Here is a 57,671-nt window from a genome sequence, read left to right on the forward strand (position 1 = left end):
GCTGCCCGCTGCAGTGCAGCTACTGCTCCAACCCGCTCGACTTCGCCGCCTACCGCGACGAGCTCAGCACCGCCGAGTGGGTCGACACCCTGCGCCAGGCCCGCGCCCTGGGCGCGGTGCAGCTCGGCTTCTCCGGCGGCGAGCCGCTGGTGCGCCGCGACCTCGAGGAGCTGGTCGCCGAGGCGCGGCGGCTGGGCTTCTACACCAACCTGATCACCTCGGCCATCGGCCTCGACGCGGCGCGGATCCAGGCGCTGCGCGACGCCGGCCTCGACCATATCCAGATCAGCCTGCAGGCCGGCGACGCCGAGCTCGCCGCGGCGGTGGCCGGCTCGCCCAAGGCGCATGCCAAGAAACTCGCCATGGCCCGCGCGGTCAAGGCCGCCGGTTACCCGATGGTGCTCAACGTGGTGCTGCACCGCCACAACATCGACGATCTCGACGCCATTATCGCGCTGTGTGACGACTTGGGCGCCGACGCGGTGGAACTGGCCAACTGCCAGCTCTACGGCTGGGCGCACCTCAACCGCGCCGGGCTGCTGCCGAGCCGCGCCCAGCTCGACACCGCCGAGGCCACCACCGCGCGCTGGCGCGAGCGACTCGCCACCAAGGGCCGCAACATGCGCCTGCTGTTCGTGGTGCCCGACTACTACGCCGAGCGGCCCAAGGCGTGCATGGGCGGCTGGGGCGCGCTGTTCATGACCGTGGCCCCCGATGGCGCGGTGCTGCCGTGCCACAGCGCGCGCATGCTGCCGATGCGCTTTCCCAACGTGCGCGAGCAACCGCTCGAGGCGATCTGGTACGCCAGCGATGCCTTCAACCGCTTCCGTGGCGAGGCGTGGATGCCGTTACCGTGCCGCGACTGCGACGAGCGCCACCGCGATTTCGGTGGCTGCCGCTGTCAGGCCTACCTGCTGACCGGCGATCCCGCCGCCACCGACCCGGTGTGCGCGCTGTCGCCCGATCACCACCTGATCGAGGCCGCACGCGAAGAGGCCATGGACGAAACAGCCGGTATGGGTGAACTAGTGCCTCGTAACCACAAGCAATCGCAGGTGTTCTGCCGAGGCTGAGACGATGGATGTCAGCTAGTCGGCTACTACTTTCGTATCGGTTTATGGCCTTGAGAATGGGACCCAAAGTGGCATATCCGCGCGGTGCAGCGCTTCCTAGACTGCTACATAGACCCTCCGCGAGAGAAAACCTCATGGATATCGATCTTCCCCAACCACTTGCGGATACCTCCGCTCGCCAGGATACCGTGCAGATCGCCCATTCGCGCTCTCGCGATCCCGACATGGCGGCTCAGGACCTCGCGCGTTGTCTCCTGCATCCATGGCTTGGGGGCGTGCTGTTCTTCTGTTCGGCGGAATATGACCTCGAGGCACTGGGCCAGGCATTGGAGCAGCATTTTGGGGGCGTGAGACTGTGCGGCTGCACGACAGCCGGCGAGATTACCGATGAAGGGTATGGGCGTGGCGGCATCACCGCTATCGGGTTCGATCATCGCGACTTCGCACTCGACTATGCGGTGATCGACGATCTCGACGATTTTCCGTTGCTGGCCGCACAACAGTTGACCGATCGCCTGATCGACCAGTGCCGACAAGTGGGGATTGCACCAATCAAGGGACATACCTTTGCCTTGACCCTGCTCGATGGCTTGTCGGCCAGCGAGGAGCGAGTACTGGCAACGCTCAGTGCCGCGTTGGGCAGCATTCCGCACTTCGGCGGCAGCGCCGGTGACGACAATCAGTTGGCCGGGACTCATGTCTACGGCAACGGACGTTTTCGCGCCGGGGCCGCGGTGGTAGTAATGATCAACACCGTTCTCGATTTCGAGGTCTTCACCACCCACCATCTGCGACCGCTCGACGACAAGCTGGTGGTCACCGCCGCCGACCGTGAGCGCCGTCGGGTCATCGAGCTCAATGCCGAACCCGCCGCCGAGGAGTACGCACGGCTGGTGGGCTGCCGGGTCGACGAACTCGACGACGAGACCTTCGCCCGCCATCCATTGGCGGTGCGCCTGCACGACCATGCCTATGTACGCTCGATCCAGCGCGTCAACGAGGATCTCAGCTTGAGTTTCTTCTGTGCGGTGGAGAACGGCATCGTGCTTACCGCCATGCGCGCCGCGCCGATTCTCGACGACCTGCGTGATGCAATCGACGATATCGTCACCCGGTTGGGACCGCCGCGGGTGGTGATCGGCTGCGACTGTTTCCTGCGCCGCCTGGAGGTCGAGGCGGATGGCCTGAGTGCCGAAGCTTCGCAACTACTGCGCGACTATCGCGTGGTGGGCTTCAACACCTATGGAGAGCAGTGTAATGGCTTGCACCTCAACCAGACCTTCGCCGGGGTCGTCATCGGCCAGTCACGACGCGATGGCTGATGGTAGTGAGCGCGAGCGTCTGCTCGAGCGCGAGATCGCCAAGCTCAAGCGCATCAATGCCGCCTTGATCGAGCGGGTCGAGGCCAGCAACTTGCCGCGCAGCGCCCCCTACGCGGCCTTCGAGCATGCCGTGCTGCTCGCCGAGCAGGTGCGCGAGCGCACCCAGGCTCTCAACCAGACCACGCACGAGCTGCGTGCCAGCAACCGGCTGCTGGCCGAAGCCCGTGAGCGAGCGGAAACCGCCGGCCAGCATCTGGTCGATGCCATCGAGAGCATCACCGATGCCTTCGTGCTGTTCGACGCCGACCAGCGCATCCTGCGCTTCAACAGCCGCTTCGCCGAGTTTTGGCGCCCGGCGGGGATTCGCATTCGCCAGGGCATGCGTCTGGAAGACTTGCGTCGTTTGGCGTTGAGCACGGGGCTGGTGATCAGCGAGCAACTAGGGCGCCATGACCGACGTACCATCTATCGGCTGCACGACGACCGCTGGGTACAGGTGCACCAACGCCCCACCCGTGGCGGCGGACGGGTGATCCTGTATGTCGATATCACCGAGTTGAAGCGCCACGAACATGCTCGGCGCGAACATGCCTTGGCCCAGAAGACGCAGTTGTTGCAGACCACCGTGGATAGCCTGTCACAGGGAGTGGCGGTGGTCACCGCCAGCGGCATGCTGGAGATGTGCAACCAGCGTTTCCGTGACCTCACCGGACTCGAGACGCTCAACATGCCACATGATCTGGCGTCGCTGTGTCATCACAGTGAGTTGATCGCCGCCGAGGATGCCCAGGGCGTGACGGCCGCCTGCGAGCGACATCTCGCCGATGGCCGGGTGGTGGAAGTCCGCGGGCATGCCATGCCCGGTGGTGGCCAGGTGCTGACCTTCACCGATGTCACCGAGCGCATTCGTCATGCCGAAACCCTGCGCGAACGCGAGCACTGGATTCGTACCATCACCGATGAACTGCCGGCGATGATCGCGTACCTGGATCGCGATCTGCGTTACGTGTTCACCAACCGTGTCTACGAAGAGTGGTACGGCTGGCCGCGTGACCTGCTGTTGGGCGGCGAGCTGGAAGTCCTGCATAGTGCCGAGCATTGCGCCCGGCTGCGTCCTTACCTGACTCGGGCGCTGGCCGGGGAGAGCGTGTCCTTTGAGTTCCCGGAATGCAGCGCCAGTGGTGAGCAGCGCGTATTGCTGCGTGCTTACGTTCCCCACTTCGATGGCGACGGCGAGGTGATCGGCCTGTTCGTGCTGATTCGCGATATTACCGAGCGGCGGCGTACCGCCGAGGCATTGCACCAGGCCTATCAGAACCTGGAGCAGCGGGTGCGCGAGCGTACCGCCGAGCTGACCCACGTCAATCGCCAGTTACGCGAGGAAATCGCCGAACGCGCCGCCGTCGAGCAGCGATTGCGCGAGGCCAAGGCCGAAGCCGAGGCGGCCAACCTGTCGAAGACCAAGTTCCTGGCTGCGGTCAGCCACGATCTGTTGCAGCCACTCAACGCCGCCCGCTTGTTCACCGGTGCCCTCAGCGAACAGGATGTGGCTCCCGGCAGTCATGAGCTGATCGATCAGATCGGCCGGTCGCTCAAGGACGTCGAGACCCTGCTCGGCACCCTGGTGGATATCTCCAAGCTCGATGCCGGAGTGGTGACGCCAGACGTCGGTGCCTTTCCAGTAGCCGCACTGCTCGATGGCCTGGCCCGCGAGTATCGCCAGGTGGCGGCTAGCGAGGGGTTGGAATTCCACTACGTGCCGAGCAGCGCCGTGGTGCGCAGCGATATCCAACTGCTGACTCGAGTGGTACGCAACTTCCTGACCAATGCGATTCGCTACACCGGTGAGGGACGCATTCTGCTCGGTTGCCGGCGTCGTCATGACGGTCTGGAGATCGTGGTCGGCGATACCGGCATGGGGATCGAGGCCGAGGAGCTGGGGGTAATCTTCCAGGAGTTCCGTCGTTCGCATGCCGCCGGCAGGCGTCAGGATCGCGGTCTGGGATTGGGACTGGCGATCGCCGACAAGATTTCTCGAATACTCGATCACCCTCTCGGGGTGGCCTCGGTGGCCGGACGTGGCTCACTGTTCAGCGTGCGCCTGCCCTACGGTGAACTGATATCTCGCGGCCAGCTCCCAGCCACGCCGGCAGTAGCGGTCGGCGAGGCGGTCCTGGAAGGCAAGCGCATCTGGGTGGTCGACAACGATGCCGACATCTGCGAAGCGATGCGCATGTTGCTGACACGCTGGGGATGCGAGGTGCATGTGGCCGACAGCGAAGCGTCTCTGGCGGCCCAAGTGGCGCTGGCCTCGGATCCGGTCGATGTGCTGATCGTCGATTACCACCTCGACCGAGGGGATACCGGACTGGCGCTCGCCGAGCGTGTCAACGCCCAGCGCCAGGTACCGCTACCGGTAATGGCGATCACCGCCAATCACAGTGTCGAGCTCAAGCAGCGTATGCGCGAACGGGGGTATCTGCTGCTGCACAAGCCGGTCAAACCACTCAAGTTGAGGATGGCGTTGTCACGGCTGGTCAGTGGCTAGGCATTCAGTTCAGTGGACAGGCCATTCAGTGCTTGCGGAGGTAGGCATTGAAGTCAATATCGCTGGCCGACAGGATCGCTTGTACCCGGTTGTGCACGCCCAGTTTGCGCAGGATCGCCGAAACGTGCGCCTTGACGGTGGTTTCGGCGATATCGAGGTGATATGCGATCATCTTGTTGGATTCACCGCGGGTCATGTGTTCGAGCACCTGGAGCTGCTTGCGGGTCAGCGTCTCGAGCTGCTGCGCCGTGATGGTGTGCTCGTCGCGTGAGGTGGCGCGCGTGGAACTGCTGCTGCCAGCACGAATGATGTCCGACGGCAGGTAGATATTACCTTCGAGGATCTGGGCGATGGCCTTGGTCATCTGCTCGCGGGGCGACGACTTGGTGATGAAGCCCACCGCCCCATAGGTCACCGCCTGCAGGATCACCTGCTTCTCTTCCTCGGCGGAGATGATCACCACCGGAATGGTTGGTGCCTCGTTACGGAGCTGGATCAATCCCGCCAGACCATTCATTCCCGGCATGTTGAGATCCAGCAGGATCAGGTCGAGATCGTCGTGCTGTTGGGTCAGAGCCAGCGTCGAGTCGAGATCCTGGGTTTCGAAGAGCACGGTATCCTCGAAACCGTCACGAATCACGCGACCGATGGCCTCGCGAAAGAGGGGGTGGTCGTCGGCGATCAGCAGTTTGTACATGGCAGTGCCCTGATGGTTATCGCGCTCGGCGGTCGGAGTCGTCATTGTCATTGTGGTGCCTCCTCCTTCTCGGCGCTCCTCTTTATCATCGCGCCAATCGATGCAAGGTTAACTGCGACTTAGGTAGTGTTTCGATGAACCATCACACGGTGTGGACGGGAGCGGGCGATCTCGCCCCCGCGCCACGTTGCAAATCGAAGGTCAATACGGCGATCAGACCGAACAGTGCGGTCAGCCCCAGGCACCAGAGCAAGGGGGGGATCGCCAGGCGTTCGTAGAGCGCGAAGCGCACCAGCTCCACGCCGTGGGTAAAGGGGTTGTAGGAGCACAGCCAGTACAGCCACGGTCCGGCTTCCTGCATCTTCCACAGTGGGTAGAGCGCCGAGGAGAGGAAGAACAGCGGAAAGATCACGAAGTTCATCACACCGGCGAAGTTCTCCAACTGACGAATGGCATTGGCCAGCACCAGCCCCAGGGTGCTGAGCATCACCGCTACCAGCAGCAATGCCGGCAGTGCGGTGACCAGGCCGAAGAGCGGTGGCCGAATGCCATACCACCAGGCGATGGCGAGAAAGGCGTAGACCTGCACCAGCGACACCAGCGAGATTGCCAGCACCTTGCTCATCAGCAGGAAGGGGCGTGACAGCGGGCTCATCAGCAGCACCTTCATGCTGCCCATCTCACGGTCGTAGACCATCGACAGCGAGCCTTGCATGCCGTTGAACAGCAGGATCATGCAGCACAGCCCGGGGGTGATGTAGACCTCGTAGACGATATAGGTGCCGTAGGGCGCCATGATCGAGATGCCCAGCACGGCACGAAAACCGGCGGCGAAGACCACCAGCCATAGCAGGGGGCGTACCAGGGCGCTGAAGAAGCGCGTACGCTGCTGGACGAAGCGTCGCCATTCACGGCCGCTGACACCCAGGAAACAATGCAGGTAGGCACTAGCGCTCATGACTGACCCTCCGTAACGGTGTCGCTAGGCTTGGTGGTAAGAAGACCGAAGGCCTCATGCAGCGTATGGGTACCGGTGTGAGTGCACAGGGCCTGTGCCTGGCTGTCGGCAATCACCCGCCCGGCACACAGCACCACCACGGGATCCTGGGGCTCGATCTCGTCGAGCAGATGGGTCGTCCACAGCACCGACATGCCACGTTCCCGGCACAGGGTACGGACATGCTCGTTGAGCGCCTGACGACTGGCGGTATCCAGCCCCACGCTAGCTTCGTCGAGGATCAGCAACTCGGGTTCGTGGAGCAGCGCACGAGCGATCTCCAGTCGACGCCGGTGACCGCCATTGAGCTGACGCACCTTGTCGTTGGCACGGGGCTCGAGGTGTTGACGGGCCAGCTCGCGCTCGCAGCACTCGCGGGCCTGACGTCGACCCAACCCGTGTAGCGAGGCATGGTAGAGCAGGTTCTGGCGCACGCTGAGGTCCAGATCCAGAGTCGGCTGCTGGAAGACCACACCCAGATGTCGCCGCACATCGCGTGGTCGACGCGACAACGAATGACCGGCGACACGTATCTCGCCGTTCTGGCTGCGCAGCAGGCCGGTGATCAGTGCTATCAGGGTACTCTTGCCGGCGCCGTTGGGGCCGAGCAGGGCATGAAAGCCACCGCGCGCCAAGCGCAAGCTAACCCGCTCGAGCGCTTTGTTGGCCCCATAACGATGGCTGACATTCTCGATCTCGAGCATGGGACCGATATCGCCTTTGACCAGGATATTCATGGCGTCACGACCACACCCCAGGGGTAGCGGCCGACCTCGATGGACTTGGTGACTTTCAGGCTCTCGACGTCGATCACTGACACGTCCCCACTGACCCCATTGGTCGTCAGCAGCATGCTCTCATCCTCGTTCAGGGCCAATTGCCACACCCGCCGGCCAACCAGCAGGTAGTCGAGAACCTCATGGGTCTGGGCATCGACGACCGCGACATGGTTGGCGGGGCCAAGCGCGACGAAGGCGTAGCGGCCATCGGACGTCAGCGCGATTCCCACCGGCTGTATCTTGTCCTGGTTGACGCCACGGATCTTGAAGTCCAGCGTCTTGATCTCTTCCAGTGCGTCCACGTCGATGATGTGGACCGTGCCGCCGATTTCCGCGGAGGCCCAGGCTACCTTGCCATCCCTGCTGAACTCGACATGCCGAGGGCGTTGGCCGACCACCATGTTTTTCTTGATTTCGAAGCTGTCGGTATCGATCCAGTGCAGCATGCTGGAGGTTTCACTGGTGTTGACCGCCCATCTGCCATCGGGGCTGACGGCCATGCCTTCCGGTTCGACGCCAACATCGATCTGGGCCAGTACGTCCTTGGTTTGAACGTCCACCACAGTCACGATGGCATCGTCTTCATTGGCGATGAATAGCCAACGATCGTTGGGATGCAGCGCGAATTGTTCAGGATCCTCTCCCGAAGGCAGGCTGCCGATGATCCTTTGGGTCGCCAGGTCCATTATCTGGACAGTGTCATCGTCGCTGGCACAGATATAGAGTTTGGTATGGTCCTTGGAAAGCAGGATGCCCCTTGGGCGTTGACCTACCGGAATCGTCTCGATCACCTCCAGGGACTCGGTATCGATCACGGAAATACTGTTGTCTTTTTCGTTGGATACATAGGCCAGGCTAGCCATGGACTGGGTCGAGATACCAACCAGGATAGCCAGCAAGGAAGTACAGATAAGATTCTTCATGACAGTATTCCTTCGGTGTTCTTATGATGTGGTGGCGAGTCGCTGACTATCTATGGATTGATTCGACAGTCACTTTCCGCTTCATCGAAACCAAGGGAGTCGAGATCGGTAACCGGATGCAAAAAACCTTCTACCGGTGCCGTGAAAGTGAGCCCTCGGGGATGCACCAACGGAATTGGCTGGCGAAGTTGACCACTCCATGGGCGATAGCTGAGTTTGCGGCCCTTGAAAGCGGCCAGTTGAAAGTCGTCGGAGAACAGAAAGTCGCGAATTCTCTCGATATCCGCGTCATTGATCTGGGTTACGGCGGTACCCACGGAGCGAATGCCGGCCCAGGCGGCATAGTCTTCTCCATTCATGTCGCGACCGGCCAGTTCGCGAAAGCGGTTTTGGAGCTGGACCGCTCCCCAGCTTTCCACGACGCGATGCCAGGCTACCGGCGACATGCCTTGTGTACCCACCACCGGCCGGGGCAGCCAGGTGTTGAAGGGTACGTACTCACCGAAATCGCCCCGCACATCGGCTACTACCACGGCATCATAGTCCTTTGCCTGGGTGAAAAGAGGCAGTTCCCGTGATGCCGTGCGCCGCAAGTCCGAGTCGAAGGTCCAGGGCTTTTCGACAACGATATTTACCCCGAAGCGTGTAGCCGAACGGCGGAAGGCCTTTGCCCAGGCCCGATCACTATCGGTGGGACCGGTAATCATGAAAACGTTCTTCCAGCGTCGCAGATTGAGCCATTGGGCGAGACCATCCGTCAGCATGGCGTAGCTGGGCTGTGTATGCATGACATGGGGCCGGCACTCTCTCAAGCGAAGCTCATCTTCCTTAGCGCCAGCGTTGAAGATCAGCGCCTTTCCCTCTGTTTCATCCGCCATGGCGTTCAGTGTGGATGCGGGAACCCTGAGCACGAATAGGGAGATATTCTCATCGAGCATTCGTTCCAAGGCTTCCTGCGCCTGGGATTCCGATTGTGCCATCTGAGTTTCCAGGATGTAGTGATGATCCAGGAAGCTTCCGGTGGTGTTGTTATCCTCGATCGCAAGCTCGGCTCCGCGTAGACCGGCATCTTCCGGTTCGGGGATGACGTTCGATAGGACGGGGCCCTGATCCGGGACCCACTGGATGTAGCCGATGCGGATATCCATCCCCATGGCGGTAAGTGGAGCCGACAGCCACCACGCGAATAACGTAGCCATAAGGGATTTGGATTCGATGCGCATGGGAGCCCCTCTATTTGTCGTTATGTCCACGAGCTTAGAGAAGGCGGAAAGACACTGAAATATTCTGAAAGTCGCAATACGCCTGTACGAAAGGAGTATTTCCTACGTCTCAAATCCGGTAAGTGGGGATAAACGCTTCCCTAAAGGTGCCGAGGATAATTGATCCCCTGCTTTGGCGTCTCTTCCTCAAGGCTACTACCAAGGGACTGTATCGAGGGCTCGAAAGTGGCATTCCGGGGAAAGTGGGTGATTCCTAGACTTGGGTCAGATCGTTGACCTTCCCGACGACAGTGGTAGGCAGACCCACCAGTATTCAACAGAGGTAATCGGTATGACTGTTCCATCTCCACTCAAAACATGTGTTGCCGCCGGTCTGTTTGGGTGGGCGGCACTGGTCATGGGCCATGGTGACGTGACGCCTCAGGAAGTCGATACCAGCAATCTCCCCGAGCTGGGCTCCGAACCATTAGCGGAGAATCCGTTCCGGGCCGGTAACGAGCACGGTGACTACAACGAGGAGGCGATAAAGGTCGGCGAAAGCGGCTATGCCGGAAACTGTGCGGTATGTCATGGCATTCAGGCGATGTCGGGTGGTTTGACGCCGGATTTGCGTGAACTCGAAGAGTGGGATGACGAGTACTTCATTGGCCGTGTGCGCAATGGAACCGACCGGGGAATGCCTTCCTTCAAGGATAACCTGGACCAGAACGCCATGTGGGCGATCAAGACTTATATCGAGTCTGTCAAGGAGTGACATCATAGATCAAAGATAACGGGGGAAGTATCATGTTGCTGATCCGATGCTTCACCGCTCTTCTATTGGTAATGAGCACATTCGCGAATGCAAACGAGTTGGTTCTCGAGCGTGCTCCTGAGCGGACTTATGACATCGTCATCGAGTCGGGTTACCTGAACGTTGGCGTCTATCGTGATTTTCCTCCTTATTCCTATGAAAAGGATGGCAAGCCAGTTGGAGTCGACATCGATATCGGCAAGAGAATCGCGGAAGGTCTGGGAGTTGAATTCCGGATTCACTGGATCATCCCTGACGAAACACTTGAGGATGATCTGCGTAATAACGTCTGGAAAGGGCATTACCTGGCCAAGCGCCGTATTGCCGATGTCATGATGCGGGTCCCGTATGACAAGCAGTACGCCTATATGCGGGACTCCACCGGTGAAGTGATCAATGATCAGGTAGTGATGTTCGGCCCCTATCATCAGGAACAGTGGCAGATAGCCTATGACCCGAACGACATCGATTCGGTGGGGACGATGGCGGTATTCCAATACCATCCCATAGGCGTGGAGATCGACACCTTGCCAGAAACCTACCTGACGTCCGCCTTCGGTGGCCGGTTACGCGACAAGACTCATCATTTTGCCAATATTGGTCAGGCTTTTCAGGCAATGGAAGCGGGTGAGGTGAGTGCCGTCATGGGCATGCGTGCCGAGATAGATCACGAACTTGGTATCCATTCCGAGCATGGCTTCGTAGCGGCGAGCAATGGCTTTCCAGGAATGGGAAAGCAGGTCTGGGACGTTGGCATGGCGGTCAAGCATACGCATCGACAGTTGGGATATGCGATCGAGGAGATCGTGGATCGCATGGTTCGCGAAGGCGAGATGGCCGAAATCTTCGAGCGTCATGGATTGCGTTACAGCATGCCGGGATTCTATGAGGAGATCCTCAATGATGTCGATGAAGACTCGTGAAGAAAGGCGTCGCTATTTCCTCTGATCTTTGTTGAACATGACCTTTATTTCATGCAAAACCCGTGGGCTATCTCCACGGGTTTCTTGTTTGTGAAAGGTCTTACTACCAAGTGAGGAGGGAAGTTGGTCGGGGGTTGAATGGTTGCCTGGTACGTTGCCGTCAAGAATCAACATGGAGGCGGGAAACGTTCCCGGTTCGCTGCGGAAACTTGAAAACAAGAGTGGGAGCGAGCAACCATGAGATTGAAGCCAATCGGCAGACAGTTTGCCGTCAGTGCCATTGCACTGGCCGTTTCCTTCGGTGCCCATGCGGTCACCGATGAGGATATCATGAACGATCACAATACCGTCGCTGACGTGGTCAGCCATGGTATGGGCTTGCAGGGCCAGCGTTACAGTTCTCTTGATATCCTGAACACGGACAATGTTGAATCCCTTCAGCCGGTATGGGCTTTTTCCTTCGGTAGCGAGAAAATGCGCGGCCAGGAGTCCCAACCCTTGATCAAGGATGGCGTGATGTACATCACGGCATCCTACTCGCGCGCTTACGCGATCGATGCCCGAACCGGCGAGGAGATCTGGCAGTATGAGGCTCGCCTGCCGGACGGCATCATGCCGTGTTGCGATGTGATCAATCGCGGAGGGGCGTTATATGATGACCTGTTCATATTCGCTACCCTCGATGCCAAGCTGGTTGCCTTGAACAAGGACACCGGCAAGGTGGTGTGGATCAAGCAGGTGGCGGACTATCGGGAAGGATATTCCATTACGGCGGCACCGATCATCGTCAAGGGCAAGCTGATTACCGGCGTTTCCGGTGGCGAGTTCGGTATCGTAGGCAAGGTCGAGGCGTACGATCCGAATACCGGGGATAAGCTCTGGACTCGCCCAACCGTCGAAGGTCATATGGGGTATGTCTACCAGGATGGCGAAGCCATCGAGTACGGTATTTCCGGTGGCGAAGCCGGTAAGACCTGGCCGGGCGATATGTGGAAGACCGGCGGCGCCGCGACCTGGCTGGGTGGCACCTATGATCCGGAGACCGACTCACTGTTCTTCGGTACGGGGAACCCGGCGCCTTGGAACTCTCACCTGCGGCCGGGGGATAATCTGTTCTCTTCGTCACGTCTGGCGATCGATCCCGATGATGGCAGCATCAAGTGGCACTTCCAGACCACGCCCAACGATGGCTGGGACTACGATGGCGTCAACGAACTGATCTCCTTCGAATATGAAGAGAATGGCGAGGTTATCAAGGCTGCCGCCACCGCTGACCGTAATGGCTTCTTCTATGTGCTCGATCGTACCGATGGCAGCTTCATTCGCGGTTTCCCTTTCGTCGACGAGATCACCTGGGCCGAAGGACTCGACGACAACGGTCGCCCGATCTTCTCTGACGGTGGCCGCCCGGGCAACCCGGTCGATGCTCAAGGTGAAAAAGGCGAACCCGTACTGGCCCAGCCGGCATTCCTGGGGGGCAAGAACTGGATGCCCATGGCTTACAACCAGGAAACGGGCTTGTTCTATGTTCCCTCCAACGAATGGGCCATGGATATCTGGAACGAGCCGGTTTCCTACAAGAAAGGAGCGGCCTATCTCGGGGCCGGTTTCACCATCAAACCGGCCAACGAGGAGTATATCGGTGTGCTCAGGGCCATCGATCCGAAAACCGGCGAGGAAGTCTGGCGCCATGAAAACCGCGCTCCCCTGTGGGGCGGTGTCATGACCACGGCGGGCAATCTGGTATTCACCGGTACCCCTGAGGGCTATTTGAAGGCGTTCGATGCACGAACCGGCGAGGAATTGTATCGCTTCAACACCGGCTCCGGGGTCGTCGGCACTCCCATTACCTGGACCATGGACGGGGAGCAGTACGTTTCCGTCGCCTCGGGCTGGGGTGGCGCGGTGCCGCTATGGGGTGGCGAGGTTGCAAGGGTCGTCAAGGACTTCAACCAGGGCGGCATGCTGTGGACCTTCAAGCTGCCAAGGGATGTCGCCGACCGCGATGTGGCGAGTCGCTGAAAAAGCATGGCCCGGGGGCCCGGGCCATGTCACCGGCACTTGAGTGTAAAAGGCCGAACGGAATCATTGTCGTTGGAGACCCTCACGGATGACCTTATCCGTTCCGGATGGCGTCATCAGCGCTGCCAAAAGTTCGCCGATGTCGTTGCAGATCCAGCGTGATTCCACACATTCGTCGATATGCCGTTCGGCGAAACGCAGGAAGCCCTGTGCGGCATTTGGTAGGCGGCGGTCGCGTCGGACGATGAATTGCCAGTGGCTGACGATCGGCAGTCCCTCAACCGGCAGCGTGACGATGCCAGGATGCCCTGGTGGCACGACGTGTTCGGATAGCACCGCCAGCCCCATGCCGGCCGCCACCCCCACGCGAATGGCTTCGTTGCTGGCCATCTGCAGGGTGGGGCCGAGCGTCAATCCCTGCTCTTGTAGCCAACGGTCGAGCATCATGCGTGTCGCCGAGCCTTGCTCTCGCAGCAGGAAGCGCTCTTCGAGCAATTCGCCCATGGCGACCCGTTCGCGAGAGGCGAGAGGATGGTCGTGCGGTGCGATCAGTACCAGGGGATTACGCATGAAGCGTGCTGCCAGGGCATGCTCCAATGACGGCGGGTGACTGAATACGTAAAGGTCATCTTCGCGGTGTTCGAAGCGCGTCAGGACTTGCTGGCGATTGCCGATGTTCACAGTGACATCGACTTGCGGAAAATGGCGGCTGAAGGGCCCCAGTAGCCGGGGAAGAACGTACTGTGCGGTATTGACCAGTGCGATGCTGAATCTCCCGCGTTGGCCGCCGCGCAGTGTCGCGAGGTAATCCTCGAAGTCATCGAAACTCCCCAGTACCTCTTGGCAGACCCGGTAGAGCTCGACTCCGGCCTCTGTCGGTATGACGCGTCCGTGGCGATGTTCCAGCAGGCGTTCTCCAATAGTCTCCTGGAGGCGCTTGAGTTGCTGCGACACCGTCGGCTGGGTGAGATGCAGTTGGCGGGCGGCCCCGCTGATCGAGGCACTTTTTATCACCGCTACATAGACCTGCAGCAATCGGAACGTGAGATGGCGGATATTCATGGCGGCTTTTCGCATAGAGAGATACCTATAGAATACTGCCATCTTTTTTATTGGCATCAATAGCTGACCTTCTTCACAATCCGCCGCGTCGCTCTTTCCCTTCCGTGTCTCGAGAGTCGCTGGATGCCCGATATCATCGTAATGTTCTTTCTTCTGGGTCTGGTCGCGGGCCTGGTGAAGTCCAATCTGACCATTCCCCATGCCGCCTACGACACCTTGAGTCTGTTGCTGATGCTGACTATCGGCCTCAAGGGCGGCATGGCCATGTATGGCAACCTGAGTTGGGGGTTGATCCCTGAGATGGTGGGAGTGGCGGCCCTGGGAGGGGTAATCCCGCTGATCCTGGCACCGTTGCTGCGCCGGGTGGTGCGCTTGTCAGCGGCCGATAGTGCCAGCCTGGCCGCGCACTACGGCTCGGTCAGCGCGGGTACCTTTGCCGTGGCCTTGGCCTATGTGGAAAGCCGTGGCTTGGCAGCGGGAGCCGAAACGACCTTGTACCTGGTGATGATGGAACTGCCGGCGATCATGGTTGGCATCGCCCTTTATCGGCGCTTCCAGGGTAACGGCGGCAAGTCGGCTGTGATGGAAGGCTTATGGCACGAGACGCTGACCAATCGCGGTGTGATCCTGCTCGCCGGGGGAGTAATGATCGGTGCGCTCTACGGTCCCTTGCAGGGAGCCACGGTCACGGATCTGTACACTGGTGCTTTCCATGGCGTTCTCGCACTGTTCCTGCTGGAAATGGGCCTTACCGCCGCCGAGACCCTGCGTCCGCTGCCAGTACGACACTGGCGGCTGCTGGCCTTTGCCTTGGCGGCTCCGCTGGTGCTGGCTCTGGCGGGTATCGCCATGGGTGTGCTGCTCGGCCTACCCGAAGGTTCGGTGCTGATCCTCGCAGCGCTCACCGCCAGCGCGTCCTATATCGCTGCCCCGGCCGCGATGCGCACTGCCATCCCGGAGGCCAACATCGGCCTGGCGATGCTCGCTTCGCTGGGCGTCACTTTCCCGTTCAACGTGCTGGTGGGGATACCTCTCTATCACCAATTGACGCAGTGGTTCTAAACAAATAACCGCAGTGTCAGGCGTTATGTGCTATGCATTACATATGGAAACATTCATCGCGTCCTTTGCCGATCGTCAATCCATATGCCCATGAGGAGGGAGTATCGAGGCAGCGGAAGTTGGCGCGTATCTTGCAAGTATGTATATGCCATCTCATTGGAGTTTGATGGCTAGTGGCTTGTCCAAAGGGAAGGAGAGGTACGTTATGGCCAAGATCATTCGATTCCCGGTCGAGCGCATTCGTCGCAATGCCTTCAGGGAGCGCCAACTGGTTCCCATGCCGCTTGGGTTGTGGCCGTTTGCAGTCGGCACCCACCTTTGGCTCCTGTGGACCGAAGCTTGGCTGGGTTGCATGGGTTCCGCAGCGAGAGCCCCTGGCCGCAAGAGTGTATCGGCCATGCATGGCATCTCACGCAAGCGCAGGACCTGAAAAGGCAGGTGGACGTTCGATGGCTCCAGGAAGCCAGAGGACGGGGCTGCGGTTCGGTGTTACGACTCCACATGACTCATGTGTCATTTCGGAACATGTTCCATGTTCTGGAGACAAACGATGAATGCTGTCGCTTTTTCGCGACGCCGAACCAGCAAAAGATACACCCATGTCCCGAGCTTAGGGCTCAGGTAGTGGAGCAGGCGTCCCCGATATCATCCATTCCCGCATGATCCACCGCATCGGTGACGACAGATGCGCGATATCGTCACCGAGCACAGCCACCATGACGAAATGAATCACGTCAGTCGCTTCCTTTCCCTGCGGTAACCGTCGCCGAGTGATTACTGGTTGCGAGGGCTCCATCGTTGCAGAACATGCACAGCGCCAGCATCGAGGCTTGGGCGGCAGTGCGGGTAAGGGGGAAGCGAGACATGACGAGGTACTCCTGTTCGGTGGTGGCTATCGCTGATGGCCACTCACGAGATCTGACGGGCCCAAGGCATGGCGGATAATGGCGGATCGGCATCGTGGCTCTCCCTCAGGCAACGAACCCAGTGTGGCGGGCCCGTGTGCCTGATGAATCGTTCAAGCACATGGATTCATGGGACAGCTTATGCGGGTAGGGGAAGACACCGACATATGTCGATGGTCGTGAATGGATAGTACTTAGGTCCCATGACGACGGTGGTATGTCTCACGATGCAGGGGGCTGCCCTACGCCAAGAATGAACGTAGCGCGCCAGCATCATTCGTCGCGTGACCGGGGGCTTACGACCAAAGGCCCCTATCGTTACCCCCATGGCAGCATGGGCTGACAGTCAGATTTCACTACTCTCTAAGGCAGGTCCGGCAATGACGATGGAGAACCGCCAGCAACCGGACTCCCAAGAGATCTCCATACAGGCAGGAGTGCATGTCATGATCTACGCCAATCCCGCTAGTCCAGGATCGGTCGTTTCCTTCGACACTCGCTACGGTAATTACATCGGTGGTGAGTTCGTCGCCCCGGTCAAGGGCCAGTATTTCGACAACGTCAGCCCCGTCAACGGCGAAGCGTTCTGCGAGATTCCGCGCTCCACGGCGGAAGACATCGAGCTGGCGCTGGACGCTGCCCACAAGGCTGCTCCCGCCTGGGGCAAGACCTCGGCGACCGAGCGCAGCAACATCCTGCTCAAGATCGCCGACCGTCTCGAACAGAACCTGGAAATGCTTGCCGTGGCCGAGACCTGGGACAACGGCAAGGCGGTGCGCGAGACGCTCAATGCCGACATCCCGCTAGCCGTCGATCACTTCCGCTATTTTGCCGGCTGCATTCGCGCTCAAGAAGGCACGGTGGCGGATATCGACGCCAATACCGTCTCCTACCACTTCCATGAGCCACTGGGCGTGGTGGGGCAGATCATTCCCTGGAACTTCCCGATCCTGATGGCGGCATGGAAACTTGCTCCAGCACTGGCCGCCGGCAATTGCGTGGTTCTGAAACCCGCCGAGCAGACCCCGGTATCGATCCTCAAGGTGATGGAGCTGATCGGCGACCTGCTGCCGCCGGGCGTGGTCAATGTCGTCAATGGCTACGGTGCCGAGGCTGGCCAGGCGCTGGCCACCAGCAAGCGCATCGCCAAGATCGCCTTCACTGGCTCGACGCCGGTGGGCTCGCACATCCTCAAGTGCGCCGCCGAGAACATCATCCCCTCGACCGTGGAACTGGGCGGCAAGTCGCCGAACATCTACTTTGCCGACATCATGAACGCCGAGCCGGAGTTCATCGACAAGGCCGCCGAGGGGCTGGTACTGGCGTTCTTCAACCAGGGCGAGGTGTGTACCTGTCCGTCGCGGGCGCTGATCCAGGAGAGTATCTACGAGCCGTTCATGGCGCGCGTCATGGAGCGGGTCAAGACCATCAAGCGCGGCAACCCGCTGGATACCGACGTCCAGGTAGGTGCCCAGGCCTCTCAGGAGCAGTTCGACAAGATCATGTCCTACATGGACATCGCCCGTGATGAGGGAGCGGAGTTCCTCACCGGTGGCGGCAAGGAAACCCTCGATCCGGAACTCGCGCGCGGCTTCTACATCCAGCCGACGCTGGTCAAGGGCCACAACAAGATGCGCGTATTCCAGGAAGAAATCTTCGGCCCGGTGGTGGCGGTGACCACCTTCAAGGACGAAGCGGAAGCGCTGGCGATCGCCAACGACACCGAGTTCGGGCTCGGGGCCGGGGTGTGGAGCCGAGACATCAACGTGGCCTTCCGCATGGGCCGCGGTATCCAGGCCGGCCGCGTGTGGACCAACTGCTACCACCAGTACCCGGCGCACGCCGCCTTCGGTGGTTACAAGAAGTCCGGCGTGGGTCGTGAAACCCACAAAGTGGCGTTGGAACACTACCAGCAGACCAAGAATCTCTTGGTGAGTCACGATACCAACCCCCTCGGCTTTTTCTAAGGCATGGCAGTGTCTCTCTCGCGAAGGTAAGTCGTAGTGGTGTAAGCAGTGAGAGTTTGGGGTGCGACCGGTTCGCACCCCCTTTTTTGCGATGTGTTCAGGGATGGCTAGCCAGCCACCTCAATGCCAGTCGCTTGGCGTGTCCGGCCTCGCGTACCCAGGCCAGCCTGCCTGCCACGCGCTTTATGCCATCTCGTTTGAGCTTCATCAGCAAGCGTGCCGGCAGGCCAACCATGATCAGCCCGACTTCCTGCGCATGGAGTTCGTCGACCAGGGTATGCAAGGCGACAATGGCCGTGGCATCGAGGCTGGGGACATCGCGCATGTCTAGCATTACCACGCGTACCTCGGGATCGACAGTGCGTAGAGAGGCCACGGCTTTCTCGGCGGCACCGAAGAACAGCGGGCCGTTGACATCGTAGACTGCTACCTGATGGGGCAGGTCGCGTGCCAGGTCATGCTCGTCGGCGGTCAGCCGGCGGGTATGAGTGAGCTTGGCCATACGGCGGATGAATAGAGCTGCCGCCAGTCCCACGCCAACCGCCACTGCCAGCACCATGTCGAATATCACCGTGAGCCCGAAGCAGATGACCAGAATGGCCACGTCGCTGCCGGGGGCGCTCTTCAAGGTATGCACGAAATGGCGCGCTTCGCTCATGTTCCAGGCGATGATGAACAGCAGTGCGGCAAGCGCCGCCATGGGCACCAGACCCAGAACGCCTGCCAGCGCCACTACTGCCAGCAGTACCACCAACGAATGCACCACCGCGGCGATTGGCGAGCGGGCGCCGCTACGGATATTGGTAGCGGTGCGTGCCAGGGCGGCGGTGGCGGTGATACCGCCGAAGAAGGGAACCACCATGTTGCCGATGCCCTGGCCGATCAATTCGGCATTGGGATCGTGGCGGGTACGGGTAAGGCCGTCGGCGACCACAGCGCACAGCAGCGATTCGATGGCCGCCAGCATGGCGATGGCGAAGGCCGGCCCCAACAGCTCACGGATCAGCGCGAAATCGACCGTAAGCGGGGCACCGTCAACACCCGGCAATTGCCAGGGCCAGGCCAGCGAGGGAGGGAAGGGCGGAATGCCGCTGCCCGATTGTCCCTCGTATTCCCAATGAAAGCGTGAGGCGATGGTGTCGATCTCGAGCCCGAACTGGGACGCGGCGAGTGCCACCAACGTGCCTATGGCCAGGCCCACCAACGGTGCGGGGATCGGCAGCTTGAACTGAGGCCACAGGATCAGGGTTGCCAGTGTCACCAGGCCGATGCCCAACTCGGCCGGGGCCAGGCTGGGCAGGGCACGAACGATGGCCGCGAGGTTGTCCAGGGTACTCTCGCCGAGGGCGACGTTCGCCAGGCCGAGGAAGTCGGGAAGTTGCAGCAGGGCAATGACCACGCCGATCCCGGCGGTGAACCCCAGCACCACCGGATAGGGGATGAACTGGATCAGGTTGCCCAGACGTGAGAGTCCCAGTGCTATCAGGATCATGCCCGCCATCAGGGTGGCGATCAGTAGTCCACCGAGCCCGTGGCTGGCGACGATGGGGAACAGGATGACCACGAAAGCCGCGGTGGGGCCGGAAATGTTGAAGCGCGAGCCGCCGGTCAGGGCGATAATCGCCCCGGCGACGATGGCGGTATAGAGACCGTGCTGGGGCGGAACGCCGGTAGCGATGGCCAATGCCATGGAAAGTGGCACGGCGACAATGCCGATGGTCAGGCCGGCCATCAGGTCGCGGCGCAAGTCGGCCAAGCTATAGCCCTCACGCCAGGCAGCTACCAGGGCGCTACCAGGATGGGATAAGGGAAAGGAGCGAGAGGATTTGACCATGGCGGGCGAGTCCTGCGGCGTCGAAACGAGATGTTACGTTAATCTCGAATATTGCAGCGCCGCAAGCCCGCCCCGCTTGGGAGCCTAATGCTCAGAACAGCAGCCTGACACCAGCGACGACAGCCGTATCTTCCGTAGGCTCTCCCTGGGCACGGGCCAGGTCGGCGGTATCGCCGTAGCGCTTTTCCCAGTAACCGCCGATGTAGGGAGCGAATTTGCGGGTAATCTCGTAACGTAGCCGCAGGCCAGCACGTATCGAGTTGAGGCCTTCTCCGACACCGAATTCTTCGACGTCACTGCCAGCGACAACAAGCTCGGTGCGCGGTTGCAGGAAGAGTCGTTGGGTCAGGCGCACGTCATGCTCGGCTTCGAGGCTCGCCGAGACATCGCCTTCGTCGCTGACCCGCAAGGCAAGCTCGGTTTCGATCCGGTAGGGGGCCACGCCCTCCAGGCCGATAACGCCGAAATAACGTTCGGGGTGGTCGTCCGAAGCGATACCGCCTTGATAACCGATGCCACCCTGGAGTTCCCAGAAGTCGGCGATCAAGCGACTGTAGAGAAGGTCCAGGGATTCGAATTCGGCGTCCTCATTATCGCCCTGTATGTTTTCGCCTTCGCTCTTGAGATATACCCGATTGATGTCGCCGCCGTACCAGGCTTCGAAATCCCACACCAAGGTTTCGTCCCCCTTGTCGGGAAAGGCATACTCGAGGCGGTCGAAGGTCGCCGCCCAAGTGTGATGTTCCGCCATCGGCGAGGGCCAGTCGTCCGGGGCATCGTAGCCATCCTCGGCATGCGCTGTCGCCATCGCCTGCAAGGCGAAAGCGGCACAGGTAGCCATCGGTACGATTATGGTTTTCATGCAGACTCCTTACGAGACCTTGACGACCCGGAACATGCCGGCATCCATGTGGTAAAGCAGATGGCAGTGGAAAGCCCAACTGCCCTCGGCATCGGCGGTGATCAGGGCCGAGACGCGCTCACCTGGTTTGACGTTGATAGTATGCTTGCGAGGAATCAGCTCGCCGGCGCCGTTCTCCAACTCCATCCACATGCCGTGCAGGTGGATGGGGTGCTCCATCATGGTGTCGTTGACCAGGATCAGGCGTAGGCGCTCGTCCTTGCGGAAGTGGATGGGACCGCTTACCTCGCTGAACTTCTTGCCGTCGAAGGACCACATGTAGCGTTCCATGTTGCCGGTCAGGTGCAGCTCCAGCTCACGCTCGGGAGCACGCCGGTCGGGCCACGGTGCAAAGGACTTGAGATCGCTGTATAGCAGAACGCGGCGTTCGCCTGGGACGATGCCGATTCCGGCCTGATCGTATTGGGAGCCGGGCTGGGCGGCCCCGGCTGGGAGCATGCCGCTATGGTCAGAATGGTCCTTGTTGCTCATATTCGAGTGATCCATGGCGCCCATGCTGGAATGATCCATACCCTGCATGCTGGAGTGGTCCATGGCGCTCATACTCGCGTGGTCCATGCCCGCCATGGTGGAGTGGTCCATGCCCGCCATGGTGGAGTGGTCCATGCCCGCCATGTTGGAATGATCCATGCCCGCCATGCCGGAGTCGTCCATGCCCGCCATGCTGGCGTGATCCATGCCGCCATGCGCACCCATCGCTTCCATGCCGCGGTCTGCGATCCGCCGGCGCTCGGGGATTTCTGCCTGCATGCCTAGGCGCGGTGCCAGTGTGCCGCGGGCGTAGCCGCTGCGATCCATGGCTTCGGCGAACAGGGTATAGGCGGTATCGGCTTCGGGGGTAACGAGTACGTCGTAAGTTTCGGCGACCGCGATACGGAATTCATCCACCGGTACGGGCTGTACCGGTTGACCGTCGGCGGCCACCACGGTCATCTTCAGGCCGGGAATGCGCACGTCGAAGTAGCTCATCGCCGAGCCATTGATTACCCGCAGGCGGATCCGCTCGCCGGCCTTGAACAGGGCCGTCCAGTTCTCGCCCGGCGCATGGCCGTTGAGCAGGTAGGTATAGGTGCTTCCGGTGACGTCGGCAATATCGCGGGAACTCATGCGCATCTGGGCCCACATGGCACGCATCTGCGCGGTTTCCTTGAAGCCGTTCTCGCGCACGTCGGCCAAGAAGTCGGCAATGGTGCGTTCCTGGTAGTTGTAATAGCCCTCGCCGGTCTTCAGGTTGCGCATTACCCGCGCCGGATCCTCGAAGGTCCAGTCGGTGAGCAACAGTACGTGCTCTCGGTCGTAGCGGAAGGGTTCGCGCTCGGCGGCATCGATGACGATCGGCCCGACATGGCCGAGCTGCTCTTGCAGCCCCGAGTGGCTGTGATACCAATAGGTGCCGTGCTGGCGGACCGGGAAGCGGTAGGTGAAGGTCTCTCCTGGGGCGATGCCGGCAAAACTGATCCCCGGTGCACCGTCTTCTCCCGCGGGCAGGATCAAGCCGTGCCAATGCACGGAGGTGGGCTCATCGAGCAGGTTGGTGACCCGCAAAACCGCGTCCTGTCCTTCCTGAAGACGAATCAGTGGGCCGGGGCTGGTGCCGTTGATGCAGATCGGGCGCGCGTTCCGGCCAGCGATGGGCAGGGTGCGCCGGCGAATGTCCAGAGCGATCTCGGGCCCGGTGACTATCCCCTGGGGGTAGACATTGCTTTGGCCCCAGGGGTTGGCCCAGGCCGGGGTCAGACCCAAGGCGGCCGATCCCAGCCCCAAGGCGGCACCGCCCTTGAGAACCTGGCGGCGCGATAGGGGAAACGAAGGAAATTTCGAGGCTGCCATGCATGACTCCTGTCCAAGGATGACATTTTGGAGTCGATACTGACGTGGCAAGCTGAAAGCAGGCTGAAAGCGAAGGGGGTCAAGTGTTGGGTAGGGTGATCACGACACGTAAACCGCCCGAGGCTGCGATCTGAAAATGCACGCTGCCGTCATAGTGGCCGACCAGTTGATGCAGAATGGACAGGCCTAGCCCATGGCCTGGCCGGCCTTCGTCGAGGCGCATGCCGCGTCTGCCGAGCAGGGGAATGTCTTCCTGCGGCACACCGGAGCCATCGTCCTCGATGGTGATGGTCAACGATGCCGCCAGTTCCAGACGGCATCGCACTTCGCGATTGGCCCACTTGCCGGCATTGTCGAGTACGATGCCCAGCATCTCCGTGAAATCCTGGCGTTCGACGTTCACGCTGGTTTCCACCATCGGCACGACTTCGAGGTGGAAGGACTTGTCGGGATACAGGGCGTCGAACATGTCGATCAATTGCTCGGCTTCGCGCCGGATGACGGTTCGCTGACCGGCGTAGGGACCCGCGATACGTGAACGACGCAGCTCAGCCTCGAGCTGGGCGTGCACGTTTTCCAGGCGGTGCAGCATCTTCCGGCGGCGTTCGTCTTCGATGGGGCGTGAGCCTCTCAGCACTTGGGTGATGGCGGCCAGTGGTGTCTTTAGTGCATGCGACAGGTTGGCGACGGATTCGCGCGAGCGCCTTAACCGCTTGTCGTGATCGTCCATGAAGCGGTTGAGCTGTGCCACCAGGTCATCGAGTTCGGAGGGCGTATCGAGGTGGAGCCGCTCCCGGCTTCCCGCCTGCAACTCGTCGAGTTGTCGCTGTAGCCAGGACAATGGCCGCAGGCCCCGCGTGACGGCGATCAGGTTGAGTGTCACTAGCAACAACAGCAGCAGACCGGCGATGCCTCCCACCCACCAGTGGAGCGTCGTCAACCCCGCCTCAACCGCAGCGAAATCTTCGCCGATCAGCAACACTCCCGAGTGATCGTCGAAGGAGAACGTGCGGCGATAGACCAGTAACCGACGGCCCTGCCATTCGACATCGACGAGGGTATCGTCCTTTCCTTCGAAGTAGGGTTCCAGAGGAGCCACCCAGCGCGGGTGGGAAGTCGTGACATGTCCGTCCAGACGCAGCACGTAAAGGTGGTGGAAGACCTGGGAGGCGGGGCTTGTCGCGTTGAGCCAGGATGGCGCCGAGAGTTGGCCCTGGCGAAATTGTTGCAGTGCATGGTCCGCTTCCTGCCGCAAGCGATCGCCGAGGAAGTCGCGGGCAAGATCGTGAAGCAGAATTCCGTGCAATAGCCAGGTGACCCCAACGACGATCAAGGCCATGCCGCCCAGCCATGTCAGCAGGCGAAAGCGCAGACTACGCCGATCAACGCGAAACAAGCATATACCCCTGGCCGCGCCGCGTCTGGATGATATGCTTGCCGAGCCGACGGCGCAGGCGGCCGATGTAGACTTCCACCAGGTTCGGTGCGGCGGCGTCCTGTTCCAGTGCGTAGAGCTGGTCGAGAAGTTGCGACTTGGAATGCACGCGGTCGGGATGATGCATCAGGTAACGCAATAGCCGAAATTCGGTTGCCGTCAGGTCCTGCCAGGTGGCGCCATCCGTACTGACTTTCTGTGTATGTTCGTCCAGTTGGATACCATTGACGGTCAATATCTGGGTCAAGCCACCCGACTGTCGCCTGAGCAAGGCATGTAGTCTGGCGAGCAACTCGGCTTCATGAAACGGCTTGGTCAGGTAGTCGTCGGCGCCGCGCCGCAGGCCGTTGACCTTGTCCTCCCAAGTGTCGCGAGCCGTGAGTGCCAAAATGGGCAAGCGACGACCCTGCTCGCGCCAGCGCTGCAAGAGATCGAGTCCCGAGCCGTCGGGAAGGCCAAGATCGAGGATGGCCAGGGCATAGTCCTCTGTCGCCATCAACGACTCGGCCATACGGATACTGGTGGCCGAGTCGACGCGATAACCGGCGTCTCCCAAGGTTTCCGCCAGGCTCTCGGCCAGCAGGTCGTCGTCTTCGAGAAGCAACAGCTTCATTGGGGATCAGCTCTGGATGACGATATCTCCCGACATGCCCGATTCGTAGTGACCGGGGATGTTGCAGGCGAATTCCAGATTATCGACGTTTTCGGGAGCGGTCCACACCAGCGTGGCGGTTTCACCCGGTGCGATGGTCACCGCGGGCATGTGGCCCCCGTGATCGCCTTCCGCCATGTCGTGGTCACCATGTCCGCCATGCCCGCCAGATCCCATCTCCTGCATCATCCTGCGATGCGCTTCCTGGGCTTGTGCATCGCCGATCACGAATTCATGTTCCAGGTTGCCAGTGTTGGTGATCTCGAATTTCACCGTCTCGCCCGGTGCAATGTCCAGATTGCCGGGCATGAACCACATATCACCGGCCTCGAAGCTGATGGTACGGTCAATTTGAACATCACTCTGGATTCCGTGACCTCCCCCATGTTCGCCCGCCCCCAGGGCGGTTGTGGAGAACAAGCCAACGGCCATCGCCAGCAGCATCTTACGCATGGAAATCCCTCTTTTTTCCGTCAGTGGAGCTTCCGTTATAAGTGGCAACTCTGAAACGAGGCTGAAAAAAGACGTAGTCTACTGTGTCATTGCCTATCATCTCATTCAACTGGACTGACTCGCATGGCGACAGTCATGGGTGATATCACGCTCGGCCTGAACCACTTGACTCTTTACACCGAGCACGCCCAGAACGCTGTGAAAGAGGTTGTCATGGCTAAGTGGCAGGTCGGTTCGGGCCTCCAGACACCCATGGTCCAGACCGACAGACTGGTCGAAGGTTGGGGAGGACCACCAGACCATCGGCACTTTGGTCTGCTCCGAGGGGGCAATGGAATAGGGTATCCCATGCAGATAGATGCCATGTTCACCGAGTGATTCGCCATGGTCGGAGACATAGAGCAGTGCCGGAGCATGATGCTGCTGGCTGTCGAGATAGGCGATGATGCCGTCCAGCAAGGCATCGGTATACAGAACTGCGTCATCGTAGCTGTTCACGATCGACTGCCGGGAACATTGGGTCAAGTCGGCGCTGTCGCAGGTTGGGGTAAAGGCTCGGAAGGTGGCCGGATAGCGTCGGTAGTAACTAGGGCCATGATTGCCAAGCTGATGCAGTACGATCACTGTATTTCCCTTGAGGTTGTCGGCCTGCTTTTTCACTTCCTCCAGCAGCGCGCCGTCCAGACAACGCCCCTGCGAACATAGCTCGGGGTAGTCCTTGGGCGAAGGCGACAGACTCACCACCTCATCGCATACCCCCTTGCAGCCGGACTGGTTGTCCACCCACAAGACCTGGAAGCCGGCATGCTTCAGGACATCCAGCAGCGATTCGTGACTCTGGATATAGCGCTTGTCATAGTCACTCTTGCCCACCGGTGAGAACATGCAGGGCACCGACACCGCAGTACTGGTGCCGCAGCTGCTGACATCGGAAAAGTTGATGACATCGCGCGCGGCCAGGCGTGGCGTGGTCTGACGTTCATAGCCGTTCAGTCCCCAGTTGGTGGCACGAACGCTCTCGCCAACCACCATGACCAACAGCAGGGGCTTGTTTCCCCTGACAGGAGCAAGTGTCGCATCTTCTCCAATGGCCAGGCGCTCGCTGGGAGGCGGGTCGCTGGCCGCCAGGACCTGTCCCATCGATACCAGATAATTGCCAGGCGTTACCAGGTAGCGCAGTTCCGTATTGTTGCGCATCAACGACGACAGGCTTTGGTAGGACAGCATCAGCGAGATGCCCAGCACGACAATGCCACCGGCCAAATAGGCGAGTTTGCGACCGATCGCCTTTTTCCAACCGCATTCGACCAAGCGCACACGCCACAGCAGTAGAGTGGGCAGGACGCCAAAAGCCAACATGTGGACCACGAATCGTGGGGTCAATAATTCAGCGGCTTCCTGCCTATCCGTCTGCAGGATGTTAACGATCATGTCGGTATTGAAGTAGGTGCCGTAGTAATGGGTGAAATAGCTCACTGAAGCCGCGATCCACACCAATACCGTCAGCACCACCTTGACGCTGAAACGAGTGACGCATAGCACGAAGACGACGAATTGAAGACTGGTCAGCACCAATGCATCACTGGCCAACCGACCCCATGTGGATAGCGTCAGAAGCGATTGATCGCCGAGTACGCCACGCCAGAACGCCAGGTTGTAGAACAGGGTGAAGGCCAGGCAGACCAGCAAGGTCAGGGCTTCCGGCGACAGGGTAAAGGAGAAACGGCAATGTCGTGCCAGCCAGTGGTCGGAGGCAAAGAAACGATTAGACATGTGGAGAACCTTCGACAGAGACACGCTGCGCGTCAGTGGATGCGGGGATCGGCGGGGAAGCCGGAAGCATCAGTCTTGCCAGGACGAAGCTGATCGACAGGCACAGCATCAGGGTCCAGAGGTCGTGGGACAGGAAATGTGCGCCGCGCAGTTGCTGAGTGATACCGAAGACCAGGCCCATGACGATGCCCAGCCCGAGTCCGGCCCAACGCCAGCGGGGTACGGTGGCGCCAAGGAAGAAATACAGTGCCAGCCAGGCATACCCGGCGCTGGCATGGCCGGCGGGAAAGCAGGCTGTGTCCGGCATCGTGGTCGGGCGAGGATCGAACAAGCCGGTGAAGGGGGTGTCACCGCCATAGCGGACGAGATCCCAAGGACATTCCATGCTCACCAGGTGCTTGATAACCGATACGGTCAGTGTCGATGCCGTCACCGCCAGGAACAGGTAGGTCAACGGTCGACGCCAGGTGCGTAGTGAGGGAAGCAGAAAACTGCCGATCAGGGCCATGATGACGCCGCCACCCATGAATTGACTCATGAGCCGGCCGCCACGATGAAGGATGTCTTCGGTAATGAAAGCATCACGCAGCGCCCAGCTATCGCCCTGCAAGCGATAAAGCGTGTCGGCCAGGTGGAAATCCACTTCGAGCCAGCGTCCTGTCAGCATTACTGCCAAGAATCCGGACAGAAACCAGAGCACTGCCGAGAGCTCGCGTGGTGTCAGCTCAGCAAGACGCATGCCCAGCTCCCTCCCGCCAGCAGCAGGCTGACCATTACCGCCGCCGAGCCCAAGTCCTTGGCAAGCCCGCTTATCGGGTGATGTTCCATGCCGATGCGGTCGACCGTTGCTTCGATAGCGGAGTTGAGTAACTCAACGACGATCACCAGCAGCATGGAGGCCCACAGCAAGGCACGTTCAACCCCTTCCAGGTCGAGCACCATGGTGATGGGGAACAGGCATGACAGCGCAACGAGTTCCTGACGAAAGGCCGCTTCGTAACGCCAGGCGGCCGATAGCCCGGCGCAAGAATATTTGATGGCCTTGGACAGGCGCTTAAGACCCGTTCGCTTGTGCGTCTTTATGTTTATGGATGGATCGAGTGATGACATGCCTGGTACTCCTCTTGGGTCAGGCATGTCAGTGTCGATGGTGAAGCTTAAGTGTCGCTTAACGTTAGGCTTTGTCAAAAACTGCCTGCGCTCGGCCATACGGCGTTAAAAATCAGCTCAAAATGCTCATTTACACCCACGTAAACTCCGCTTTCTCGCTGATTTTTGCCTTGTCTGGCCATCGCTCGGCGACTTTTTGTACAAACCCTAGGGAAGAGGCTTACAGCGCCTTCCAATTCCTGCCGCCGTTCTCGCTCATGAGAACCCTGCTGCGTTGGTCCACGCCAACGAGCCGTTCACCATCGTTGGGGTCGATGGCGAGGTGCAGCAGATAGTCTTCCCCCCAGTCGTCGCTGAGCACCTGCCAGTCGTGCGTTTCCTCCGTGGTGTGCAGCAGGCCTAGCCCCGGCATGAAGGCATAGAGATCGCCTCCGGCAGTGGCGGTAACCACGCTGGTGGGGCGACGTTCGGGGTGTGCCTGGCGCCAGCGCTTGCCGCCGTCGGGGCTCATCAGCAATCCCGTCTGGGTGGCGGCATAGAGATGATCGGCGTTGCGTGAGGAAGCCGCCAGGGCGATCAGCCCTTCGGGTGCCGGCGCCTGGATATCCCAACTGTGGCCGCCATCTCGGCTAATCTGTAATTGGCCGCGGTAGGCGCCATAGAGGACCTGGGGATCGGCCTTGCTGACGGTCAGCTGGTGGAAGTCCACCGGCCCCTCGACGCCCTCAGCTCGCTGCGACCAGGTCTGGCCGCCATCGCTGGAAACGATGAATCCGAGATTTCCGCCGCGTTGCGGATGGCCGCTGGCGAAGAACAGCTCGGGATCATGGGGGTGGGGGGCGAACCCCATGAAATCGTGGGTTTCGTCCGAGATCTGCCGGGCCAATCCATCGTCGCCGATGATATGGAAGCCATGGTGGGTGGCCAGATAGAGCCGCTCGGAATCGTTCGGGTCGAAGCCGATGCCGTGAAAGTGCGTCTGTTCAGCCAAGGCGTCGAGAGTGATGCCTTCCGGCTCCGATTGGCAGGCGGCGAGTGTCGGGGCGAGCAAGAGAATAGCGAAACTACGTAGCATCGTGGATGGCTTCATGGACTTGTCCGTGTTGGGGATGGCGAGAAAAAGAATACTCCGGGTGGTGGCTAGCCCACAGTATCGTATCTTGTGTCTCTCCTTCAGGTGCCCATCTCCGCCTCGTGCATCAATGCCTCGGCGGTGTTGAGCCAGTGGCTGATTTGCCAGGCAGGGACGGCATTCATGGTATCTCCTGCTATGGAAGGCTGGCGAAGATCCGACTGTCAGTCGGCGGACTCTTTATCACCGGCTGGCGCCGAAGAGGCAGCGTGTTCCGTCACCGGCGCCCGGTCCATCTCGGGCCAGGGAGGATGGCGAGTGTTGGCACTGCAATGCACTCGGCGATGCAGTGCCGCCCAGGCCATCACATGGGCGCTCACCGGTGCCGTGACGAACAGGAAGACCGTGATCAACACCTCCTGCACCCTGATACCCTCGCCGCTGGTGCTGAAGTACAGCAGTGAGCCCAGCATCGTGCAGCCCACCCCCAGCGTGCTGGCCTTGGTCGGGCCGTGCAGGCGCATGTAGAAATCCGGCATGCGTGCCAGGCCCAGCGATCCCAGGGTGGCCACGATGGCCCCGATCAGCAGCATGGCGGCGATCAGCGCATCCAGCCAGGTCGGTATGTTCATTGGCTGCCTCCTCCACTCAGGAAACGCTGAATAAATCGGCGAGCGGAGCTAAGCGCAAGGCGCACGGAGCACAGGAACCGGAGCATATGGGGTATATGTGAGGATTCCGAGCACCGCGCAACGCAGCGATTGGCCCGCGCAGGCAATTATTCAATGTTTCCCTCATTCGATGACGTCACCGCGGACCAGATACTTGGTCATCGCAATGGTGCCCACAAAGCCCATGAGGGCGATGAGCAGCGCCGCTTCGAAGATCATGGTGGTGTCCATGTAGATGCCCGCCAACACGATCACGGCAATGGCGTTGATGTTGAGCGTGTCCAGCCCCAGGATTCGATCGGTAATGTCTGGCCCGCGCAGCAATCGATAGAGACTCAGCAGCAGGCTGATGCTGAACAAGAACAGGGCCAAGGGAATAACGGCGGCAATCATCCCAGAATCTCCTTCAGTGGTTGCTCGTATCGGGTCTGGATGTGGCGGATCAGTGCGTCCTCATCCACCACATGCAGTGCATGGATCAGCAAGGTTTTGTGATCCGGGCTGAGTCCGGTCGATACCGTGCCCGGTGTCAGGGAAATGGTGCTGGCCAGAATGGTAAGGGCGAACTCGTTCGTCAGTGTGACGGGGTATCGAATGAAGGCGGGCTGTAGTCGTGCGGGAGATCGCATGATCAGCCAGGCAACCATGACATTCGACTTGAGGATGTCCCATAGTAGATTGACGAGGTAGGGCAGTAGCCGCCACGCCTTGCGCAGTTGGGGGCGCTCCGGCCAGAACTGCTGGATCGAGAAGGGAATCAGCCAGCCCAGGAAGGCGCCGGTCAGTATCTGGGCCGGGCTCAGCGTGTTCATCAGCAACAGCCACAGTACCAGCAGAAACACAGAAAACTGCGGCCGGGGCCACCAGTAGCGCAATTGCTGGAATGCTCGCATGTCAGAGTCCTCCCATTGCCCGCAGGGCAACCGCTTCGACCGCCTCCACGTAGTGCTGTGGCGCCGATATTGCGTCTGCTGTATCCAGCATGAACGTCATGACGGGAGTGGCCGCCATGGACAACGCGGCACTGCCCAGGACCATGGCAATGACGACGCCGAGTCTTGCCGGATCGGCTCGCCATTGGTGGGGACGCGCACCGGATTGGCGCCAGAAAAACTTGCTGCCGGCCCGGCTCAGGGCGATCAGGATCATGAAGCCCGCGACTAGCAGTATTGGCCATAACCAGGTCTGATTGCCCGTTTCGCCGGCCACCTGCAGGATCCAGACCTTGCTGATGAAGCCGCTGAAAGGTGGCAGTCCGGCGAACGCGATGGCACCGATGAAATAGACGCTGCCCAGTATGCGGTGATCCTTCATGGCTGCCGCCACGACCATATGATCGGCGGCGACACCGCGTTGACGGGCGATCAAGTCGGCAAGCAGGAAGAAGGTCGCCGTCATCAGGGTGGAATGCACCAGATAGAAGAGCCCGGCACCGATGGCCTCGCGAGTGCCCAGTGCCAATGTCGCCAGCAGGGTCCCGGTGGAGACGATAACCATGTAGGCCGTCAGGTTGCGCAGGTTGGTCGCCCCGAGCACCCCGATGCCGCCGAGTGCCAGCGTGGCAAGCGCCAGCGGCCATAGCCATTGCCAGGCGGTGGTGCTGACCAAGCCCGTTTCCAGGCCAAAGATCAGGCTGAAGACACGCAGCATGGCGTAGATGCCGACCTTGGTCATGATGGCAAACAGGGCCGCGACGGGGGCGCTGGCGGCGGTATAGGCCCTGGGCAGCCAGAACAATAGTGGCAAGAGCGCCGCCTTGACGCCGAACACTACCAGCAACAGCAGCGAGGCCGCGGTCAGCAACGGCTGGTCGCCGGCGGGGGCATTGGCCACGCGTACCGCCAGGTCCGCCATGTTCAAGGTGCCGGTCACTCCATAGAGGATGCCGACGCCAATGATGAACATCGCCGAGCCGACCAGGTTCAGAATGACGTAGTGCAGACTAGCTCGACAGCGAGCGACGCCGCCGCCGTGCAACAACAGGGCGTAAGACGCAATCAGCAGGATCTCGAAGCATACGAACAGATTGAACAGGTCGCCGGTGAGGAAGGCACCGTTGATACCCGCCAATTGGAACTGCAACAGTGCATGGAAGTGGGCACCTTTGCGGTCGTCCCCGCGGCCCGCGTACATGGCGCAGAACACGGCCAGGGCAGAGGTGATCAGCAACATCAGCACGCTGAGACGGTCAGCCACCAGCAGTATCCCGAAAGGCGGCGACCAGTTCCCCAGCGTATACAGCACATGATTTCCCACCATGACCTGCCGGAACAGCAGCAGCGCGATCAACACGAGCAGAGCGGTGCTGACCAGGCTGATCAGGCGCTGAAGCGCGAGTGGGGCGACGAACACGACCACCAGGAAGGCCCCGGCAAGCAGCGGAATCAGTACCGGCAGGATAAGCAGGTGGTTCATGGGCGCCAGTCCTCGTCCGGATCCACACCATCCACGTGGTCGTTGCGCAGTTCCACCGCCGCACGCAGTGACAACACCACTACGAAAGCGGTCATGGCAAAGCCGATCACGATGGCGGTCAGCACCAGCGCCTGGGGTAGTGGGTCGGCCTGACGACTACCTTCGCCGATGATGGGCGGGGCCTCCAAGGCCAGTCGACCCATGCCGAAGAGAAACAGGTTCACGGCATGGGAAATCAGGGTCAGGCCCAGTATCACTGGAAAGGTGCGGGCCCGCAGGAGCAGATAGACGCCGCAGAACGTCAGCATGCCCAGTGCGGCTGCAAACAGTGCTTCCATCAGCCGATCTCCTTGCCAGGCCCTTGCAGGGTCATGAGCTTGCCCAGGTTCGCCAGGATCAGCAGGGTTGCACCGACCACCGTGGTAAAGACCCCGAAGTCGAACAACAGCGCGGTTGCCAGCTCGATGTCACCCAGCACGGGCAGTCGATAGTGTTCGAACCAGCCAGTCAGGAATGGCGCTCCAACCGCCAGGCTACCCAGGCCTGTGAGTGCCGCCAGCAGAATGCCGCCACCGACCAAGGGACGGAAAGGGGTCAGCATGCGTGAATGTGCCCAGGCCAGGCTGCACGACATGTATTGCAATGACAGGGCGACGGCCGCGATCAGACCGGCGATGAACCCTCCCCCAGGCAAGTGGTGGCCGCGCAGGAAGATGTAGGCCGAGACCATGAGGGCGACTGGCAAGATGGGTCGCGCAATCATCCTGAGGATCAGGGGATGGGGGGCGTGGGCCCAGTACTGGCCCAGTGCCTGGGGCATGCGGTCCTTCAATTGCAGGTTGCGGGTGAGCGCGAAGACCGCCACGGCGGCAATCCCCAATACGGTGATTTCCCCCAGGGTGTCGAAACCTCGGAAGTCGACCAGGATCACATTGACCACATTGGCACCGCCGCCCTCGGGGACGCTGCGGGTCAGGAAAAAATCGGAAATGCTCCGGGACGGACGGGTCATGACCGCGAAAGCCATGGTCGCCACGCCCAGGCCACTCAAGGCGGCGAGTGTGAGGTCACGCCCGCGACGCCAGTGGGAAGATTCCGACGGCGTTCTCTGGGGCAAGAAGGACAGGGCCAGCATCATGATGATCACCGCCATCACTTCCACCGATAACTGGGTCAGGGCCAGGTCCGGGGCCGAGAAGCGGGCAAAGGTGAGGGTGACGAACAGGCCGGCGGCACCCATGAGCAATAGTGCAAAGAGGCGGTTGCGGTGGCCGATGACCGCGCCCAGGGCAGTCGCCATCAGCAGCACGGCACCGAAGACGGTCATCGGATCGAGCGGGGTCAGGGCCTGGGGGCCTCGCCACTCGGTCATGGTGGTGAGTGCCGAGCCCATCATGACCAGGGCGCTGATCAGTACGAAGGCGATGTAGCGCTGCACCGAGCCGTTCTCCAGTCGATGCACCTGGCGTTCGGCAAAGGTCCCCGCCTGCAGCATCAGCCACTCGAAATTTTCCTTGGCATCGACCTCGGGTAGGCGGTCGTAGAGGGCAAACAGTTGCTGTCTCGCCAGATACATGGCGAGGCCGCCCGTCAGCGCCAGGACACTCATCAGGAATGGCAGGTTGAAGTGGTGCAGCAGGCCGAGATTGTACGGGGGAAGGGCGTCGCCGAGTGCCGCCTCGGCCGCGGTGTGCAACAGCGTATGCACCACGTATTGCGGCACGATGCCGACCACGATGCAGGCGGCAGACAGCAGTGCCACCGGTATCAGGATGCCTGTTCCCGGCGGTTTCGGGGGCCAGATGGGCAGGTTCCGCGGTTCTCCGTTGAAGAAGACGTTGTGGAAGATGCGTATCGAATAGGCGACGGTCAACAGCCCAGCGACTGCCGCAAGGGCGGGGACGAGCCAGGCCAGTGGACCCGTGAACGGCGACACCATGGTCTCGGCAAAGAACATTTTCTTGCTCAGAAACCCGTTCAGCAACGGCAGCCCGGCCATGGAGGCGGCGGCGATGGCGGTGAGTGCGCCGAGAAACGGCATGAAGTGCCACATGCCGTTGATGCGGCGCATATCGCGGCTGCCGGTCGAGTTCTCGACAATGCCCGCCATCATGAACAGCGGTGCCTTGAACAGGGCATGATTGAGCAAGTGAAACAGCCCCACGATTAGGCCCATTTTGGTGCCCATGCCCAGCAGCAGGGTGATCAGTCCCAGGTGGCTGACGGTGGAGTAGGCCAGCAGGCCCTTGGTGTCATGCTTGAACATCGCCACGAAGGCGCCGGTCAGCAGGGTCGCCATGCCTACAGCGGATACGCCGTACAACCATAGACTGGTGTCCGCCAGCACCGGATGCAGCCGGGCGAGCAGAAAGATCCCCGCCTTGACCATGGTCGCCGAATGCAGATAGACGGACACCGGTGTGGGCGCGGTCATGGCGTGAGGAAGCCACAGGTGGAAAGGGAACTGGGCGGACTTGGTCATGGCGCCGAGCAATACCAGCGAGAGGATCAATGGATATTGGCGGTGCTCGCGAAGGGCGTCGCCGGCGGCCAGCACTTCGCTCAAGTGGAAGCTACCGACGATCTGGCCGATCAGGATGACGCCGGCCATCAGCGCTAGCCCGCCGCCGCTCGTGATCACCAACGTCAGGCGGGCACCACGCCGGGCCGGGCGTTGATCCGAGTGGAAGCCGATCAGCAAGAACGAGACAAGGCTCGTCATTTCCCAGAACACCAGCATGAACAGCAGGTTCTCCGAGGTGACGATGCCCAGCATGGAGGCCATGAACACCAGCATCAGTGCAAGGAAACGACCACCACCGCTTTTGCCGGCGAAGTAATAGCGGGCATATAGGATCACCAGCAGGCCGATACCGACAATCAGCAGGGCAAACAGCATGGCCAGCCCGTCCATGCGAAACGCAATGTTGAGCCCGATGGCGTCGACCCAGCGCCATTCCGCCACAATGACGTTGCCCGCCAGAATGGCGGGCAGCATGGAGAGGGCTAGTGCCAGCGCCGTCAGTGAAACAAGAGCGGCGGTAATGGCCGAGAATCGAAGAACCCGTGTGAGATCGACTGCCGAGATCAGCAGGGCTCCGAGCAATGGCAACGTGACGAGCAATAGCAGCGTCATGAAAATACGGCCTCCCGATGGCAAGTCTTACGCTTTGCCTGAAAACTGCCTGCGCTCGATCATACGGCGTTAAAAATCAGCTCAAAGACCTCATTTACACCCCCGTAAACTCCGCCTTTTCGCTGATTTTTGCCTTGTCTGATCATCGCTCGACGACTTTTCGGACAAAGCTTAGAAAAGGGCTCGCGCTACCCGGTGCGATCCGGCGATGGGGCACACTCAGTGAGCCCCCATCCCCAGCACCCGAGCCTCTTGTCGTCGCCGTCGATACAGGTCCCAGCCGGTGGCGGCAGTCAGCAACAGGAAGCCGGCCAGTTCGACCAGGGCGTAGTAGTCGACGAACAGGGTGTAGAACAGGATGCCCGTGGCGATCATGCCTATCAGGGTTGGACCAGGGGCTCGGTGTCGGCGAATGCCGGCGGCAATCGCCGCCAGCGTGAGCAGCACGAAAAGCGCGATGGCACTGGCCCAGGTTCCTTCACTCAGTCTCAGACCAAGACCCAGCAGTGGCAGTCCCGCCACTACGGCCAGGGTGCCATAGCAGGTCAGCAAGGCCATGACCAGGGCGGCTACCCCCGCCAGGCCACGGCGATGGATGGCCGCCAACCAGCGTCGCGGGTCGAGACGTCGCGACCAGCGCTGTATCGGAGAGGGGACCGCTTGGCCACGTCGCATGCCAAGCTCGATGGAGTGAGCGCCGAAACTGGCGGCGATCTCCCGGGTTTGCGCGCTGGGGCTGTGGGCAAAATAATCGAGCGTGCGCAGTATTCGGATATCCTCGAACCCGGCGTCATGGAACAGCGCCAGCAGGTCCTCCTTCACTGTGGCGCCGACCACGCATTCGACCCAGAGGCGCGGATCCTCGTGGCAGTCCACCGATACCGGGCGGCGAATGACCACGTCGGCGAGCTGCAGCCGTCCCGCGGGGCGCAGCACCCGGAACATTTCGGCTACTGCGCGACGCTTGTCCGGCACCAGGTTCAGGGCACCGTTGCTGGTGATGCTGTCTACACTGGCGTCGGCCAAGGGCAAACGCTCCGCCGACGCCTGGATCACGCTGATGTTGTCGATGCCGCGCTCGTCGATGGTGGCCTTCAGCTTGCGAGTCATGGCATGCGTCAGGTCCAGGGCGATCACATGCCCCTCGGGGCCGACCAGGCGACTGGCGATCAGGCTATCGTTGCCGGCGCCGGCACCGACATCCAGCACCCGGTCGCCCGGGCGTATGGCGTCGGCACGAAAGGGATAGCCGACCCCGGCGAAGGATTCCACGATCTGCTCGGGAAGGTCGGCGATTCGTTCTGGCGGATAACCCAGCAAACGACACGCTGAACCGCCGACGGGGAAGTGGAAGGGCGAGGCAGGAGAGTCGGCCACGGCGGTGTACATCCCTTGGACCGCCGCGAAGATCTGCTGTCGGGAATAGCCGAGTATAGCGACCATGCACATCTCCTTGCCGGTCAGCTCGTGGAATTCGTCTCATCGGCGTCGAATCGGTCGAGCAGATCCTTGACCCGCCGATGTAGACGCTGCGGGGCTCGCACACTGACGGATTCCTCGACCTTGGCACGCAAGCGCCTTTCGAACTCCGCACGGGAAAAGCAGTCACGGCACCGCGCGAGGTGTCGTTCGATATCGGCCCTGCGCTGGCTGTCCACTTCCCGGTCGAGGTAATCGAAAAGCTGTTCGATGACTTCCTCGCAGGTCAGCTCTCTTCCGGTCATGGTGGTTCTCCCTCGGTTCCACGGAAGGCGACCGTGAAGCCGGCCTCCCTGGCCTGTTTCCAGAGCGCCTTCTGCAGCAACGTTCGCCCACGGTTCAAGCGGGAGCGTACGGTGCCAAGCGGTATGCCGAGCAATTCGGAGACCTCACCGTACGTATAGCCCTGGACCTCAACGAACACAACGATCATGCGGTAAGGATCGGGCAGGGCATCCAGCGCTCGTTGCAAATCGTCTTGCAAGAGCTCGTTGAGAAAGCGGTCCTCGGTGCTGCCCCACCACAACAGGAACGGCTGATGCAGTTGTTGGAATAGCGAGAAGCTGGTCGCATCGAGATTATCCGGCTCGCAGGTCTCGGAATCGTCCGCCATCTTCGGACGGCACTGCCGGCGGCGCCATTCACTGACGAAGGTGTTGTTCAGGATATGGAACAGCCAGCCCTCGAAACGATCGGGATCGCGCAGTTCATCCAGCTTGGTCCAGGCCTTGCCGATCGCATCGGCGACGATGTCTTCAGCATCGTCGGGGTGGCGTGTCAGGCGTAGTGCCGTGCCGTAGAGGCGATCCATCAGGCGCTCGACTTCGCGTTCGAACCATTGACGGCGCCGCTGCCGGTGGCGGGCGCGGTCATCGCCCGAAGATGAAGAAGCTGACATCGTCGCCCTCGAATCGCCTGGCCAAGGAACCCGGTCCAGTGTGCTGACAAGCATCGTCGATTACCTATTGAGCATGGAACATCCCTGCATGGTGGGCAATTCGGGGGATCCCCGGTGGCTGGTCTGGCGAAGCCGTCCTCCATCGCCAGGACGCAGCCGGGGCCGTAATGGTTCCCGGTACTTGGTCAGGGCATTTCAAAAAAGCGGGAACATTTGCGACCCGCCGCGCGTCCTGGCGGCACACGGTGACAATGCGCCGTGAAAAACCACAAGGGAAACGCTTCCCAAGTACTTCCCAAGTACAGGAGGGTAGATCCATGGCAATCGAAGCACATGCGCAGACCTCGTCGCTGGACCGTTCGGACCTCGAGCGTCAGGTCAAGGAGATGTACCGGCAGGTCGCGGAGCAGCCGCAGGGCGAATTTCATTTCGAGATGGGGCGAGCCCTGGCCGAGCGCCTGGGGTATGCACCCGAGGATCTGGACCGGATTCCTGTCGAAGCGATCGACTCCTTCGCCGGAGTGGGGCATTTCTTCGACCTGGCGGACATCGCCCCTGGCGAGGTGGTGCTCGACCTGGGCAGTGGCTCGGGAATGGATGCTTTCCTTGCCGCGCTCAAGGCGGGCCCCGAAGGGCGTGTGCTGGGACTGGACATGACCGAGGCCCAGCGTCTCAAGGCCCAGCGCCTGGCCAGGGAAGCGGGGTTCGAGACGGTCGAGTTCCATGCCGGCTATATCGAGGAGCCGCCCTTCAAGGACGCCAGCGTTGATGTCGTGATCAGCAACGGTGTGATCAATCTCTCGGCCGACAAGCCGCGAGTCTTCGCCGAGGTGGCCCGGGTGCTGCGCCCTGGCGGAAAGTTGGCGATCGCTGACATCGTCACCGAAACGTCCTTGCCCGAGCAGGTCAAGTGCAATGCCACCCTGTGGGCGGCATGCATCGGCGGTGCCATCCAGCAAGACGACTATCGCGCGGCGATCGAAAAGGCGGGGTTGCGCGTCGAGACCGTCCGTGAGCATCCGGAATATCGCTTCCTGACCGAGTCGGCGCAGGGCGCCAGCCGCACCTATGGCGTCAAGAGTATCTCCCTGCTGGCCATCAAGGCGTAACGGCGCAGGGGCCAAAGAGAGCAACAACGGAGGACAACGGACATGAACAAGACATTCATCCTGACCGCCACGGCCCTGACCCTGGGCCTGTCTACTGCCACAGCCAGTGCCGAAACGCTGCCCTATCACGGCAATGGCCACATCATCGGAAGCGCGAACGAACTGGAGTGGGGGCCGGTGGGCTCCATGGGCGGGGGAGCCGAGATCGCCATCATCGAGGGGGATCTCAGCGAAGAGGCGCCGTTCACCATTCGCCTCAGGCTCGAGGACGGCTATGAGATCAAGCCTCATGTCCATCCGGCGTACGAACGGGTCACGGTGCTTTCAGGCACCTTGCACTTCGCCCATGGCGAGACCTACGACCCGGAAGCCACGCGGGCGCTGTCCGAGGGCGGGTTTGCCATCATGTCGCCGGGAGACCCGATGTTCGGCTACGCCGAGGGTGAGACGATCATTCAGTTGCACGGCGTGGGGCCTTGGGGCATCGAATACCACAACCACGAGGATGACCCGCGCAACTGAAGGACACCTTGTCGTGACGCTCTGGTGCCGCACGGGGTGCGGCACCCCGGTCTTTCCGTGTGGCCGGTCCGGCGGCTGACGCGCCCCGGGAGCAAGGGTCACCGGGGCGAGCTCTCATGGCCGCATCACCATCTTCGCCTCGGTGAGCCGCTTGACCACACTCTTGAACCTGTTCTTGAGGATCACCGTCTCGCCGCTGGTCAGGGTGATCACGGCCACCGGCTCGTGGCGCGGCTCGTTCTCCGCCTCGATCTCGGGACGAATCTGCGCGATCTGGTCGAGATGCAGCAGCAGGACATACTCTTCCTCGGTGGTGGGATAGTCGGTGATGACCTCGATGAATCGGTGACTCATAGTCGTTTCGCTCCATGAGCGGTAGATGGCCCTCAGTCTAGTCGAGGCCTGGCTGAGTCTCGCGCGGTGCTGCCAGTCAGTCGCCGGTGAAGATGCGAAAGACGGCGACGCCCGGGGGCGTCGCCGTCGTCGACAGGCACTATAGGAGATCAAGAGGGAGTGCCTAGCGCCTCCGCCTCGCCAATGGAGCCGGGCATGGCATGTACGGCGCCGTTCTGAACGCTGAGTGCCAGGAACTGCAGGTGGCGTTCGTACTCGGCGAGTACATCGCCAAGGACCTGGCCGCGGGTATAGCCGTTCAGGTCCTGTCCCAAGCCGCCTTCGGCGAGATAGACATCCAGGCGCAGATAGTAGTCGTCATCCACTGGCAGGAAGCTTGGCGCACGCATGCGGTGCGGCCGGACCTGATAGACGAAGCTCTGGGCGTTGTCGAACTCCACCTGCAGGGTCAGACGCGGCAGCGGCTCGCCTTCTACCTGCTCCTCGTCGACGTTGGCCGTCTGGCCGCGGCTCTCGAGTTCCTGGGCGAACTGGGCAAGGGCCGGGCGAATCGCATGTTCGATGGTAGCGGCGGCTCCGGCACGGTTGGAGGTATCCAGGGCCCGGTCGAGACGCTCGCGCCAGTCGCCTTCAGGGGTAATGTCGGCGATTCGGCGGCGAGCAAGTGCCTTGTCGCCTTCCATCCGCAAGGCGCGATAGGTGCCGGCCATGATGGCGAAGATCACCACCGAGAACGGCAGGGCGGTGATCACCACGGCGCTCTGCAAGGCGTTGAGCCCGCCGGCCATTAACAGGGCAACGGTGACCAGGCCGATCATTGCCGACCAGAAGATACGCAGCCTGATCGGTGCGTCGTGGTTGACGTCGGAGAGAATCGACGTGAAGTTGGCCAGCACCAGGGCGCCTGAGTCCGCCGAAGTGACGAAGAACACGATACCCAGGATGGTTACCACGCCTGCGGTGGCAATGGCCCAAGGATAGTGCTCGAGCAGGGTGTACATGGTGGTCTGGGGAGTGCTCAGGGCCTGTTGGCCGAGTTCGGCGACACCTTGGTTGGCGACCAGTTCGATGCCGCTGTTACCGAATACCGACATCCAGATCATCATGAAGGCCAGCGGGATGCCCAGGGCACCAGCGACGAATTCGCGAATGGTGCGTCCACGCGAGATGCGTGCCAGGAACAGGCCGACGAACGGTGTCCAGGCGATCCACCAACCCCAGAAGAAGATGGTCCACCAACCTTTCCATTCATTGGCTTCGGCGCCGGCATAGGCATAGGTATCGAAGCTCTTGCCGATGAAGCCGCTGAAGTAGTCGCCGATGTTATTGACCGCCATGTCGAGCAGTTTCAGGGTCTGCCCCTGGAACAGCACGAACAGCAGCAGGGCCAGCGCCAGCAGCATGTTGAATTCCGACAGGCGGCGAATACCCTTGTCGACACCGCTGACCACCGAAATGGTGGCGATCACCACGACCAGCGCGATCAACACGATCTGTACCGACAGGCTCTCCGGCACGTCGAACATGTAGTTCAGCCCGTAGTTGAGTTGCATGACGCCGATGCCGAGGCTGGTGGCGATACCGAACACGGTGGAGATCACTGCGGTGATGTCCACCGTATGCCCGATGGGACCGTAGATACGCTTGCCAAGAAGTGGGTAGAGGGCGCTGCGGATCGACAGCGGAAGACGATGACGATAGCTGAAGTAGGCCAGCGCCATGCCCATCAGCACGTATAGTCCCCAGCCGGACAGGCCCCAGTGGAAGAACGTCTGGACTACCGCGGCGCGCATCGCCGCCTGGCTTTCCGGCTGGAGATCCGGCGGGGCCAGGTAGTGGGAGAGCGGCTCGGCGACGCTGAAGAAAAGCAGGTCGATACCGATACCGGCGGCGAACAGCATCGCCGACCACGATAGCAAGGAGAACTCTGGCCGCGAATGATCGGGGCCGAGGCGGATACTGCCGAATCGTGACATACCGATGGCGACCACGAAGACCAGATAGGCCACCACCGCCAGCATGTAGTACCAGCCGAAGGTTTCACTGACCCAGGCCAAGGCGGCGTCGAAGAAGGCGCCAGCTTGTTCGGTGAAGGTCATGGTGATTACGAGGAAGACGAGAATTCCTGCCACCGAGCCGTGGAACACGGCCGGATTGAGTCGGTCTCGCCGTTCAGGCATAGCATTGCCATTCGCCATGGGGTTGACTCCCTATGTGTTGTTGATATCTGTCTCGCGCCTCGGGGCGGTGCGACACGCCGGGCTGCCCGAGCGAGGCGGGAAGCCGGAAGTGAGGGCGTCCTTGAGTATCATTCATCGCTTGCTGTTATTTTGATTGAATGAGCAATCAAAATAACGCCAAAAGGCTTTCCTTGCCTAGGCCCTGAATGATGGGATGTCGCAATCAGACACGAAACACGGATTCGATGCCTGGGGCATCTTGATGGTGGTGGCAATCCCTCACTGACCTGGCTTGTCTTGGAACGACATCGCCTGGGAGTGGCTTGCCACCGGATAATCAATTTTTATTGATTGATCGTTCAAATAAAATACGTGCTTCTCGAACGAAGTGCAACTCCTGCCCCGTCAACTCATCGCTCAGGGCAAGGCCGGGCCACGAAAAAGCCCGGTATCAAAACCGGGCAAGCAGGGAGCTACGGGGGTAGCGTCTGCCCGGCGGTGCATCGCACTGCCGGGGCGGGGGTATCAGGCGTCTTCATCCTGGTGGCTGGAGCCGTGCTTGCCATGAGGCATGCCATGATGACCTTTGTGGTGGCCGTGGTGCGGCTTCATGATGTCGCGGAGTTCCGCCATCTGTTCGTCGCTTAGAATCTCGGACAGGGCGGCGCGGTGCTCGTCACGCAGCTCCAGCCAAGCGGCGCGCCGGTCTTCACGGCTGTCGAATTCTTGATTACGCAGCTCTCGGGCGTCGGACATCATCGCTTCGCGGGCATCCAACAGGGCCTGCCGCTCATCTTCGCTAAGCCCCCAACCATCGATCAGGACGTTCAAGCGCTCCTGCATGGCCTGGCGGCGTTCGGCATGGTGCTCCTCGTGCATCTCGCGCATGGCGGCGCGCAGGGCTTCATGCTGTTCGTCGTCGAGGATCTCTGCCATCTGCTCGCGATGCTGGTGTTGCAACTCGTGCATGGCTTCGCGATGTTCGCGATGTGCCTCATCCAGTGCAGCGCGGGTCTCTGCGTCCAGACCGGCACGCTCGTAGAGTGCCTGGCGGTGTTCCTGATGCCGTTCGCTCCAGGGATGGTGGGGGCCTTCGCCGGGAGAGGCGATGGCAGCAAGCGTCAAAGGTGCGATAGCCGCCGCCAGCAGGGCCGGCATCAGCAGTTTGCGTGTGATCAATCGGATCATGGCAAGACACTCCTTGTGGTCTCTATGTCGACGCTTGCAGTCTCGCCAAATCTTGTGCACCGAGGATGCAGGGAGCGTGCAATCACCGGGTAAAAGCGTGCACGCTCCCTGCACGTTCGGGGTCACTCCTCCGGCTGATACTTGTAGCCTACGCCGTAGACCGAGCGGATGATCTCGCGCTCGGGCCACACATCGCCGATCTTCTTGCGCAGCTTCTTGATATGACTATCGACGGTGCGTTCGGAGACGATGCGGTGGTCGCGGTACATGTGGTCCATCAACTGGTCGCGCGAGAAGATGCGCCCTGGCGCGCCCATCATTACCTTGAGCAGTTGGAATTCCACTGCCGTGAGCCCAAGGTCGTGGCCATCGGCCAGCGCTCGCCAGCCATCCTCGTCGAGTACCAGGGCGGCGCCCGCGCTGGGTACGTCATAGCCGTCGAGGGTACGGCTGCGGCGCAGCACGGCCTTGACCCGGGCCACTACCTCACGGGGGCTGAACGGCTTGCAGATGTAGTCGTCGGCGCCCAGCTCCAGACCCAGCAGGCGGTCGACTTCCTCGACTCGGGCGGTGACCATGATCACCGGCAGTCGTGGCCAGCGCTCGCGAATCTGGCGGCACAGCGTCAAGCCATCGGTGCCGGGCAGCATCAAGTCGAGCAGTACCAGCGTGGGACTCTGTGCTTCCAGCCATGGCATGACCTCGTCGCCATGCTCCAGGTGGTGGGTGTGGAAGCCGCTATCGGTCAGATAATCGGCCATCAGTCGAGCGATCTTGGGTTCGTCCTCGACGATCAGAATGCTGTCGCCATTGTCGTTACCGCTCATGCCATGTTCTCCCTGGCCAATGGAAACTCTAGCGTCCAGCATAACCCGCCCAGCGCCGAATGTGAGGGCTGCATGCGTCCTCCGTGAGCCTTGACCAGCGCGGTGGCGATGGACAGTCCCAGACCGCTACCGCCGCTCTTGCGACTGCGCGAGCCTTCGACGCGATACAGGCGTTCGGTGAGACGTGGAAGTTCTTCGCTGGAAACGCCAGGCGCGCTGTCCTCCCAAGTCACTCGGGCGTATTGGTCGTCGACGTAGAGCCAGACCCGCAGGCGGCCGGGGGCATCGGTGTAGGTACAGGTGTTGTCGAGCAGGTTGTTCCATAGCTGGCGCAGGCGCTGGATATCGCCGCGTATCGGTGCCGAGGACGGAATCTCCATCTCCAGGGCGATATCATGGTCCCGCAACCAGCCATCGGCATCCTCCAAGCGCCCGCGTAGCGATTCGGCCAGGTTCAGTGGCGCCAGCGACACCTCCAGGGCGCCGGCATCGCTCTGCGCCAGCAGGCGTAGATCGGCGACCAGGCGTTCGAGCTGGCCGACCTCCTGGGACAGCGAATGCAGGTTGTCCTGGTTCATGGAGCGAATGCCATCCTGCATGGCCTCGATCTCGCCGCGCAACACCGCCAGCGGTGTGCGTAGTTCGTGGGCGATATCCGATACCCAGCGCTGGCGGGCCTCACGATTGGCTTCCAGGGTCGCGGCCAGCACATTGAAATCGTAGGCCAGTCGCGACAGTTCATCCTGCCCGTGCTCGGCCAGGCGAATGCTGTAGTCGCCCTCGGTGAGGCGACGGGTGCCTAGCGCCATGCTTCGGGTGCGCCGCCCCAGCCACCAGGATAGCCCTCCAGCAAGCAGCAACGATGCCAGTGCCAGGGAACCGACGATGATGGAGAGGTTGCGCTGTTGGCGGGCAAGGAAGATTCGATCCATGCGCGCCATCAACTGCTGCGGAGGCCGATAGCCCAAGGCACCGACCTGCTGGCCGTTGCTGACGATGGGTAGCCAATTCAACTCAGGCGGCTCCTGGCCGTCCTCGGGCAGTATCGGGGGCGGCAGCCCTATCACCGGCAGACCGTTGGCATCGTGCAGCACGAAGTCACCGGGGTCGCCGAGCCGGCGGTCGATGCCTTTGGGGGGAGGGCCCTCTCCAGGCCACAGTTGCTGACGTACCAGCCGGTGCCACTCCCGTCTCGATTTGCGCAGCCATTGCCAGTCACCACGCCGCTGCCACTCCTCGCCAAGTCCCTCGGCCAGGGTTTGGGCACGGTTGATCTGGGTGGTTTCCAGATAGTCGATGAAACCCTGGTCGAGACTGCGCGACACGGCCAGGAACACCAACCCCGAGATCACCACATTGACCACCAGGATGATCAGGAACAGCTTGATGCCCAAACGGGACATGGCCAGGTGGGGCAGATGCTTCATGGTGTCTCCATGGCGAGTGGAACAGCGCTGGCCGATGCCTTGCTTCTTCGATGGCACGATGGCGCAGAGATTCCAGCGCAGTATTGACGCCGGGAATGCAGGGATTAGGCACGAATGGTGCAAGAATGTTGCAAGCGCAGCGTCTGCGACGGCCGTCAGGGACAGCTCTCGCCGATAAGCAACTCGGTAGTCAACAGCTTACGTTCCCGAGGCGCCAATCCGAGAATCATCTTGGCGGCAATGCGGCCCTTTTCGACGCTGTCCTGGCGTACCGTAGTCAGACGTGGAGGGCGGTACTGACCTTCGGCGATGCCGTCGAACCCCGTCAGGCGCAGGTCCTGAGGCACCCGCAGGCCACGTCGCTCGGCCAGTGTCAGGGCGGTCAATGCAATGCGATCGGACATACACAGCAGCAAGTCGGGGCGTTCGTCTTCGGGCAGGTCGAGGATCTCTTCGATCACAGGGGCACTGACCTCGAAGGTATTTTCCTCGATGTTCCACATCGGTACCTGGGCCGGGTCGATGCCATGCTCTTCGAATGCGCGATGAAAACCGATGAGGCGCGAGCGGGTGATGGTCTGTTCGGCCGACAGAAGCTCGTGCTCTTCGGTGATGCGCCCGTTGCAGGGCTGTCTGGTCAGTCGCAGGTTGATCACTGCCGGGCGTCGCGACGGGGTCCTTAGGGCATGACGGGCGATGGCATAGCTGGCCGGCTCGTTGTCGATGTGTACCGTGGGTCGGTCGTCGATATTGAAGTCGACTGCCACCAGTGGGCTTTGAGCGGGAAGGCCCGAGAGTAACATCAGGCTGGGCATCAAGCCGTAAACGATGTAGCCGTCGGCCATGTTGGCCGAACCGGGAGCCTGGGAAGCATGTTGACGTCCGGAGAGCAGCAACAGCGTATGGCCGTGGGCATCGAGGACTTCGGCGATACCGGACAGCAGCTCGCTGGATACGGCATCGTTCAAGCTGTATGTCAGGCTTTCGGCGAGCACCACGGCAATGATTCGCGAACGCCCGGTGCGCAGGCTGCGTGCCTTGGCGTCGGGGCCGGTATAGCCCAGGCGTCTGGCCTCGCTGAGGATGCGCTCGCGCAGCTTCGGCGAGAGTTGGTCGGGCCGGTTGAAGGCGTTGGAGATACTGGCGGTGGAGACACCGAGCTCAGCGGCCAGATCCTTGAGGGTAATGCGGCGTGGCGAAGACACGTGACGGCTCTATAACGATTTGATTAGCAACCTATCATAACGGTTCAGGTTGCGTGAGAATAGTCGATACTGGAGCCAGTGTCGGTTTCGCACATGGCCAGTATGCAGCCTCAGGGACATGTCAGTTGATCTCCAGCCATGCTGCCTGTCCCGCTTCCAGACACAATTCGCGGCCTTCCATCTGCGGCGCCGCCATGCCGGGCAGGTCGCCAATACCATCACCGTTGGCGACCATGAAGCTGCGTGGATAGATCTGGTAGATGGTGGCGCCACGCTACCAGTCGTGTTGCTGATCACGACGCCATTGGGAAAGTGTCATCCAGGCCTCCTGGTGACGGGAGCGCGTAGGCTCCCGTTGCGGCGATGCAAGATGTCGGCTACTGGCAAGGGCGCGATGGCCCCCTCAGGCCGCCTGGCTTTGCTTGGCAATAGCCAATGCCTTGTCGTCGCCATCGAACAGGTGGACGTGGTCGAGATCCGGCACCAGTGCCACGCGCTGGCCGATCTTCCAGCGGCTGGGCGCTTCGCTGCGATGGATCAACAGGGTGTCGCCGGCCTTGGGCTCGAGATAGACGTAGACCTCGTTACCCAGATATTCGACGTTGGCGATCTCGAAGCTGTTGTCACCTTCGGCTTCGGCAAGGCGTAGATGCTCGGGACGCACTCCCAGGGTCAAACCGGCCCCAGATCGTTGACCGTCGGTGCTCTGAGGCAGGGCCAATTCACCGAGGCCCGGCGCGCGTACCCGGCAACCTTCCGCGGAACCATCGATGAGCTCGGCCGGCATGAAGTTCATGGTCGGCGAGCCAATGAAGCCGGCGACGAACTTGGTGGCGGGCTGCTGATAGAGGGTATGAGGGCTGCCGACCTGCTCGACGCGACCGTCGCGCAATACCACGATCTTGTCGGCGAGTGTCATGGCCTCGACCTGGTCGTGGGTGACATATACCATCGTGGAGCCCAGACGATGGTGCAGGCGGGCGATTTCGTTGCGCATTTGCACGCGCAGAGAGGCATCGAGGTTGGAAAGCGGCTCGTCGAACAATAGGATGCGCGGCTCGCGGGCCATGGCACGGCCCATGGCGACACGCTGACGCTGGCCGCCGGAAAGCTCCTTGGGCTTGCGGTGCAGCAGCTCCTCGAGTTGCAGGATGCGTGCCGTGGCCATTACCCGCTCCTCGATGGTTTCCTTGGCGGTCTTGGCCAGCTTGAGGCCGAAGGCCATGTTCTCGTAGACCGTCATGTGCGGGTAGAGCGCATAGGACTGGAATACCATGCCCACCCCGCGCTCACGCGGTGGCAGGTCGTTGACGACCTGCTCGCCAATCCTCAGTTCGCCGCCGGTGATCGACTCCAGGCCGGCGATCAGTCGCAGCAGGGTTGACTTGCCGCAGCCGGAAGGGCCGACGAAGACCACGAATTCCCCTTCGCCGACGCTGAGATCGACATCCTTGATGATATGGGTGCTGCCGAATACCTTGTTGATCTTTTCCAGGGTCACGCTTGCCATCTTGCGACTCCTTGCCGGCTTCACAGAGCCGGCTTAGTGGTTTGTCGTGTCATCGCCCGAGCTGTAGAAAGGCAGCCTGATAGGGCGGTAGGGTCAATGTCTTGCCATTCAGTGCGGCCTGGAAACCATGTCCCTCGAGGGGTTTGCCAGGCTCCGGTAATCGTGTGCGGCGGGTTTCGCCGCCAAGGTTGAAGATGCACAGAAGACGCTCGCCATGACCTTCGCGAATGAAGCCGAGCAACTGCGTACCGACATCGACCAGGCTCAGGTTGCCATCGAACAGTGCCGGATGAGCTCGGCGGAAGGCCAGCAGACGACGAGTGGCGTTGAGCATGGAGGCTGCGTCGTCCTGCTGGGTCTCGACTGCCAGTGACAGGTGACCTTTCTCCACCGGCAGCCAGGGTTCCACACTGGAAAAGCCGCCACGCACGCCTCGCGTCCAGGGCATCGGGGTCCGGCAGCCATCGCGGCCCTTGAACTCAGGCCAAAGCACCTTGCCGTAGGGGTCCTGGATACGCTCAAAGGGCACCTCGGCCTCAGGCAGTCCCAGTTCCTCGCCCTGATAGAGACAGACACTGCCGCGCAGCGATAACAGCATTGCCAGCGCCACCTTGGGGTAGGCGGACGGGTCCTCGCCCATGCCCCAGCGGGTGGCGCTTCTGACCACGTCGTGGTTGGACAGCGCCCAACACGGCCAGGCATCGCCGGCGAGACGCTGGAAGCGCTCCAGCACTTCACGAATGTAGGCAGGGGAGTGCGGCTCGTTGAGCAGGTCGAAGGTATAGGCCATGTGCAGCTTGTCGCCATCGGCGGTGTACTCGGCCATGCGTTCGAGCGGTTTGTCGTCGCCGATCTCGCCCACCGTGGTGGTGCCGGGGAACTCGTCCATCAGTGCACGCAGATCCTTGAGGAAGTCGAGGTTCTCCGGGCGGCTTAGATCGTAGATGTGGCGCTGCCAGGTATAGGGGTTGGCTGCGGGGGCACCAAGCGTCTTGGCTTCGCCTTTTGGCACTGGCGGGTTGTCGCGCAACTCCTGATCATGGAAGTAGAAGTTGACGGTATCCAGGCGGAAGCCGTCGACGCCCAGCTCCAGCCAGAAGCGCATGTTGTCGAGCTGCGCGGCCCTGACTTCCGGATTGTGGAAGTTGAGATCCGGCTGGCTGGTCAGGAAATTGTGTAGATAGTACTGGCGGCGCCGCGAGTCGAAGGTCCAGGCCGAGCCGCCGAAGATCGACAGCCAGTTGTTGGGTGGCGTGCCGTCGGGCTCGGGGTCGGCCCACACATACCAGTCGGCCTTCGGGTTGTAATGATCGGCGCGACTCTCCTGGAACCAGGGATGCCGGTCCGAGGTATGGCTGATCACCTGGTCGATGATCACTTTCAGCCCCAGAGCATGAGCGCGAGCCAGCAGCGTCTTGAAGTCCTCCAGAGTGCCGAACATCGGGTCGACGTCGCGGTAGTCGCTGATGTCGTAGCCGAAGTCGAGCATCGGCGAGGTGAAGAACGGCGACAGCCAGATACCGTCCACGCCGAGGCTGGCGACATAGTCCAGTTTCTCGGTGACCCCGGGCAGGTCACCGATGCCGTCGCCGTTGGCATCCAGGAAGCTGCGTGGGTAGATCTGATAAATGACGCCACCACGCCACCAGAAAGTACTGTCTTGCATGCGAATATCCATGAATCAGGGTTAACCCTTGACCGCGCCTGCGGTAAGGCCGGAAACGATGCGCCGCTGGAAGATCATCACCAGCACCACCAGCGGCACGGTGACGGTGACCGAGGCGGCCATGATCGGCCCCCAGGGCAACTCGTGCTGGCTGCCGCCGGAGATCAGGGCGATGGCTACCGGCACGGTGCGTTGGCTGTCGGTGAGGGTGAAGGTCAGGGCGAACAGGAACTCGTTCCAGGCGGCGATGAAGGCCAACAGCCCCGTCGTTGCCATGGCTGGCCACATCAGCGGCAGGAACACCTTGGTGATGGTCACCCAGGGGGTGGCACCATCCATGATCGCCGCCTCCTCGAGTTCCATGGGAAGCTGGCGCATGAAGGTGGTCAGCACCCACACGGTGAATGGCAGGGTGAAGATGGTATAGCTGAGGATCAGCCCGCCCGGGTTGTTGTACAGGTTCAGCGAGCGGATCACCTCGAACAGCCCGGAGAGCACCGCGACCTGCGGGAACATCGACACCCCGAGCACCACCAGCATCACCGTTGTACGACCGCGAAAACGCACCCGCCCCAAGGCATAGGAGGCAGTCACGCCGAGCAGCAGGGCGATGAACACCACGCTGATCGAGACCAGGATCGAGTTGAAGATGGCACGCACGAAGCTCTTCTGGGTGAAGATATGCACGTAGTTGCCGAAGTCCAGCGACGATAGCCAGAAGTCGACGCGGAACAGCTCGCTGGACGGTTTCAGCGAGGTGATCACGGCATAGTAGAAGGGGAAGATAGCGTAGACCATGACCACTGCGATCAGGGCATAGAGGCCCACGCGCTTGGCGAGCTTGATGAGCTGGTATTGGTTCATTGGTCGACTCCCAGTTGGCGGCGGCCCAGGTACAGGTAGAGGACCGTGACCAGTGCGATGATCAAGAACAGCAGGGTCGAGGCGGCGCTGCCATAGCCCACGTCCTGAAACTCGACCAACTGCTGGCGGGCATAGATCGACATGGTCATGGTGCTGGTGGAGTTGGACGTCAGCACATAGATGACGTCGAACACGCGCAGGGCATCGAGGAGTCGGAAGATCACCGCCACCAGCAGTGCCGGAGTGATCAATGGCAGCGTCACGCGGAAGAACACCTTGACCGGATGGATGCCGTCGACCTCGGCGGCCTCGTAGCAATCCTTGGGCAGCATCTGTAGCGCCGCCAGTACCAGCAGGGCGACAAAGGGAATGGTTTTCCACACATCGACCATGATCACTGCCCACATGGAGTAGGTGGCGCTGGCGGTCCAGGGTATGGGTGAATCGATGATGCCCAGCGCCATCAGCAGGTGATTGATGATCCCGAACTGGTCGTTGAGCATCCAGGCCCACATCTTGGCCGAGACGATGGTGGGAATGGCCCAGGGAATCAGCACCGCCGCTCGCACCAGCATGCGACCCTTGAACTCTGCGTTGAGCAGCAGGGCGACGATGATGCCGAATACCACCTCCAGCGACACCGAGACGACACTGAAGAACAGTGTGTTCCACACCGAGCGCCACCAGATTGGATCGGTGAGCAGGCCGTACCAGGCACCGTCGTCATAGACCAGATAGTTCTCGAAACCGATGAACAGCGCGCTTGTGGTATCCGACAGCGAAGCGTCGGTGAAGCTGAAGTAGAAGGTGCGTAACAGGGGCCAGCCAGCCACCAGGGCCAGGGCGAACAGCATTGGGGTGAGAAACGTCCAGGCGGCGCGGACCCGTTGACGGCGTACCTTGGTGCCGCGATAACCTGCCTGACGCGGGCGCACCGCCTGGGGTGCGCCTTCGGTTGCTGGGATCGACATGGAAGCCTCCTGGGTTACCAACGACGCCGCTTGATGCGCGACAGTTCGCTATCCAGCGTGGCGATGGCTTCGGCACCACTTTGGTTGCCGGAGAGCACGTTGTGGACGGCGTTGAAGAAGCTGTTGCTGACACGGCCATAGTTATCGCCGGTGGGCGCCGAAGGGCGTGCCACGGCATTGGTGAAGGTGTCGTACAGTGTGCCGAAGAAGGGCACCGCTTCGAGAACCTCCTCGTCCTGATAGAGGCTTGCGAGAGTGGGGTTGTAGGCACCCTGGATGGCGCGGCGCTTCTGCTCGGCCTCGCCGGTCAGGAAGGCGACCAGGTCGGCGGCGAGTTCGGGGTTCTCGCTGTAGCGCGACACTGCCAGATTCCAGCCGCCTAGGGTGGCGGCGCTATCGGCGCCATTGGCACTGGGCAGCTTGACCACGCCGACCTTGTCACGCACGTTGCTGTCCTCGCTTTGTGCCAGTGACCAGGCATAGGGCCAGTTGCGCATGAATACGGCGTTGCCGCTCTGGAAGACGCCGCGGGCTTCTTCCTCGGTGTAGTTGAGCACGCCTTCCGGCGATATCTCGCCGATCCAGGTAGCGGCCAGATCAAGGGCTTCGGCGGCACGCTCGTTGTCGATGGTGATCTCCCCTTCAGCGTCGACGATGGTGCCGCCGCCATGGCTTGCCACCCACTCCAGGGCATTGCAGGTCAGCCCTTCGTAGGCGCGGCCCTGGAACACGAAACCCCACATCTTGTCGTTACCGGCTTCGCGCTCGGCGGCCTGAACCTCACGGGCGATTTCGGTCAGATCCTGCCAGGTTTCGGGAGCCTCGAAACCGTGCTTGTCGAGCAGGTCCTGGCGGTAGTAGAGCACCCCGGCATCGGTGAACCAGGGCATGGCCACCAGGCGGTCGTCGATGGTGTTGTTGGCGACGATGGTTTCGAAGTGGCCGCTAGCGGCATCCTCCCCGAGGGTCTCTCTCAGATCGAGCAGGTGGTTCGCCAAAAGGCCCGGCCAAACCACGTCGATCTGCATCACATCGATGTCGCTGGACTTGGCGGAGAGAATCTGCTGATAGAGCGACAGGCGTTCGGTCGAGGAGTTGGGGGTGGAGACGATGTCGACGCTGTGGCCGGTCTTTTCCTCCCAGGCGCGCACTCCCTCCTGGCACAGGGTCAATTCGGCCCCCACGGCACCGCAGGAGATGGTCAACTCTGCGGCTTGGGCCTGACCGATGACGGTAGTGGCGGTGCTGGCCAAGGCGATGGCGGGAATCAGTTTCTTGAGCATGGTGTGCCTTCCTCGTCGGTTTGTTGTTATGGAAACACTGGATGAATGCTGAAGCATGAGCATGTTCGCCGGTTAATTCAGCGTTTCCTTAATGGTATCTGAACGTTTTCTAAGTGGTTTCTTAAACGATTAAGATCGTGAGTGCACAGTTAGCCGCTTGATGGGGCGGACTTCAACCTAGACTTTAGGATAATGGCTACGGGCAACGGGCAACGGGCTACGGGCTACGGGCTACGGGCTACGGGCTACGGGCTACGGGAGTGGTCGTTATAGGGAGAGGAAGAACAGGATCAGCGGTGGCGAGAGCAGCGAAAGGATAAAGCCGCTGACGACGGCGACCGGCACGCAGGCTACACCGCCGTGTTGCTGGATCACCGGTAGGGTGAAATCCATGGAAGTGGCGCCGCCATAGCCGATGGCCAGTGGGGTGGCGCGGTGAATCGTCAGCGGGATCAGCAGGAAGGCCAGCAGTTCGCGAGCCAGGTCGTTGAAGAAGGCTATGCCACCGAGCACCGGACCGAGCTGATCGCCGATCAGGATTCCCGAGAGCGAATACCAGCCGAAACCTGCGGCCATGGCCAGGCCCTGGTTCCAGGAGAGCGATAGTAGCGGTGCGGCCAGCAAGCCGGCCAGCAGCGAGCTGACCGCTACCGTGGCGGCGATCGCCAGCCCATGGCGGTTGAGCAGAATCTGCTTGAGTGGCATGCCGGAATTGCGGAGTTGGCAACCGATCAACGCCAACAAGGCATACAGCACGACTTCGGCCAGTGTCTCGGCCCGTGCATGCCATTCACTCATGGCCAGCCAGTCGAGCGCCACACCAATGATCACCCCCAGGCCTACGACACCGACCAAGGTCAGCGAGCCGAGCATGGCAACGACTTTGCTGGTCGGCGCGCCCGCCACGACCGGCGAGGTACCGGCGCGCATCTCACTGTGTCTTGCCAGCCACCATAGTGCCAGCAGGTTGCAAGTGGCAGTGATCGCGAACAGCAGCGCCGATTGGCCGCCCATGTGCGAGAGTTGGCGGCCCAGGTCATCGAGCGCAGCCAGGCCGACACCCATCAGCAGCAGGATGACGTAGATCGAGCCATTGACCGAGCGGTTGACCAGATTCATGAGTGGAGCGCGGCGTACCGGTATCAGATAGCCCAGGATCAGGGGCAGCAGGACGATCAGGATTCCGCTCAGCATCGTGGCTCCAGTGTCGAATGAAGCGAGGTGGCCGATATCCCGACCAAGGCAGCCGACGATAAGCGAAAGGAGATATGAAGGGAAATGATTTTCCCTGATGGGGCATCAGCCAGGCTGATGAACGATGGAAGTCATTCCGACAGCGAGAGTTCGGTCAAGGTCAAACGGCTCTTGCGCTCGCCTTCACGGCGGTAGTCGATGGCCAGCAACAAGCCCGGCAGTTCGGGGTGGAAGCTGAAGATCAGTCGCCGTTCGGGGTGTTCGGGGTCCCAAGACTCGATGGTTATGGCATCGAAGTTGCCGGCTGGCAGTGTCAGTTCACTGCGTTCGACGACACGGTAGTGCAGGGTTTCCTCGCGTCCCTTGTGGTCCTGGTAGCGGAATTCGCACGGTGGTTGGTCGTCGTCGCAACGGGCTTGCACCGCTTGACGTGAGAGCTCGAACAGTGCCGTCTGCCTATCGGGAAGCGAGGCGAGGTCATCGTGTCCCAGCCGATATTTGCCACCTATGCCTAGCAGTGAATAACCGCTGTGATAGGCACTGGCACGAATGCCGTCGTCACCGATTCGAAATCGGCTGCTTTCGCTGCCACGAGCCATGGCGATCGCCGCGCGCATGTCGCTTTGCCAATGGTTGCCTTGGCGCGTGAGCTGGTGCTCGACACGAGCACTGGGCCAGCCATTGATTTCCAGCCGATAACTGGCGGCAAAAGGGCGAGGATCGGCCGGTTCGCTGGCCATGGCGCCAGTCACCAGTAGCATGGTGGTCACCAGACTTGCAAGAAGGATGCGCAACGCGTGGGGCATGAGTGCTCCATGATGACGAGACAGATACCTCGCTGTGATGCGGGGTGAGGGTCAAAGGTTCCCGCGTGCACGTTCATTGCGCATTCAATATGCTCGTCTACTCTATGGCTTACCATCCTTGGACGCGTTGGCCGCGGCGATCGTGCCGCGCCTGGCGAGTCCCCACGCAAGGGAGCTTTTCCTCATGGCCAGGATACTGTTGATTGCCGGTGACTTTGTCGAGGACTACGAAATCATGGTGCCCTTCCAGGCCCTGCAAGCGATGGGGCACGAGGTCGAGGCCGTGTGCCCCGAAAAGCGTGAAGGCGACAACATCAAGACCGCCATCCACGATTTCGAAGGGGACCAGACCTATACCGAGAAGCCGGGCCATCGCTTTACTCTGAATGCTACTTTCGCCGAGGTCGATCCGGCCGATTACGATGCCTTGGTGATTCCCGGAGGACGCTCGCCGGAATACCTGCGTCTCAACGAACGGGTACTGGAAGTGGTGGCGTATTTCGTTGAACACGACAAACCGGTGGCAGCGATCTGTCATGGCGCGCAATTACTGGCTGCGGCGGTGTCGCTGGAGGGACATCGGGTGTCGTCCTACCCTGCCTGCGCTCCGGAAGTGCGCCTGGCTGGTGGTGATTATGCCGATATCGCGGTCGATCAGGCAGTGACCAGCGGCAGATTGGTCACGGCACCGGCCTGGCCGGCGCATCCGGAGTGGCTAAAGCAGTTCAACGCCCTATTGCAGTGAATGAGGGGGGATATTTACTCCTGGCGCTGCAGGCGTTTCAGGCCCTCGCTGAGTTCGATTGGATAGGGGGGGTCGGCGGGCTCGAGCTGGCGCAGAGCGGGCGGTAAGTGCCGCAGGGCCTGCTGAACCCGCTCGCGGGCGCGGTCGGCTTCCGCAAGGGCCGAATCGTCGATCCGGCCCTCCTTGACCAGCGGGGTCAGCAAGGGCTCGCCATCGTCAACCGGTTCGTCGCGCAGGGCGATCAGGTCGCCACGGTAGAACCCCTGGCTGTCGCGACGACGATAGACCTGCTTGCGGCTGGGCAGGTTGACCTTTCCCGGTGAGTGCTTGACACGCGGCTTGCCAGCGTATTCCACCAGCTTGTAGGACAGGTCGATCACCGGGGCATCCTCCGACACGCCCATGGACGTGCCGACACCGAAGGCGTCGATGGGGGCGCCGGCTCCGATCAGTTCGGCGATGGCCTGTTCGTTGAGGCCACTGCTGGCGACGATCTTCACGTCGGCATGGCCGGCATCGTCGAGCAGTTGGCGAGCATCCCGGGCCAGGGGGCCGAGATCCCCTGAGTCGAGGCGAATTGCGCCGACCTTGAGGTCGGGCTCCGCAGCCATCAGATCGATGACCTTGCGCACTCCAGCCAGTGTGTCGTGGGTGTCCACCAGCAGGGTGGTTCCCGGGTAGAGCCTGGCGAACTGCCGAAACGCCTCCTGTTCGTTATCATGAGCCAGCACGTAACTGTGGGCCATGGTGCCGCGCAGTGGCAGGTCATGGATCAGCCCTCCAAGTACATTGCTGGTGCCGGCGAGGCCCGCCGCGCGATAAGCGCGCACACCACGGATTGCGGCATCCACGCCGTGCATGCGGCGCATGCCGAAATCGACGACTGGGCGTCCGTTGGCGGCCATCACCAGGCGCACCGCCTTGGAGGCCAGCACGGTCTCGAGCTGGACCTGGTTCATCACCAGGCTCTCCAGTAGCTGAGCCTCGGCGATGGGCGCCTCGACTTCCATCAATGGCTCGCTGGGGAATACCGGCGTGCCTTCGGGCACGGTCCAGATATCGCCCGTGAAGCGAAACCCCTCGAGCCAGGCGAGAAAGTCATCCTCGAACACCTTCACGTCGGCCAGGCGCTGCAGGCTGGTCGGTGAAAAACGCAGGCGCGTGACCAGTTCCGCAACATACTGCTGACCGCAGGCGAGCATGAAGTTACGCTTGGCCGGCAGTTTGCGGAAATAGAGGCTGAATACCCCGCGGCCGTGCATGCCCTCCCGCCAGTAGGCCTGCAGCATGGTCAGCTCGTAGAGGTCGGTGAGCAGCGCCAGGTCGTCGTCGGTCACACTGGCCGGAGAGGGATGCTTCATGCCACGACCTCACAACCTGCTTCGCGAAGTTCCTCTTCACATGCCTCACGCTGGTCGGCTACCACGGGTTCGGTGAGGCCGGTCAGCAAATGGGTCGTGAAGCCGGCCTTGAGGGCATCCAGTGTCGTGGCCCGCACGCAGACATCCATCGCCAGGCCGCAGACCATGACGCGGGAAATCCCGCGGTGGCGCAGGAAGTCGGCCAGTCCCGTGCCATCGAAGGCCGAATAGGCGTCACGGTCGAAGGCCGTGCCCTTGCTGACCTTGATGGTGCCGTCAGGGAATTGCAGCTCGGGGTGGAAAGCAGCCCCCGGTGTATCCTGGACACAATGCACCGGCCAGGGGCCGCCCTGGCTTTCGAAACTGCAATGATCGACGGGGTGCCAGTCGCGCGAGGCAATCACCAGGGCGCCGGCCTCCCGTGCGGCCTGGGCCTGGCTGTTGATGCCCGGCACCAGGGCGTTGCCGCCGGCTACGGGCAAC

Annotated in this window: 53 protein-coding genes (1 of these 53 running past the window's edge); 12 read left to right on the plus strand and 41 right to left on the minus strand. The window is 61.3% G+C overall.

Translation table 11 applies throughout. The features are described 5' to 3' along the window. From pqqE to IE093_RS05630, 3 genes are all read left to right on the plus strand, one after another. Positions 1–1,073: pyrroloquinoline quinone biosynthesis protein PqqE (gene pqqE / locus IE093_RS05620; protein WP_189467028.1), on the plus strand; the 1,073-nt coding region annotated here is incomplete at its 5' end. A gap of 134 nt (positions 1,074–1,207) precedes the next feature. Continuing rightward, positions 1,208–2,395, plus strand: a complete 1,188-nt coding sequence (gene nosP, locus IE093_RS05625) for a nitric oxide-sensing protein NosP (protein ID WP_189467031.1) — start codon at positions 1,208–1,210, stop codon at positions 2,393–2,395. Further along, the gene (locus IE093_RS05630) at positions 2,388–4,943 is read left to right on the plus strand and encodes a hybrid sensor histidine kinase/response regulator (RefSeq protein WP_229803279.1); all 2,556 of its coding nucleotides are present in this window, start codon (positions 2,388–2,390) and stop codon (positions 4,941–4,943) included. Before nosP ends, IE093_RS05630 begins: the two co-directional genes overlap by 8 nt. 25 nt (positions 4,944–4,968) lie before the next feature. Here IE093_RS05630 and IE093_RS05635 read toward each other — a convergent pair whose 3' ends face one another. From IE093_RS05635 to IE093_RS05655, 5 genes are all read right to left on the minus strand, one after another. Next, the gene (locus IE093_RS05635) at positions 4,969–5,640 is read right to left on the minus strand and encodes a response regulator (protein WP_189467523.1); all 672 of its coding nucleotides are present in this window, start codon (positions 5,638–5,640) and stop codon (positions 4,969–4,971) included. A gap of 142 nt (positions 5,641–5,782) precedes the next feature. Then, entirely contained in the window at positions 5,783–6,598 is an 816-nt protein-coding gene (locus tag IE093_RS05640) for an ABC transporter permease (protein WP_189467035.1), read from the minus strand. Continuing rightward, positions 6,595–7,374, minus strand: a complete 780-nt coding sequence (locus IE093_RS05645) for an ABC transporter ATP-binding protein (RefSeq protein WP_229803281.1) — start codon at positions 7,372–7,374, stop codon at positions 6,595–6,597. Before IE093_RS05645 ends, IE093_RS05640 begins: the two co-directional genes overlap by 4 nt. Next, positions 7,371–8,339, minus strand: a complete 969-nt coding sequence (locus IE093_RS05650) for a YVTN family beta-propeller repeat protein (protein WP_189467037.1) — start codon at positions 8,337–8,339, stop codon at positions 7,371–7,373. Before IE093_RS05650 ends, IE093_RS05645 begins: the two co-directional genes overlap by 4 nt. Before the next feature lie 50 nt (positions 8,340–8,389). After that, positions 8,390–9,562, minus strand: coding sequence for an ABC transporter substrate-binding protein (locus tag IE093_RS05655; protein ID WP_189467039.1), 1,173 nt, complete (start codon positions 9,560–9,562; stop codon positions 8,390–8,392). Positions 9,563–9,893: 331 nt separating this feature from the next. On the opposite strand from IE093_RS05655, the gene pedF reads away from it, so the two are divergent. The 3 genes from pedF to IE093_RS05670 all read left to right on the plus strand — a co-directional run bounded on the left by pedF (position 9,894) and on the right by IE093_RS05670 (position 13,300). Beyond that, positions 9,894–10,316: a cytochrome c-550 PedF gene (gene pedF, locus IE093_RS05660; RefSeq protein ID WP_189467041.1), complete on the plus strand. Its 423-nt coding sequence runs from the start codon at positions 9,894–9,896 to the stop codon at positions 10,314–10,316. 32 nt (positions 10,317–10,348) lie between these two features. Beyond that, complete coding sequence (locus tag IE093_RS05665) at positions 10,349–11,278, plus strand: substrate-binding periplasmic protein (RefSeq protein ID WP_189467043.1); 930 nt, start codon at positions 10,349–10,351, stop codon at positions 11,276–11,278. Positions 11,279–11,515: 237 nt separating this feature from the next. Further along, on the plus strand, positions 11,516–13,300 hold the full coding sequence (locus IE093_RS05670; RefSeq protein WP_189467045.1) for a PQQ-dependent methanol/ethanol family dehydrogenase: 1,785 nt from the start codon (positions 11,516–11,518) through the stop codon (positions 13,298–13,300). A 63-nt stretch (positions 13,301–13,363) separates the two neighbouring features. Here IE093_RS05670 and IE093_RS05675 read toward each other — a convergent pair whose 3' ends face one another. Continuing rightward, a complete protein-coding gene (locus tag IE093_RS05675; RefSeq protein ID WP_189467047.1) occupies positions 13,364–14,362 on the minus strand; it encodes a LysR family transcriptional regulator in 999 nt (332 codons plus the stop codon). Between the two features lie 123 nt (positions 14,363–14,485). Between IE093_RS05675 and IE093_RS05680 the strand changes: the two genes are divergently transcribed. Both IE093_RS05680 and IE093_RS05685 read left to right on the plus strand, forming a co-directional pair. Then, positions 14,486–15,424 (plus strand): sodium-dependent bicarbonate transport family permease, encoded by a 939-nt coding sequence (locus IE093_RS05680; RefSeq protein WP_189467049.1) that lies wholly within the window; start codon positions 14,486–14,488, stop codon positions 15,422–15,424. A 205-nt stretch (positions 15,425–15,629) separates the two neighbouring features. Beyond that, complete coding sequence (locus IE093_RS05685) at positions 15,630–15,854, plus strand: hypothetical protein (protein WP_189467052.1); 225 nt, start codon at positions 15,630–15,632, stop codon at positions 15,852–15,854. A gap of 304 nt (positions 15,855–16,158) precedes the next feature. Here the strand turns inward: IE093_RS05685 and IE093_RS22630 are convergent, their stop codons facing one another. After that, positions 16,159–16,290 (minus strand): hypothetical protein, encoded by a 132-nt coding sequence (locus IE093_RS22630; protein WP_268247386.1) that lies wholly within the window; start codon positions 16,288–16,290, stop codon positions 16,159–16,161. A gap of 485 nt (positions 16,291–16,775) precedes the next feature. On the opposite strand from IE093_RS22630, the gene exaC reads away from it, so the two are divergent. Next, a complete protein-coding gene (exaC, locus tag IE093_RS05690; protein WP_189467054.1) occupies positions 16,776–18,296 on the plus strand; it encodes an acetaldehyde dehydrogenase ExaC in 1,521 nt (506 codons plus the stop codon). 97 nt (positions 18,297–18,393) lie between these two features. Here the strand turns inward: exaC and dauA are convergent, their stop codons facing one another. From dauA to IE093_RS05785, 19 genes are all read right to left on the minus strand, one after another. Beyond that, a complete protein-coding gene (dauA, locus tag IE093_RS05695; RefSeq protein ID WP_189467057.1) occupies positions 18,394–20,130 on the minus strand; it encodes a C4-dicarboxylic acid transporter DauA in 1,737 nt (578 codons plus the stop codon). A 91-nt stretch (positions 20,131–20,221) separates the two neighbouring features. Beyond that, complete coding sequence (locus IE093_RS05700) at positions 20,222–20,992, minus strand: copper resistance protein B (protein WP_189467058.1); 771 nt, start codon at positions 20,990–20,992, stop codon at positions 20,222–20,224. A gap of 9 nt (positions 20,993–21,001) precedes the next feature. Continuing rightward, entirely contained in the window at positions 21,002–22,882 is a 1,881-nt protein-coding gene (locus tag IE093_RS05705) for a copper resistance system multicopper oxidase (protein WP_189467059.1), read from the minus strand. Positions 22,883–22,961: 79 nt separating this feature from the next. Next, positions 22,962–24,278, minus strand: a complete 1,317-nt coding sequence (locus tag IE093_RS05710) for an ATP-binding protein (RefSeq protein WP_229803283.1) — start codon at positions 24,276–24,278, stop codon at positions 22,962–22,964. Then, on the minus strand, positions 24,265–24,930 hold the full coding sequence (locus tag IE093_RS05715) for a response regulator transcription factor (RefSeq protein WP_189467062.1): 666 nt from the start codon (positions 24,928–24,930) through the stop codon (positions 24,265–24,267). Before IE093_RS05715 ends, IE093_RS05710 begins: the two co-directional genes overlap by 14 nt. Positions 24,931–24,936: 6 nt before the next feature. Next, on the minus strand, positions 24,937–25,422 hold the full coding sequence (locus tag IE093_RS05720) for a cupredoxin domain-containing protein (protein WP_189467064.1): 486 nt from the start codon (positions 25,420–25,422) through the stop codon (positions 24,937–24,939). A gap of 105 nt (positions 25,423–25,527) precedes the next feature. Further along, entirely contained in the window at positions 25,528–27,195 is a 1,668-nt protein-coding gene (locus IE093_RS05725) for a phosphoethanolamine transferase (protein ID WP_189467066.1), read from the minus strand. Further along, the gene (locus IE093_RS05730; RefSeq protein ID WP_189467068.1) at positions 27,188–27,934 is read right to left on the minus strand and encodes a phosphatase PAP2 family protein; all 747 of its coding nucleotides are present in this window, start codon (positions 27,932–27,934) and stop codon (positions 27,188–27,190) included. The genes IE093_RS05725 and IE093_RS05730 overlap by 8 nt, the downstream gene beginning before the upstream one ends. Beyond that, on the minus strand, positions 27,916–28,305 hold the full coding sequence (locus IE093_RS05735; RefSeq protein ID WP_189467070.1) for a diacylglycerol kinase: 390 nt from the start codon (positions 28,303–28,305) through the stop codon (positions 27,916–27,918). The genes IE093_RS05730 and IE093_RS05735 overlap by 19 nt, the downstream gene beginning before the upstream one ends. Positions 28,306–28,525: 220 nt before the next feature. Then, a complete protein-coding gene (locus IE093_RS05740; RefSeq protein ID WP_189467072.1) occupies positions 28,526–29,395 on the minus strand; it encodes a WD40/YVTN/BNR-like repeat-containing protein in 870 nt (289 codons plus the stop codon). Between the two features lie 206 nt (positions 29,396–29,601). Continuing rightward, positions 29,602–30,009: a Na+/H+ antiporter subunit G gene (locus IE093_RS05745; RefSeq protein ID WP_189467074.1), complete on the minus strand. Its 408-nt coding sequence runs from the start codon at positions 30,007–30,009 to the stop codon at positions 29,602–29,604. Positions 30,010–30,171: 162 nt separating this feature from the next. Next, entirely contained in the window at positions 30,172–30,441 is a 270-nt protein-coding gene (locus IE093_RS05750; RefSeq protein ID WP_189467076.1) for a K+/H+ antiporter subunit F, read from the minus strand. Further along, positions 30,438–30,941, minus strand: coding sequence for a Na+/H+ antiporter subunit E (locus IE093_RS05755; RefSeq protein ID WP_189467078.1), 504 nt, complete (start codon positions 30,939–30,941; stop codon positions 30,438–30,440). Before IE093_RS05755 ends, IE093_RS05750 begins: the two co-directional genes overlap by 4 nt. 1 nt (position 30,942) lies before the next feature. Next, a complete protein-coding gene (locus IE093_RS05760) occupies positions 30,943–32,463 on the minus strand; it encodes a monovalent cation/H+ antiporter subunit D (RefSeq protein ID WP_189467079.1) in 1,521 nt (506 codons plus the stop codon). Continuing rightward, positions 32,460–32,801, minus strand: a complete 342-nt coding sequence (locus IE093_RS05765; RefSeq protein WP_189467081.1) for a Na+/H+ antiporter subunit C — start codon at positions 32,799–32,801, stop codon at positions 32,460–32,462. The genes IE093_RS05760 and IE093_RS05765 overlap by 4 nt, the downstream gene beginning before the upstream one ends. After that, positions 32,801–35,599, minus strand: coding sequence for a monovalent cation/H+ antiporter subunit A (locus tag IE093_RS05770; RefSeq protein WP_189467083.1), 2,799 nt, complete (start codon positions 35,597–35,599; stop codon positions 32,801–32,803). The genes IE093_RS05765 and IE093_RS05770 overlap by 1 nt, the downstream gene beginning before the upstream one ends. Positions 35,600–35,818: 219 nt before the next feature. Next, on the minus strand, positions 35,819–37,042 hold the full coding sequence (locus IE093_RS05775; RefSeq protein ID WP_189467085.1) for a MerC family mercury resistance protein: 1,224 nt from the start codon (positions 37,040–37,042) through the stop codon (positions 35,819–35,821). Positions 37,043–37,059: 17 nt separating this feature from the next. Further along, entirely contained in the window at positions 37,060–37,323 is a 264-nt protein-coding gene (locus IE093_RS05780) for an anti-sigma factor family protein (protein WP_189467088.1), read from the minus strand. After that, entirely contained in the window at positions 37,320–37,976 is a 657-nt protein-coding gene (locus IE093_RS05785) for an RNA polymerase sigma factor (RefSeq protein WP_189467090.1), read from the minus strand. The genes IE093_RS05780 and IE093_RS05785 overlap by 4 nt, the downstream gene beginning before the upstream one ends. A 317-nt stretch (positions 37,977–38,293) precedes the next feature. Between IE093_RS05785 and IE093_RS05790 the strand changes: the two genes are divergently transcribed. Together IE093_RS05790 and IE093_RS05795 are read left to right on the plus strand one after the other, a co-directional pair. Then, the gene (locus IE093_RS05790) at positions 38,294–39,085 is read left to right on the plus strand and encodes a methyltransferase domain-containing protein (protein ID WP_189467093.1); all 792 of its coding nucleotides are present in this window, start codon (positions 38,294–38,296) and stop codon (positions 39,083–39,085) included. 42 nt (positions 39,086–39,127) lie between these two features. Next, complete coding sequence (locus IE093_RS05795; RefSeq protein ID WP_189467095.1) at positions 39,128–39,607, plus strand: cupin domain-containing protein; 480 nt, start codon at positions 39,128–39,130, stop codon at positions 39,605–39,607. A gap of 114 nt (positions 39,608–39,721) precedes the next feature. Here IE093_RS05795 and IE093_RS05800 read toward each other — a convergent pair whose 3' ends face one another. The 13 genes from IE093_RS05800 to IE093_RS05860 form a co-directional block, all read right to left on the minus strand. After that, entirely contained in the window at positions 39,722–39,961 is a 240-nt protein-coding gene (locus IE093_RS05800; RefSeq protein WP_189467097.1) for a hypothetical protein, read from the minus strand. A gap of 149 nt (positions 39,962–40,110) precedes the next feature. Continuing rightward, positions 40,111–42,159 (minus strand): choline BCCT transporter BetT, encoded by a 2,049-nt coding sequence (betT, locus tag IE093_RS05805; protein ID WP_189467100.1) that lies wholly within the window; start codon positions 42,157–42,159, stop codon positions 40,111–40,113. Positions 42,160–42,666: 507 nt separating this feature from the next. Continuing rightward, positions 42,667–43,329, minus strand: a complete 663-nt coding sequence (locus IE093_RS05810) for a hypothetical protein (RefSeq protein ID WP_189467102.1) — start codon at positions 43,327–43,329, stop codon at positions 42,667–42,669. A gap of 122 nt (positions 43,330–43,451) precedes the next feature. Further along, a complete protein-coding gene (locus IE093_RS05815) occupies positions 43,452–44,156 on the minus strand; it encodes a response regulator (RefSeq protein WP_189467104.1) in 705 nt (234 codons plus the stop codon). Beyond that, positions 44,153–45,583 carry an ATP-binding protein gene (locus IE093_RS05820; protein WP_189467106.1) on the minus strand — a complete coding sequence of 477 codons (1,431 nt, stop codon included), beginning with the start codon at positions 45,581–45,583 and terminating at the stop codon, positions 44,153–44,155. The genes IE093_RS05815 and IE093_RS05820 overlap by 4 nt, the downstream gene beginning before the upstream one ends. A 155-nt stretch (positions 45,584–45,738) precedes the next feature. Continuing rightward, positions 45,739–46,788, minus strand: a complete 1,050-nt coding sequence (locus tag IE093_RS05825) for a LacI family DNA-binding transcriptional regulator (RefSeq protein ID WP_189467107.1) — start codon at positions 46,786–46,788, stop codon at positions 45,739–45,741. A 403-nt stretch (positions 46,789–47,191) separates the two neighbouring features. Continuing rightward, positions 47,192–48,298: an ABC transporter ATP-binding protein gene (locus tag IE093_RS05830; RefSeq protein ID WP_189467109.1), complete on the minus strand. Its 1,107-nt coding sequence runs from the start codon at positions 48,296–48,298 to the stop codon at positions 47,192–47,194. Between the two features lie 49 nt (positions 48,299–48,347). After that, positions 48,348–49,964, minus strand: coding sequence for an alpha-amylase family glycosyl hydrolase (locus tag IE093_RS05835; RefSeq protein WP_189467111.1), 1,617 nt, complete (start codon positions 49,962–49,964; stop codon positions 48,348–48,350). Between the two features lie 21 nt (positions 49,965–49,985). Beyond that, on the minus strand, positions 49,986–50,828 hold the full coding sequence (locus tag IE093_RS05840; RefSeq protein WP_189467113.1) for a carbohydrate ABC transporter permease: 843 nt from the start codon (positions 50,826–50,828) through the stop codon (positions 49,986–49,988). Beyond that, positions 50,825–51,799, minus strand: a complete 975-nt coding sequence (locus IE093_RS05845) for a carbohydrate ABC transporter permease (RefSeq protein WP_189467115.1) — start codon at positions 51,797–51,799, stop codon at positions 50,825–50,827. The genes IE093_RS05840 and IE093_RS05845 overlap by 4 nt, the downstream gene beginning before the upstream one ends. Before the next feature lie 14 nt (positions 51,800–51,813). After that, a complete protein-coding gene (locus IE093_RS05850; protein ID WP_189467117.1) occupies positions 51,814–53,082 on the minus strand; it encodes an ABC transporter substrate-binding protein in 1,269 nt (422 codons plus the stop codon). A 267-nt stretch (positions 53,083–53,349) separates the two neighbouring features. Further along, positions 53,350–54,276: a LysO family transporter gene (locus IE093_RS05855; RefSeq protein ID WP_189467119.1), complete on the minus strand. Its 927-nt coding sequence runs from the start codon at positions 54,274–54,276 to the stop codon at positions 53,350–53,352. A gap of 131 nt (positions 54,277–54,407) precedes the next feature. Beyond that, positions 54,408–55,082: a hypothetical protein gene (locus IE093_RS05860; protein ID WP_189467121.1), complete on the minus strand. Its 675-nt coding sequence runs from the start codon at positions 55,080–55,082 to the stop codon at positions 54,408–54,410. A gap of 184 nt (positions 55,083–55,266) precedes the next feature. Between IE093_RS05860 and IE093_RS05865 the strand changes: the two genes are divergently transcribed. Beyond that, a complete protein-coding gene (locus tag IE093_RS05865; protein WP_189467123.1) occupies positions 55,267–55,827 on the plus strand; it encodes a DJ-1/PfpI family protein in 561 nt (186 codons plus the stop codon). Between the two features lie 14 nt (positions 55,828–55,841). Here IE093_RS05865 and IE093_RS05870 read toward each other — a convergent pair whose 3' ends face one another. Beyond that, positions 55,842–57,188: a nicotinate phosphoribosyltransferase gene (locus IE093_RS05870; protein WP_189467125.1), complete on the minus strand. Its 1,347-nt coding sequence runs from the start codon at positions 57,186–57,188 to the stop codon at positions 55,842–55,844. Further along, positions 57,185–57,671 carry the 3' portion of a nicotinamidase gene (locus IE093_RS05875; protein WP_189467127.1) on the minus strand. 83 nt of this gene lie beyond the right edge of the window, so the window shows 487 of its 570 coding nt (coding positions 84–570); its start codon lies beyond the right edge, outside the window; the stop codon is at positions 57,185–57,187. The genes IE093_RS05870 and IE093_RS05875 overlap by 4 nt, the downstream gene beginning before the upstream one ends.

It is taken from the genome of Litchfieldella qijiaojingensis (assembly GCF_014651875.1).
In the GTDB taxonomy this organism is placed as follows: domain Bacteria; phylum Pseudomonadota; class Gammaproteobacteria; order Pseudomonadales; family Halomonadaceae; genus Litchfieldella; species Litchfieldella qijiaojingensis.

Bases quoted from the DNA above. Each gene is read 5' to 3' on its own strand.
- IE093_RS05790 (WP_189467093.1), top strand. From the start codon at position 38,294: ATGGCAATCGAAGCACATGCGCAGACCTCGTCGCTGGACCGTTCGGAC.
- betT (WP_189467100.1), bottom strand. From the start codon at position 42,159: ATGGCGAATGGCAATGCTATGCCTGAACGGCGAGACCGACTCAATCCG.
- IE093_RS05785 (WP_189467090.1), bottom strand. From the start codon at position 37,976: ATGTCAGCTTCTTCATCTTCGGGCGATGACCGCGCCCGCCACCGGCAG.
- IE093_RS05735 (WP_189467070.1), bottom strand. From the start codon at position 28,305: ATGTCATCACTCGATCCATCCATAAACATAAAGACGCACAAGCGAACG.
- IE093_RS05635 (WP_189467523.1), bottom strand. From the start codon at position 5,640: ATGTACAAACTGCTGATCGCCGACGACCACCCCCTCTTTCGCGAGGCC.
- IE093_RS05670 (WP_189467045.1), top strand. From the start codon at position 11,516: ATGAGATTGAAGCCAATCGGCAGACAGTTTGCCGTCAGTGCCATTGCA.
- IE093_RS05665 (WP_189467043.1), top strand. From the start codon at position 10,349: ATGTTGCTGATCCGATGCTTCACCGCTCTTCTATTGGTAATGAGCACA.
- IE093_RS05795 (WP_189467095.1), top strand. From the start codon at position 39,128: ATGAACAAGACATTCATCCTGACCGCCACGGCCCTGACCCTGGGCCTG.
- IE093_RS05720 (WP_189467064.1), bottom strand. From the start codon at position 25,422: ATGCGTAAGATGCTGCTGGCGATGGCCGTTGGCTTGTTCTCCACAACC.
- IE093_RS05775 (WP_189467085.1), bottom strand. From the start codon at position 37,042: ATGGTCGCTATACTCGGCTATTCCCGACAGCAGATCTTCGCGGCGGTC.
- IE093_RS22630 (WP_268247386.1), bottom strand. From the start codon at position 16,290: ATGTCTCGCTTCCCCCTTACCCGCACTGCCGCCCAAGCCTCGATGCTG.
- exaC (WP_189467054.1), top strand. From the start codon at position 16,776: ATGATCTACGCCAATCCCGCTAGTCCAGGATCGGTCGTTTCCTTCGAC.
- IE093_RS05870 (WP_189467125.1), bottom strand. From the start codon at position 57,188: ATGAAGCATCCCTCTCCGGCCAGTGTGACCGACGACGACCTGGCGCTG.
- IE093_RS05715 (WP_189467062.1), bottom strand. From the start codon at position 24,930: ATGAAGCTGTTGCTTCTCGAAGACGACGACCTGCTGGCCGAGAGCCTG.
- IE093_RS05845 (WP_189467115.1), bottom strand. From the start codon at position 51,799: ATGTCGATCCCAGCAACCGAAGGCGCACCCCAGGCGGTGCGCCCGCGT.
- IE093_RS05655 (WP_189467039.1), bottom strand. From the start codon at position 9,562: ATGCGCATCGAATCCAAATCCCTTATGGCTACGTTATTCGCGTGGTGG.
- IE093_RS05855 (WP_189467119.1), bottom strand. From the start codon at position 54,276: ATGCTGAGCGGAATCCTGATCGTCCTGCTGCCCCTGATCCTGGGCTAT.
- IE093_RS05810 (WP_189467102.1), bottom strand. From the start codon at position 43,329: ATGATCCGATTGATCACACGCAAACTGCTGATGCCGGCCCTGCTGGCG.
- IE093_RS05675 (WP_189467047.1), bottom strand. From the start codon at position 14,362: ATGAATATCCGCCATCTCACGTTCCGATTGCTGCAGGTCTATGTAGCG.
- IE093_RS05705 (WP_189467059.1), bottom strand. From the start codon at position 22,882: ATGGCAGCCTCGAAATTTCCTTCGTTTCCCCTATCGCGCCGCCAGGTT.
- IE093_RS05750 (WP_189467076.1), bottom strand. From the start codon at position 30,441: ATGATTGCCGCCGTTATTCCCTTGGCCCTGTTCTTGTTCAGCATCAGC.
- IE093_RS05820 (WP_189467106.1), bottom strand. From the start codon at position 45,583: ATGAAGCATCTGCCCCACCTGGCCATGTCCCGTTTGGGCATCAAGCTG.
- IE093_RS05730 (WP_189467068.1), bottom strand. From the start codon at position 27,934: ATGCGTCTTGCTGAGCTGACACCACGCGAGCTCTCGGCAGTGCTCTGG.
- dauA (WP_189467057.1), bottom strand. From the start codon at position 20,130: ATGGTCAAATCCTCTCGCTCCTTTCCCTTATCCCATCCTGGTAGCGCC.
- IE093_RS05800 (WP_189467097.1), bottom strand. From the start codon at position 39,961: ATGAGTCACCGATTCATCGAGGTCATCACCGACTATCCCACCACCGAG.
- IE093_RS05630 (WP_229803279.1), top strand. From the start codon at position 2,388: ATGGCTGATGGTAGTGAGCGCGAGCGTCTGCTCGAGCGCGAGATCGCC.
- IE093_RS05740 (WP_189467072.1), bottom strand. From the start codon at position 29,395: ATGAAGCCATCCACGATGCTACGTAGTTTCGCTATTCTCTTGCTCGCC.
- IE093_RS05680 (WP_189467049.1), top strand. From the start codon at position 14,486: ATGCCCGATATCATCGTAATGTTCTTTCTTCTGGGTCTGGTCGCGGGC.
- IE093_RS05745 (WP_189467074.1), bottom strand. From the start codon at position 30,009: ATGAACATACCGACCTGGCTGGATGCGCTGATCGCCGCCATGCTGCTG.
- IE093_RS05815 (WP_189467104.1), bottom strand. From the start codon at position 44,156: ATGAGCGGTAACGACAATGGCGACAGCATTCTGATCGTCGAGGACGAA.
- IE093_RS05770 (WP_189467083.1), bottom strand. From the start codon at position 35,599: ATGACGCTGCTATTGCTCGTCACGTTGCCATTGCTCGGAGCCCTGCTG.
- IE093_RS05765 (WP_189467081.1), bottom strand. From the start codon at position 32,801: ATGGAAGCACTGTTTGCAGCCGCACTGGGCATGCTGACGTTCTGCGGC.
- IE093_RS05830 (WP_189467109.1), bottom strand. From the start codon at position 48,298: ATGGCAAGCGTGACCCTGGAAAAGATCAACAAGGTATTCGGCAGCACC.
- IE093_RS05850 (WP_189467117.1), bottom strand. From the start codon at position 53,082: ATGCTCAAGAAACTGATTCCCGCCATCGCCTTGGCCAGCACCGCCACT.
- IE093_RS05685 (WP_189467052.1), top strand. From the start codon at position 15,630: ATGGCCAAGATCATTCGATTCCCGGTCGAGCGCATTCGTCGCAATGCC.
- IE093_RS05840 (WP_189467113.1), bottom strand. From the start codon at position 50,828: ATGAACCAATACCAGCTCATCAAGCTCGCCAAGCGCGTGGGCCTCTAT.
- IE093_RS05865 (WP_189467123.1), top strand. From the start codon at position 55,267: ATGGCCAGGATACTGTTGATTGCCGGTGACTTTGTCGAGGACTACGAA.
- IE093_RS05645 (WP_229803281.1), bottom strand. From the start codon at position 7,374: ATGAATATCCTGGTCAAAGGCGATATCGGTCCCATGCTCGAGATCGAG.
- IE093_RS05835 (WP_189467111.1), bottom strand. From the start codon at position 49,964: ATGCAAGACAGTACTTTCTGGTGGCGTGGTGGCGTCATTTATCAGATC.
- IE093_RS05760 (WP_189467079.1), bottom strand. From the start codon at position 32,463: ATGAACCACCTGCTTATCCTGCCGGTACTGATTCCGCTGCTTGCCGGG.
- IE093_RS05725 (WP_189467066.1), bottom strand. From the start codon at position 27,195: ATGTCTAATCGTTTCTTTGCCTCCGACCACTGGCTGGCACGACATTGC.
- IE093_RS05755 (WP_189467078.1), bottom strand. From the start codon at position 30,941: ATGCGAGCATTCCAGCAATTGCGCTACTGGTGGCCCCGGCCGCAGTTT.
- IE093_RS05650 (WP_189467037.1), bottom strand. From the start codon at position 8,339: ATGAAGAATCTTATCTGTACTTCCTTGCTGGCTATCCTGGTTGGTATC.
- IE093_RS05700 (WP_189467058.1), bottom strand. From the start codon at position 20,992: ATGAAAACCATAATCGTACCGATGGCTACCTGTGCCGCTTTCGCCTTG.
- pedF (WP_189467041.1), top strand. From the start codon at position 9,894: ATGACTGTTCCATCTCCACTCAAAACATGTGTTGCCGCCGGTCTGTTT.
- nosP (WP_189467031.1), top strand. From the start codon at position 1,208: ATGGATATCGATCTTCCCCAACCACTTGCGGATACCTCCGCTCGCCAG.
- IE093_RS05780 (WP_189467088.1), bottom strand. From the start codon at position 37,323: ATGACCGGAAGAGAGCTGACCTGCGAGGAAGTCATCGAACAGCTTTTC.
- IE093_RS05860 (WP_189467121.1), bottom strand. From the start codon at position 55,082: ATGCCCCACGCGTTGCGCATCCTTCTTGCAAGTCTGGTGACCACCATG.
- IE093_RS05640 (WP_189467035.1), bottom strand. From the start codon at position 6,598: ATGAGCGCTAGTGCCTACCTGCATTGTTTCCTGGGTGTCAGCGGCCGT.